Source organism: Flavobacterium sp. CHNK8, assembly GCF_019774515.1.
Lineage (GTDB): Bacteria > Bacteroidota > Bacteroidia > Flavobacteriales > Flavobacteriaceae > Flavobacterium > Flavobacterium tiangeerense.
The window spans coordinates 1,730,142-1,787,812 of the sequence record NZ_CP081492.1 but is presented as its reverse complement, the minus strand read 5'-3'; the positions used below and the strand labels follow the sequence as shown (position 1 = coordinate 1,787,812).

Below are 57,671 nucleotides of genomic sequence, written 5' to 3'. Positions count from 1 at the left end.
TTGAAACGTTTTGTCTGGATTTACAAAAACACAAATCTGTGTTTCAGTAGGCTGAATTAATTCTGAAAACGTTAGATTATCCGTTTTTGTTAATCTTAAATTAGTACTTTCGGCTGTTGTATAAACTGTAACTGTTTTGCCAATTGAACTAAAAGATTGATTTTTTGATTTACTTTTTTGCTGCGCAAAAACAAAAAATGAAGATAGCACCACTAACGTGGTAGTTATTTTTTTCATAATTTAAATAGTGAAAATTAATTTTATAGATACTTTATTACCAGATGTATGTTCCTACTGCTCCTGCTTCTAGTGAAGTAGTAATCCATTTTCCATTGTATTTAATATTGAATAATTCTGGAGCACTTCCGTCGTTAAGAACCAATAGTACTTTTTTTCCTTCAGGAGTTTTAAAAGCCACATTTTGTAAATTGCCTACAATAGCACTACCAATTCTCACAGACCCCGCAGGCACAAACTTAGAAGCATGAGCTGCTATGTAATAACCAACGTTACGAGTTAATGACTCCGTGCTGTTTATCGTTATTGCTCCCTTACAAGTTGTGCATCCTCCTTGTGTATGAGGACCAAAAGTACCGTCATTAGCAAGATTCCACTGTAATGCAATTTTACTCCAATTTCGCATGGAACCTATAATTACATTTTTTACTTGCCATTTCAAATCTCCGTCAAATGATCCTGCAGATGAAGTGTATTGCTCTGTGAAATAAACCTCCTTATCTGGAAATGCATCATGAACGGTGGTAAGTGCACTAATATCACCTCCATATAAATGAAATGCAGAACCAGTTACAAAAGGGTAAGCTACAGCGTCTTTTAAAATTGTTATTGGATATTGTGGATTATCACAATTATGGTCATAAGTAATAATCTTAGTTGTAATGTTGTTTGATTTAAATGCTGGACCTAAGTTATTTTTTATAAAATCAGCCTGCTGTAAGGCAGTCATTACCATACTCGGATTGTTACCCCCGTGTAAAGGTTCATTTTGAGGTGTAATCGCATCAATTACAATTCCTTCCCCTTTCATTTTTTGAATGAATTTCACAAAATACTGAGCATATACTTCATAATATTTAGGCTGTAGACTGCCACCCACAAAATTTGAATTGTCTTTCATCCAAAGTGGTGCGGTCCATGGTGATCCCATTATTTTTATATTCGGATTGATTGCCAAAATTTCTTTTAACAACGGAATCAAATCTATCTTATCAGGAGCCAGACTAAAATTAGTCAAACTAACATCTGTTTGACCTGATGGCATATCGTCATAAGTAAAAGGAGCTGCATTCAAATCAGATGCACCAATACTAATTCTTAAGTAACTCAGTCCAATTGAAGCATCACTAGAACCAAATAGTTCCTGTAATAAGTCTTTCTTTTTTTGAGTAGCTAACTGATTGATCACTTGCGCACTACCTCCAGTCAATGTAAACCCAAAACCATCCACGGTTTGATATTTTTGAGTATCGTTAATTTCAATATTCTGATAAATATTTGCTTTACTACCAAAAGCTAAAATATTGGTTTGCTTTTGCAAAAGAACTGATTGATTACCTTTAGTCAGCCAAAAATCAACTTCATTCTTTACTACCGGAGTTGGCGTAGGAGTTGGTGAATCCGCTCCTTCATTTGATGAGGAACAACTAATGTTCATGGCTGAAAAAGCTATTATAAAAAATAGCTTTACTATTTGATGTATTTTTTTCATTGTTTATTTGTAATTAATTTCGATAAAAACAGGGAAATGATCTGATGGGTATTTTAAGTCTTTAGCATCCGATAAAACAGCATATTTTTGAACAGTAATAGCGTTGCTTTTTGATAAAAAAATGTAATCAATCAAATGTGTTGATGCTTCGTTGTATTTAAAATTATTAAAAGTTCCGTACGGCCCGAAAGGTTTTTCTTTCGAAATGGTTTTGGCGTCATTCATTATTTTTTTTAACCTAATAATACGTTCTGTTTCTGGTTCTGAATTAAAATCACCCATCAAAACAACGGGATATTTATTAGTATTTAATTTCTCTATTTTCGAAAGTATTAGTTCTAATCCTTTGGTTCTAGCTTCTTCACCTATATGATCTAAATGGGTATTAAAGACCCAAATCATATTATTTGTTTGTTTGTTTTTTAAAAGTGCATACGAACAAACTCGGTTGCAAGCTGCGTCCCATCCCATTGAAATGGATTCTGGTGTTGCCGATAACCAAAATGTATTGGATTCGATTACTTTAAATATTCCTTTGGCATAAAAAATATTAGACGATTCTCCTTTTCCTACTCCGTCTCTTCCAATCCCTACATAACTGTATTGTGGAAGCGCAGTTGCTATATCCAATACCTGATTGGGTTTTGCTTCTTGAATTCCAAAAATATCAGGTGCATAAAATTGAATTTGCCCATTAAAAAAATCTTTTCTGTGCGTCCAGTCATTCTCTTTGTCAGACTCAATATCTAGACGAATATTATACGTCATAATTTTTAGAGTCTGAGCATTCGAAAACAGACTTGCCAAACAAAAACAAACTATAACTGCTACATTCTTTTTAGACATTTTTTCTATTACTTAGGAATTAATCATTTATTTATTAATACGTAAATCAGTTATTTAAAGTCAAAAATATAAAACTGCTTCTCTAATTATAAACCCTTATATAATCCACTTCCAAAGTAGAAGAGGTAAAACCAGGATCTACAGGACCTCCCCAAATGCCTCCCATTGCTAAGTTTACAATTAGATAAAAGTTCTTATTGAATGGGAATTTATCTGAATTTGCAAAAGTGTAAAACAACTTATCATCTACATAAAACTTTATATAACTTGCTGTCCAATCTGCCGTATAAACATGAAATTCAGTATTATCATTAGGTACTTTTATGGTTCCTGTATTTGGAGTTGCTCCGGAACGTCCAGGAGAGTGTACAGATGAATGATTGACATTCAACTCTTTTCCAACAGATTCTAAAATATCTATTTCCCCACATGCAGGCCATCCAACACTACCTATATTACTACCCAGCATCCAAACAGCAGGCCAAGTCCCAACGCCAGTAGGCACTTTTGCCCGGATTACTACTTTGCCATACGTAAAATCAAATTTTCCATTGGATTCTAATCTTCCAGAAGTGAAGTCGGCCTTTCCATATTTTTCTCTGATGGCTTTTATTTTCAAAACACCGCCTTGAACAATTGTATTTTCGGACCGATTGGTATAGGACTGTAGTTCGTTGTTAACTCTCCCTGGATCCCAAATTTGGAAAGTCCATTTACTTGCATCAGGTGCACCATCAGTGTTAAACTCATCAGACCATATCAACTTAGGCTCTACTAAAACTGTAATAGATAATGATTTGCTAACAAATTTACCAGCATTATAAGCAGACACATATAAAGTATAAGTAGTAGTACCCGATGCAGTATAGGTGTAAGAAAAGCTTCCGTTTGTTATTTCCTTTGTTTCTCCATTTCCTAAAACTATTTTATAAGATGTAGCGTTTGTTGCAGTTAAATTAAAATTTACCATGCCACTTCCATCTCCGTTTGGATTTTGATCATTGGCACCAACAATTGTGGCTGTTACTTTTAGATTTGCTGGTTTTTGATCAACAACAGGTTCCTCCAAATTTGAACCGCTACAGGAAATAAACAGAAAGCAGTACAGTACAATAATCAAATTAATTTTAGAAAAATATTTTTTCATTTTTTCACTATTCGTTAAAACATTACATTAAAGAAATGGCCCATAATCATAGAGAATGGACCATTCTACAAACTCAACCTAACTAAAACTTAACTAAAAATTAATTTCTTTTAATTTAAAACTACTACATAGACAGTCTCATTTCAATATCTTGAATTTTAATACCGGCCTTCATATCTTCACCACCGCCTCTTATTACAAGGTATGCTGTACCTGTTTTAGTAGCAGTGAATATTCCTAAATTGTTTTCAGCCTTACAGCCTACAGCTGAAATTTTTCCTGAAAAAGCAGCCGTTGCACAACCGTCCCAAGTACTTAAAGCTCTTAATTTTCCTCCTTCGGAATAATCAGTTCCAGTAACTGGTGCAGCATAACCGCAATACACTTCGAACCAAGTATTACTGCCACCTGTTGTTGAAGAAGTAAGCATGTCAATTACGTATTTTTTACCTGCGACAACATTAATTGCCTGATATATTCCGTTACCAGCCCATCCAGTGGCTGTCAAAGTAGCCGATCCGCTGCCAAAAGTTATACTAGCACTAGAGGCTGGATTTGTAACTGTCCATTTAGACCAATCCTCACTATTGGTTAATCTTCCTCCTTTAAGGATATTCCCTTTCACTGGATCTGAGGTTGCTACAATTATATTTTGCGTTGCTAAAGCTGTTGCACCGCCAGCACCTATAGCTTTATGAGAGATAGTATAAGTTCCAGCGTCTGGTAATGAAATTTCAAAATTCATTTTCCCATCTGCAAATCCTGAACCTGTATCCCAAATCGATCTTAACACTCCTTTTGGTTGTGCTACAATATTATATACATTAGTTTTACCTTCAACTGGTGTAACTTTAAATGATGCATCAACACTTGTTGGAGTTAAGCCATTGTCAGTAAACGAGTCCTCGGGCTGACAACTTGTGAAATTTACTATGGCAGCAATAGCAAACATTAGTACAATTCCCTTCTTTTTAATTATATGTAAGTTCATAAAATTTCATTTTAATAATTAGTATTTAGGATTTTGAACGATTTTTGTGTTCGGTAAGTTACTATAAGGTATTGGCCAAATTTCATTTTTACCGGCTATAAACCCTTTATCAGCAAGAGCTGTAGCTGCTTTTCCTGTACGCACTAAATCAAACCAGCGATGTCCTTCACCTGCTAGTTCTTTTCTTCTTTCTAACATAATCGCATCAATAGAAACTGGCACAGATGCTAATCCTACTCTCGCTCTAACCGCATCTAATAATGCTTGTGCTCTAGCTCCTGTTCCGCCAAGCGCCTCTGCCTCCATTAAATAAGTATCGGCTAAACGGATAGCATAAACATCCTGTTTGTAATTCAAGGCTGTTGCTCCTCCTCCTGTTGAAGTATCAGAGTTTAACGGTGCAAATTTTTTCAAAAAATACCCTGTGTCTTGATAATGGGGTTTCCATTTAGCATCACCTGCAGCCTCCAATGCTTTCATATCTATTATTGTTGCATCAAAACGAGGATCTCCTTTTAAAACATTATATAAAGCGGGTGTCACTGTATTGAAACTCCATCCAGAAACGTAGTCTGGAGCAAGAGCAGTCTTTTTTTCGTAGCCACGAGGACCTACCATAATATTTATACTATTTCCTTCATCGGCACCACTACCCCAGAATCCCCAATCAGCATCACTTTTGTCTGTATGCATAATTTCAATAATGGCTTCTGAATTAAATTTATTGCTAATTTTCCAAAGGTCTGCAAACTTGTCTAATAATTTATATCCATAAGCACTTGTGCCTCCTGGCGTACCATTTACTTCTGCAAGTTCAGTTGCAGCTAGATTATTTTTATTTTCATACAAGTACACTTTACCTAATAAAGCTTGAACAGAACCCTTAGTTAGACGACCTGCTTCAGTTTTAATATCTACCAACTTATTAGGTAAAACGGCTTTCGCTTCTATTAAATCTTTCTCGATTTGAGCATAAACCACACCTGATGAAACTTGTACTATATTATAAGTTTCTGATGGTGAAACAGGTTTTAAAATCAAAGGAATATTTTTGAAAGTACGCACTAACTCAAAATAATAATACGCTCGAAGTGCTTTAGCCTCTGCTACAAAGCGTGCTTTTTTATCAGCATCCATATTGGTTCCTGGTAATTTCTCTATTAAAATATTAGCACGTGAAATTCCTTGGTAGAAATCACTCCAAAAGCTTTCTGGCATATTGATTTGATCTAAAGTATAATTATCAAATGCATGAATTCCTACTCCATCTCCAACGTTACCACCACCAGCAAAAAAATCATCAGAACCTGCATTCATCATACAGATCATATTATCAAACCCTTTAGATTGTTTGCCTATAATGTCATAAACAGCGATTAATCCAGAGTATGCTTGATTTTCGTTTTTATAATAATTTTCAACTAATTCAAGACCCTTAGGATCAACATATAAGAATTCTTCACTACAGGCTCCCGCTGTAAAAAGTAAACTAACTGCAATACCTATATATTTTATATTTTTAAATTTCATAACTTTTAATTTTTAAAATTGTAAATTAATTCCGAGCATAAATGATTTTGCCTGTGGATAATATCCTTTATCAACACCAATTACACCACCTCCAATTTCAGGATCATAACCTGTGTATTTAGTAAATGTGAACAAGTTTTCACCTGTTACATAGATTCTAGTTTTTGATAATCCTATTTTACCAATTTTCTCACTCGGTAAGTTATAGCCAAATTGTATCGTTTTAAATCGTAAGTAATCACCATCTTCTAAATAAAAATCAGATGCATTTGTGAAGTTTTTATTGCCGTCTGCTGTTGTTAATCTTGGATAAGAATTACTAGTTCCTTCTCCATTCCAGCGTCCTAAAGCAGACGTTTGATAATTAGCATTTACAACATCTAACCTTCTCAATCCTTGGAAAATTTTATTTCCAACAGCCCCTTGCGTAAATACTACTAAATCGAAATTTTTGAAATCTACATTTAATGTAATACCATAAGTAAATTTTGGAAGTGAATTTCCGATGAATGTTTTATCATCATCTGTAATCTTACCATCAGCATTTGTGTCTTGCCATCTAAAATCTCCTGGCTTAGCATTCGGTTGCACTAAACCTCCAGAAGCATTTGTATAGGCATTAACCTCATTTTGATTCTGAAAAATTCCTTGTGTTTTATAACCGTAAAATGAATTTATGGGATGACCAACTTGTGTTCTGGTAATAGTACCCATACTTTGAAATGAAGCGTTTCCATCAATGAATTTAATATCATTACCTAAAAAAGTTACTTTATTTTCAACATAGGAAATGTTACCTCCTAATTTAAAATTAACTTGTCCAATTTTTTTTCTATACCCTAATTCAATATCGACACCCTTGTTTTCCATGTCAGCAATATTTGCAGAAGGATTTCCAGTAGTTCCTACATAACCAGGGAGCTTAATATCTTGAAGCATTCCAGTAGTCTTTTTATTGTAAAAATCTATTGCAAAGTTAAGACCATTGAAAAATATTGCATCAAATCCAATGTTCCCTTGGCTGGTTTCTTCCCATTTTAAATCAGGGTTGGCTGGAGCATTTGGACTATTCCCTATTACAACTGAACCTTGGTTACCTACAGTGTAGTTTCTTCCTCCACTGATAGTAGCCAGATATTTAAAATCACCTATAGCATCACTCCCTACAATTCCATAACCACCTCTAAGTTTTAGGCTTGTTAAGACTTTGTTCTTTGGCCAAAAATCTTCATTTGTAGGAACCCAACCTAAAGAGAATGATGGAAAAACACCATATTTGTTGTTAGCTCCAAAACGAGATGAACCATCACGACGAATATTCCCAGTAAATAAATATTTTTCTTTATAATCATAAGTCGCTCTAGCAAACAAAGATGTCACAATGTGTTCATAACCATTATAAGCGCCTGCAGTAATATCATCTTTTACAGCACCATAACCAAAGGAGGCATCATCAAAATTATTAGCAGGAATATTTTTATAAGTTACATAAGTCCCCGAGGAAATATTATCAACATAAGCGCCCTGACCAACCAAAACTGTAAAATTATGTTCGCCAATTTTTTTGTTGTACGTAATTGTATTTTCAACATTCCATCCAAAACCTTTATTAGTTCCTCTACTCAGACTGTTTACTGAATTTATAGTAGAAGAGTTAAAGTACGATACAGGATTAAAACTTTCTGAACCCCAATATGCTAATTTACCACCCACGGTACTTTTAACCTTTAATCCTTTGATCACTTCTAGCTCTAAATATGCATTTCCAACAAAATTATCAGACCATCCATAATTTCCTAATCTAGATTGAATATATGCCAGTGGATTACTCATTTCCTGACCTACAACCTGAGATATTCCATATGGATTTCCATTTGAATCTCTAAAAATTCCTGTTTGATTTACATACGGGTAAAGGTTAGCCTCTAAGGGATCAGTAACTACAAGTGGCGTAGTAGGATCAAGATTAATTGCCGAACTTAAAGGTCCACCAAATTCACTATTTGTATTCCCAAATCCGATATTTTTCTCATGAGAGTACCCTAATGTTTGACCAAAAGTCAATCCTTTTAAAATTTTGTGAGTAGAATTTAAACGAATATTCTTTCTATTGTAATTAGAAATTTGTGTCGCAACAATTCCTTCTTGATCTAATAATCCAAAAGACAAATAAAAAGTAGAAACATCATTTCCACCGCTTAAACTTAATTCATGTCCAGTACGCAATGCACTGTCATTAAAAATAGCATCTTGCCAGTTAGTTCCTTTTCCGTATGCCGTAGTAGATGTATAAGGAAGTATATAAGGATTGTTAGGTGATTGAACGTAACCATTAGCATAACGCTCGTTCATTAATGTAGTGTATTGAGTAGCATCAAGTAAATCTAGCTTTCTAGCCGCTTGAGAAAAACCAGTATATCCATTATAAGACACACTCATTTTACCTGATTTCCCTTTTTTTGTAGTAATAAGAATTACTCCCGCTGCAGCACGTGCGCCATAAATTGCTTGAGATGCAGCATCTTTTAAAACATCCATAGTTTCAATATCTGCTTGGTTTAAATAACCAATACCTCCATTGTCAACTACAACACCATCAACTACCCAAAGAGGATCATTGTTACCAATTGAAGTAATACCCCTTACACGAATTGTTGAAGAAGACCCTGGCTGTCCAGCATTTGCAGCTATAGTAACTCCAGAAACTCTACCTTGTAAAGCTTGTTCTACTCTACTAATAGGTAAATCTTTTAGCTGAGCAGCTTTAATTCCAGATATTGCTCCAGTTAACAAAACCTTCTTTTGGGTACCGTATCCTACTACCACAACTTCATTTAGATCTTGTGATGATTCATACATTTTTACCTGTACTGCTGTTTGACCATTAATAAAAGTCTCAACTGTTTTATAGCCTATAAAACTAATTGTTAAAACTCCATCTTTTGGAGCTTTTATTTGAAACCCCCCATCAAAATCTGATGTAACTGATGTAGATGTTCCTTTTAATACTATGGTTGCCCCTGGAATTGGCATCCCCTTATCATCAATCACTTTCCCCATTACAGGTGCTTCTTGTGCATGCACGTGTAGTGAGAATAAGATTGATGAAATACAAAAAATAAATGTTTTTAATAATTTCATTTTTCTGATTATTTTGGTTATACGTTGGTTATTTGATACAATATTATGTTTAAAATTTCGGAATTCAGAATTTAGAATCACTACAAAATCACATCATCAATACCGTACTAGTATTACAAAATATTATCAAAAAAATATTAAATACTTGATTTTAAATAAATTAAAACTTTAAAAACATTTCTTAAAAAAAATATTAATTAAAAAAATAATTACAATTACTATAAATTAAATACTTTAGCTCAAAATCTGCAAAAGAGCCTTAGATTCAGCTCAAAAGACATTTGAAAATGTAATTTATCCCATTCCAAATAATTAAATAAATCATATGCAAACCCAAAATAGTAAAAAAGATCATAACATTAAATTGGTTAAACTTATATTGATTTATATTTTACTTTGCCTACCAGTATCATTTTTTGGACAAGTAAAAAAAATTGGTCTGCCCCTTATAAAAAATTATACCAGAACAGAATATAAGGGAGGAACACAAAATTGGGATATTGACCAAGATAAAAATGGCAATCTTTATTTTGGAAATAATGATGGTCTTTTGCAGTTTGACGGATCGAAATGGAACAAATACAAAGCAAAAAATTCGGATGCAATTAAATGTTTAAAAGTAGATTCATCTGGAAAAATATACGTAGGCTGTTATAATGAGTTTGGTTATTTTAAAGCCAATTCTAAAGGGAAACTCGAATACTTTTCTATTTCCAGTTCATTAGATAAAAAAACATTAGGCATAATTGACTTTATCTGGAAAATACATCTCTATAAGGATGAAGTTGTTTTTCAATCATTCGACCGAATCTTTATCTACAAGAACAACAAAATTAAAATCATAAATGCACCAAAAAGATTTCAATTCTCATTTCTAACCAAATCCAAATTGTATATTCAAGATATTTCATCTGGAATTTTAGAATATAAAAATGGCAAACTGAATTATCTTAAAGGATTAAACACTTTAAATAATTCAGAAATTTGGGGCATGGTTGAATTAGAAAAAAATAAGATTCTAGCCACTACTTTGGATAAAGGTCTTTTTATAATAACAAACAATCAGACAGTGTCATGGAATACCGAAGCAAATACTTTTATAAAAAAAAATGGCTCTCTAGGATGTGTCCTTTATAAAAATAAATACATTGTAATTAATTCAGTCCTTGATGGCATCATAGTTTGCGATCTAAATGGAAATATCATGCAGCATATCGACCGCACCAAAGGGCTTCAAAACAATACAGTTCTTACTTCATTTATAGACAAAAGCAATAATCTATGGCTGGGATTGGATAATGGAATTGCATATGTAAACGAAAATTCATTTCTAACCTATTTTGGATTTAGCTATAATTTAGGTACTGTTTATTCATCTGTTGTGCATAAAGGTAATTTGTATGTTGCAACCAATCAAGGTGTTTTTTTTCATCCTTGGAACACAGATTTTAAAGAAGGCTCCTTTAGGCTAATTGAAGGAACTACTACTCAAGCCTGGAATGTAGAGGTAATCAATGGAGAATTGATTTGCGCCAGTAACAAAGGAGCTCTACTCATACAGAATGGAAAAATGATTAAGAACCTTGATCCTAAGGGATATTATGGATTTAAATCAATACCTAATAATCCTAACTTTTTCATAGGGGCAAATTACAATGGTTTTTCTGTTTTTGAGAAGACAAGTTCAGGAATGAAATTTAGAAATAAAATAGAAGGTATCGACAAATCATCCAATTCATTTGAAATTGATAAAGATTTTTTATGGCTAAAAAAAGACCAATATATACATCAGATTACCCTGAATAATGATTTAAGAACAACCAAGAGCATTAAAACCTTTACTCAATTTTCTAAAAAAAATATGGGCGTTGGAAGTCTTCAAATAATAAATAATAAAGTATTTTTTCAATCTAATAATATTTTTTACACTTATTCAACAACACAAGGTACCTTTTTAGAAGATGCAATAATGACCAATATCTTTAAGTCCATTCCAAAAATTAAAAAATTAACTGAAGATACTAATGGAAATCTTTGGTACTTTTATGATGAGTCAATGGGAACGCTGATAAAAGTGGGAAACAACAAATATAAACATGTCATAACTCCTTTTTCAAGTTTGACCGGAAAATTAGTAGCCAATTATATGTCTATAAATACTATTGATTCTAAAAACACTTTTATAGGATTAACTGATGGTCTGGCACACTATGATGCTACTCTCGAAATCAAATCTATATCAAAACCGATTGCTCATATAAGAAGTTTTACATTTCCTGGAGACACCATTTATTTAGGAAATAAGCAAGACGAAAGTATGAAGTATGAGTTGCCTTATGACTCAAATCAAGTAAAGTTTACATTTTCGTCCCCTTGTTACGAAAATCTTGAAAATATCGAATTCTCTTATCAACTGGAAGGCTTTGGTGAAAAGTGGAGTGCTTGGTCAAACAACACCATTAAAGAATATACCAATTTAAAAGAGGGCAATTATAAAATGAAAGTGAAAGCAAGAAACAGCTTTAAGATTCAATCGGGTGTAACTTCTTTTGAATTCAGAGTGACTCCTCCTTGGTATAGGCACTATTCAGCTTACTTATTTTATTTACTGATAGCTTCTGGTTTGGTATACTATATTCGATTTAGAATAAGAATGAAAATAAGGAAAAACAAATATGCTGAAACCTTAGAACAACGAAGATTATATTTAGAAAAAGAAACTAAGATCAGGTTAGAGCAATATAAATTAGAGAAAGAAATAGAAAAACTAGAAAATGACAAGTTGCAAATGAAACTATTGTCAAAGGACAAAGAACTAGTAAACAACACAATACAAGTAGTTAAAAAAAATAAAACATTAAACGGAATTATTCAAAGGCTAAAAGATATCAATACAAGCTCATTTGACGAAGCAGCCAAGACTCAATTTACTAAATTAAACAAAAGCATTATCAAGGAAGTTAGTACTGATAAAAGCTGGAAGGATCTTGAAAAACACCTTAAAAATGTCCACTTTGATTTTCTAAAAAAATTAAAGGAAAAGCACCCTACTATTACTCCAAGAGAAATGGACCTGTCAACTTATTTATTAATGAACATGTCAACAAAAGAAATTGCTGAATTCATGAACATATCAACGGGAGGAGTAGATTTGGCCAGATATCGATTAAGAAAAAAACTGGAATTAAATCAAAAAGAAAATTTAATCGGATACTTTATGAGTATAAAATAGAAACAAAGTGGCTATTTGGTTAAAGTTGTTTTTGACTGCTTGGACTATAAATACTGGAGCATTAACACCCTGCTTTTTGTAGTCAATAAAAAATAGCTGTATTTTAGTTTAACTATCTTGCATAGTCTTGAAATAAATTGATAATTATTGGGGCGTTATAGATTAGAAAAGTGCCTTATAAAACCATTTTAAATACTAAATATTTTGAAGTAGCTTTTGAAAATTTGAAATATTAAATGAGTTTGGTCGAAGAAAAATTGATTTCTTATTATTCAGACTATCCAATCTTTTTGCTTTATCCCCAACTTTTGCACCTGATACTGGATCCCTTGATCCTTAATCCATTATTATAAAAAAAATAGACATAAAAAAACTCCATTATTTCTAATGGAGTTAATCTTGTGGGCGATGAGGGGTTCGAACCCCCGACCCCCTCGGTGTAAACGAGGTGCTCTGAACCAGCTGAGCTAATCGCCCTATTTTACTAGGTTGCTATCATTACCTGATTGCGAGTGCAAATATAGTGTTAGAATTTGATTCTGCAAGGCCTTTTTGAAAAAAAAATCAAAAAAAATTTGAATTAAATTGTAATAATCTAGCAGACAGAATTCTACAAATATAACGAAACACATGATATGTTTTGTATTGATATCTGTTAGTCCTACATTTGCAGTATAAACAAATATCAATGGCTAGGTTCAAAGAAAACGATTTACCAAAATCGAAAATTACGGCATCATCTCTGCAAAAAGCAACTGTAATTTTTCGTTTTGCTGGAAAGCATCATTGGAAATTTTATGTAGGTTTACTTTTTTTAGTTTTTACGGGGGGTACGGCCCTGGCATTTCCTAAGCTGATGGGAATGCTAATTGATTGTGTTAAGAATAAAGACAATGACCAAGCAAACCTAATTGCAGGCGGATTGCTTGTTATCTTATTTCTTCAATCTATTTTCTCCTTTTTTAGATTGTCTTTATTTGTGAATTTTACTGAAAATACTCTAGCAAATCTTAGGTTAGCGCTTTATTCAAATTTGGTAAAATTACCGATGTCTTTCTTCTCACAAAAACGTGTAGGAGAACTTAATAGTCGTATTAGCTCAGATATCACGCAAATACAAGACACACTTACATCAACCATTGCTGAATTTTTACGTCAATTTATTTTAATTGTTGGAGGAGTTCTTCTATTGGCTAATGAAAGTATAAAACTTACACTTTTGATGTTGTCTGTTGTACCTCTAGTTGCAATTGCAGCTGTTGTATTTGGTAGATTTATAAGAAAATATTCTAAAAATGTTCAGGATAAAGTTGCTGAAAGTCAAGTTATTGTAGAAGAAACAATGCAAGGTATTAGTATTGTAAAGGCCTTTGCGAATGAATGGTATGAAATTGCTCGATACAATTTAAAAATTAAAGAAGTTGTTTCAATTGCTATAAAGGGCGGTAAATACCGTGGCTACTTTGCTTCCTTTATTATTTTCTGTCTTTTTGGCGCAATTGTGGCCGTAGTTTGGTACGGTGTTCAATTGAGTATTAGTGGCGAAATGAGTGTAGGTCAATTGATTTCATTTGTATTATACTCCACCTTTGTAGGCGCATCTTTTGGCGGTATAGCAGAGCTTTATGCACAAATTCAAAAAGCAATAGGAGCTACAGAACGTGTTTTTGAACTGCTTGACGAAACTCCAGAAAAAATAAACTCTAACAAAGAGAAAGTTGAAATACAAAAAATAAAGGGTACAGTAGAATTTAAAAATGTTGCTTTTAGTTATCCGTCAAGAAAAGAAATAAACGTTTTAAAAAATGTGAATTTTTCAGCTAGTTTTGGTCAAAAAATAGCAATTGTAGGGCCTAGTGGAACAGGTAAATCTACGATAGCCTCACTCCTGCTTCGTTTTTATAATATTGATAATGGTGAAATTTTAATTGATGGAAAAAGCATTTACGACTACGATCTTGAAAACCTTCGCGGTAATATGAGTATTGTTCCTCAAGATGTTATTCTTTTTGGAGGAACTATTAAAGAAAATATTGCTTACGGAAAACCAAATGCAACGGACCAAGAAATTTTAGTGGCAGCAAAACAAGCTAATGCTTATCAATTTATAGAAAGTTTCCCTGATAAATTTGAAACCGTAGTAGGTGAAAGAGGAATAAAACTTTCAGGCGGACAACGTCAACGTATTGCAATTGCTAGAGCTTTATTGAAAAATCCTAGTATTTTAATCTTAGATGAAGCAACTTCAGCTCTTGATAGTGAAAGTGAAAAATTGGTTCAAGAAGCTCTTGAAATTTTAATGGAAGGTAGAACTAGTATCATTATTGCACATAGGCTTTCTACCATTCGTTCTGCAGATCAAATATTAGTTTTAGATAATGGTATAATTGCTGAACAAGGAACACATCAAGATTTAATTGTCCTTGAAAATGGAATTTATAAAAATTTAAGCAATCTGCAGTTTAGCAATTCTTAATTTTTTTTTAGAGCCAAAAAAAAACTCCAATTTGATAACAAATTGGAGTTTTTTGGTTTTATTATTTTCCTTTTCTTCTATTTCTTTCCGCTTTAATCATCATTAACTCTCGGCTTGTTTGACCAGCTACTGATGTATTTTCTTCCGCACGACGAATTAAATAAGGCATTACGTCTCTTACAGGACCAAAAGGTAAATATTTAGAAACATTATAATTTGAATTGGCTAGATTATAACTGATATTATCACTCATGCCGTATAATTGCCCAAACCATATTCTATTATCATTAGATTTAATTCCTTTTTCATGCATTAAATTCATGAGTGTATACGTGCTAGACTCATTGTGAGTACCAGCAAATATAGACATCATATCTAAGTTTTCAGTCATGTAACTAATGGCCGCATCATAATTAACATCTGTAGCTTCTTTTGAGGCACAAATAGGTGTAGGATATCCTTTTTCTTGAGCACGTACATTTTCTTTCTCCATATACGCACCACGAACTATTTTCATGCCTATATGAAATCCTTCATTTTTAGCTTGCTCATGTAATTTTTTCAGGTAATCCAATCGGTCCCAACGGTACATTTGCAAAGTGTTAAAAACAATCGCTTTCTCTTTATTGTATTTGCGCATCATTTGAGTCACAAGATCATCGGCAGCATCTTGCATCCAACTTTCTTCACCATCTATTAATAGTGATACATTTTTTTCATGAGCTTCTTTGCAAACCAAATCAAATCGAGCTACCACTCTATTCCATTCAATTTGTTCTTCTTCATTTAATTTCTCATTGTTACCTAGCTTTTCATACAATTCAAATCGTCCAAAACCTGTTGGTTTAAAAACGGCAAAAGGAATTGCATCTCTTTTCTTAGCAAAGTCGATTGTTTTTAATGTCATTTTCAAAGCAGCATCAAACTGATCTTCTTCTTCTTTTCCTTCTACTGAATAATCCAATACAGAAGTCACGCCTTTAGTAAACATTTTATCAACAACGTTAAGACAGTCCATTTCGTTAACACCTCCACAAAAATGATCAAAAACCGTTGCTCTTATTAATCCTTCTACTGGTAAATGTGCTTTGATTGCAAAATTGGTAACTGCTGTTCCTATTCTAACAAGAGGTTGATTAGATATCATTTTAAATAAAAAATATGCACGATCAAGTTCTGTATCGCTTTTTAATGCAAAGGCAACTTGTGTATTATCAAATATCTTTTCCATTATCTGTTTTAATTTTATACAAATATAGGCAGACTTTGAATATTTTTATAAAATTTGATGTCAAAAAAAAGAAAAATGCAATACGAACTTTTTTATGGTATTAAATAATTTAAGAATTGATAAATTTATACATTTGGCAATTCAAAATTTTATATTCAAAAATGCGAAATGACCAAATGCCTTTTAAAAAAAATAAAAGAGTAAATTAAAGTGTTTTGAATTGAAATAAAAATAGTATAAAACTAGCGTATCTCTTTAGATATTAAAACCAATTCTTACCAAAATTAAAATGAATACAGAAATTAAAAACGATACAGTACAAAACTCATTTTATGAAAATTTCATGGCATTATTTTTTCTTTTTTGTTATTTTTTGATTGATTTTTTGCCTCATTTTAAAAGTATTGAAATATTTAACACGCAGTTTTTTTACATGGCTGTGATTAATATTGTTGCATTACTCTACCTTTTTAGCAATAAAAAAGTAGCTTATAAAAAGACTAAAATCTTCTCTAGTGAAGGTTTAGTTTTAAAAATCTATTTTTTGTTTATTATTCTTTGTGGTTGCTCCCTATTTTTTAGTAAAAATCTTTCACTGTCAATCAATAGTTTTATTCAATTACTTATTGTTGTTGTAATGATTCTTAATTTGATTCTTTTATTTAGAGATAAATTACATTTGTTGTATCAAATTGCTGTGCTTGTGGGAATAAGTGTTTTTTTACAAACCGTATTGCAATTAAGCACTGTATTGAAAGACTTTGCAAGTGTAACTAATGCTTTAAACAACTTAAAAGGGAATACAGGAAACGTTAATATTTTTGCAGCGAGTCTTAATGTTAAAATTCCTTTTTTAGTACTAGGAATTTTACATTATAACAACTGGAAGAAATGGTTTTTAGCTTTATGTTTGTTGCTAGCAAGTTTTACAGTAATCTTAATCAGTTCTAGAGCTGCTTATTTGGGGTTATTTTTTCAAGTTGTAGTTTTTCTAATAGTCTATTTTAAAATACATTCATTCGCAAAAAAAACAGTTGAACAAACCATCTATATTTTAATTCCAATATCATTGGCTGTTTTTTTAAGTAGTATCGTTTTTAAAAATAGTGATAGTATTGGAAGGTTTGAATCCGTAAGTACTAGAATTGTGCAAATTGCAGATATAAATGAAGCTTCTGCATCTGCGAGGTTGAATTATTGGAACAATGCGTCAAAAATGATTTCAAAAGATCCCATAACTGGTATTGGTTTAGGAAATTGGAGAGTTGAAAGTATTCCTTATGAAAGAACCACCATTGATGAAGCATTAATTTCTTCACATACTCACAACGATTTACTTGAAATTGCAGCCGAAACGGGAATTATTAACGGCTTGGTATATTTGAGTCTTTTTATTTTAATATTTTTTATCAACATTAAAAATATTTTTACAAAAAACGATACCGATAAAACTATTTCTTTACTTGTTTTAATGCTTATTACAGGGTATTTTATAGATGCCTTTTTTAACTTTCCGCTGTATAGACCTACAATGCAACTGGCTTTTGCATTGATGATTGTATTTACAGTCTTAAATTCAACCAAGCATTCAGGTTTAAATGGTAACTCACAAAAGGTAGGTTTGTTTTTAATTATAGTTAGCGTGGTTACAACTTGTATCTCTTTTATGGACTGGAGAGCAGCCCAGTTAGAATACAGAATAAAATTTGATAAAACGCCGGTATCTTCTAATGTAATCCTTAATGAATTCCCAACTATAACAAGAGTAGGTATTTATGGAGAAACATTTTACCAACACACAGCTATTGCATTTTTTAATGAGAATAACTTAGAGGAAGCTGAAAAATATTTTAAACTATCAAATACGATAAATCCTTTTATGGGTATTTCAAACTGGTATTTGCATAAAATAGAAAAATTAAAAGGCAACCAAAAGAAAGCATATGAGTATTTGAAATCAGCATTTTATGCCAGACCAAGGACACTTAATTTTTATTTAGATGGCCTTAGAATGGCAGTTGTACATAAAGATACCGCCGAAATATTTAAGCTACACAAACTTTTTAGTCAATATAGAAGCATGCCTTCAAACTGGAAAAATACCGCTGTTGCACTCAAACAGGTGGGTTACAATCCCCAAAAAATAGAGGCATTTATCAAAGAAGGGGTGAGAATTTATCCTAATGATTCTACATTAAATAAAAAAATAAAACAAGAAACACCAACTTCTACTATTCAAAACAATCCATCTGAAGATATAGAAAATGCCCCAAAAGCAATCAATTATATGATTGAAGCAAAAAAATTGGGAGACGTTAAACAATTTGAAAAAGCTATTGTACTTTATGAAAAAGAACTAGCGTTACATCCCGAAAAAAAGGTAATTTACCAAGATATAGCCGTTTGTTATTTTAGTTTAAATAGAAGTGAAACTGCTATTAGTTATTTGCTAAAAATAGTAAACGAACCAACACTAAATGATGGTAAAACCGAATATTTGCTTTCAGGTTGTTATTATAAAATGCAAGACAAAACAAATGCTTGTAAGTACCTAGGGATTGCAGTTAATAAAAATTATCCAGGAACAACAGACCTTTTTAATAAACTTTGTAAATAAAAATAAAAATGCAAACCATACACGCCAATAACTATCCCATATACTTCAATGAAAATGCTTATACAGCGCTTAATGAATATATTAGTAATAATAAATTTTCTAATATTTTTATTATTGTAGATAATCATACAAATGAACACTGTTTACCAATTTTTCTATCAAATTTAGAAACTGATTTAACAATTGAAATTATAGAATTTGAATCTGGAGAGGAAAATAAAAATATTGAAACATGTGTTCAAATTTGGAATGTTTTAACGGAATTAAAAGCCGATAGAAAATCACTAGTTCTCAATGTAGGTGGTGGTGTAGTTACAGATTTAGGAGGCTTTGTTGCGTCTACTTTTAAGAGAGGTATTGAATTTATTCATGTACCCACTACTCTATTGGCTATGGTTGACGCTTCTGTGGGTGGAAAAAATGGTGTTGATCTAGGTAATCTCAAAAATCAAATTGGGGTTATTAATGTTCCTAAAATGGTATTGATAGATACACAATACTTAGAAACCGTACCACAAAACGAAATGCGTTCTGGTCTTGCAGAAATGCTAAAACATGGCTTAATTTATGATGCAAGTTATTGGAAAACATTTACCGATCTTGATGCATTTGATTTTGCTGACTTTGACAAACTCATATATCGATCTGTTGAAATCAAAAATGAAATTGTAATGCAAGATCCAACAGAAAATAATATTAGAAAATCTCTTAATTTTGGACACACATTAGGCCATGCAATTGAAAGTTATTTTCTAGAGAATGAATTAAAAACAACACTGTTGCATGGTGAGGCAATAGCAGCTGGTATGATTTTAGAAAGTTATCTTTCATGGCAAAAAGGACTATTGAAAGTAGACGAATATTCTCAGATAAAAGCATGTATTAAACACATTTACGAGGATATAGTATTTGATCAAAAAGATATAGATCCCATATTTGAATTACTAGTTCATGACAAGAAAAATGAATATGGGGAGATACAATTTGCCCTAATCGAAGGTATTGGTAAAATTAAAATAAATCAATTGGTTGAAAATGAAATGATTCTTCAAGCCTTTGAAGATTATAAAAACTAAATATTTTTTATAAAAAAGGATTGCATTACGTATATATTATTTTTTACATTTGCACCAATGAAAAAAAGTCGAAACAAATTCAAGTATTACTCTAATAAAAACAGTAACAAAATGTCTTTTTTAAGGATGTTAAAGCGTTTTTATTCTATAAAGGGAAATTTTAGTTTTGATGTTTTTCAATACATGAAATCAGATACTGAAAAACTTCAAATTGTGTATGCTAATATTAGGGTTTGAATGATAGATTAATCTATTTTATTTAAATATTTAATCTACAAAATCCATATCCATGAATACAAAATATTCTGACTTAATAAATCAAACATACTATTTTCCACAAGAAGAATTTACTCTAAATAAAGATCATTTACTTTTTCATAATATTGATTTAATGAAATTAGTTGAGCAATACGGTACGCCTTTAAAATTTACCTATTTGCCTCAAATTTCTAATAACATCAGCAAAGCAAAAAGCTGGTTTAGAAAATCAATGGAAAAAAACAAGTACGAAGCAAAATATTACTATTGCTACTGTACTAAAAGCTCTCATTTTGAATACATTATGAATGAAGCTTTCAAGAATAACATTCACATAGAAACCTCTTCGGCTTTTGACATTAATATTGTTGAAAACTTAATGGAGAAAGGTAAGATAAACAAAAGTACCTATGTAATTTGTAATGGTTTTAAAAGAGATCAATACATAGAAAACATTGCTCGTTTAATTAATAACGGACATAAAAATACAATACCAATCATTGACAATTTTGAGGAATTAGACTTGTTACAAGGTCAAATCAAAAATAAGTTTAAAATAGGTATTCGTATTGCAGCTGAAGAAGAACCTAAATTTGAGTTTTATACCTCTAGACTTGGTATTGGATACAAAAATATAGTTCCATTTTACAAAAAAGAGATTAAAGAGAATAAAAAATTGGAACTGAAAATGTTACACTTTTTTATCAATACTGGAATCAATGATAATGCATATTACTGGAACGAATTAGTAAAATGTATTAAAGTTTATGTAGCGCTCAAAAAAGAATGCCCTACACTTGATGGATTAAATATTGGTGGAGGTTTTCCAATCAAAAACTCATTAGCATTTGAATATGATTACCAATACATGATTGATGAAATCATTAATCAAATAAAAATTGCTTGTGATGAAGCTGAAGTTGATGTTCCAAATATTTTTACTGAATTTGGATCCTTTACGGTAGGTGAAAGTGGTGGAGCTATTTACCAAGTTTTGTATCAAAAGCAACAAAATGATAGAGAAAAGTGGAATATGATTGATTCTTCATTTATTACCACTTTACCAGATACTTGGGCCATTAACAAAAGGTTTATTATGCTTGCAGTGAACCGTTGGAATGATACTTATGAGCGGGTATTACTAGGTGGAATGACTTGTGATAGTGATGATTATTACAACTCTGAGCAAAATATGAATGCTATTTATTTGCCAAAATACAATAAAGAGAAACCGTTGTACATTGGGTTCTTCAATACTGGTGCCTATCAAGAAACTATTGGAGGTTATGGTGGTTTACATCACTGTTTAATTCCACAACCGAAGCATATTTTAATTGATAGAGATGAAAACGGAATTCTAGCAACCGAAGTGTTCTCAGAGCAACAGACCTCTGAAGATGTTTTAAAAATATTAGGTTACGATCGAAAATAATCTATACTAATAAAGGGACGAATTCAAAAAAATGTTAAATTTGAGATAATTTTAACATAATTCACAAAAATATTTTAAAAATTTATATAAAAATGAGTAAAGGACCAATCAGTCAGTTTATCGAAAAGCATTATTTGCATTTCAACTCTGCATCTTTAGTTGACGCCGCAAAGGCATATGAAGACCAATTAGCAAATGGTGCAAAAATGATGGTGAGTATGGCTGGCGCTATGAGTACTGCTGAAATTGGAAAGATATTCTCTGAAATTATCCGCCAAGATAAAGTTCATATTATATCTTGTACAGGAGCAAATTTAGAGGAAGATATCATGAATCTTGTAGCTCACTCTCATTATGAAAGAGTTCCAAACTACAGAGATTTAACTCCTCAGGATGAATGGGATTTATTAGAGCGCGGTTTAAATCGTGTTACAGATACGTGTATACCTGAGCATGAGGCTTTTAGACGTTTGCAAAAGCATATTTATAAAATTTGGAAAGATGCTGATGATAAAGGAGAGCGCTATTTTCCTCATGAATTTATGTATAAAATGTTGCTTTCTGGAGTTTTAGAAGAGTATTATGAAATTGACCTTAAAGACAGCTGGATGTATGCTGCAGCGGAGAAAAATTTACCAATTGTTGTTCCAGGTTGGGAAGACAGCACTATGGGTAATATTTTTGCTTCTTATGTACTAAAAGGAGATTTGAAAGCATCTACCATGAAATCAGGAATTGAGTATATGACTTTCCTTGCTGATTGGTACCCTAAAAACAGTTCAAATGGAATAGGATTTTTTCAAATTGGTGGTGGTATTGCAGGAGATTTTCCTATATGTGTGGTACCAATGTTGTATCAAGATATGGAAATGCATGATGTTCCTTTTTGGAGCTATTTCTGTCAAATTTCTGATTCAACTACAAGTTATGGTTCCTACTCAGGAGCAGTCCCAAATGAAAAAATTACTTGGGGTAAATTAGATATCAAAACACCTAAATTTATTATTGAGTCTGATGCAACCATAGTTGCTCCATTAATATTCGCTTATTTATTAGATCTATAATATACATTTATGAAAAGAGTAATTGTTGATTACGCAAAACTTACCAATGAAATTTTAAACCTTCTTGTTGATAAATTTCCAGATGGTTATGATGATTCAAACATTATTAGTTTTAGAAACGCAAAAAATGAATTAGTTGAAGCAGTAGAAGTTAGAACTGAAGATACAATTTATTTAGTAAAAGTAAGTACTAAACTAGCTGATAGAATTGAGAACTATGACGAAGATGATGAAATTATCTTAGATGATGTAGTAGAACCAATCAAAGGCTTAGATCTAGATGATGATATCGATGATGATGAAGACGAAGCTATCGATAAACCTGATACAGATTCTGGTGATGATGAAGATGACGAAGATGATAATGACAGAGATTTTTCTGATGAAGATGAAGATGACGAAGACGAAGATTAATTAGTTTTTAAAATAATAAAAAAAGGAACTCCTAAAACGAGTTCCTTTTTTGTATAAATAGGTAAAACCAACCATGACTCAAGAAATTTTACACGCCAAATTGAAAGAAAATTTTGGATTTGAAAAATTTAGACCTAATCAAGAAGACATAATTAATAGCATTCTTTCAGGACAAGATACACTTGCCATTATGCCTACAGGTGGCGGAAAATCTATTTGTTTTCAATTACCGGCGCTACTTTTTCCGGGGATTACAATCGTTATATCACCTTTGATTGCTTTGATGAAAGATCAAGTGGACAGTTTAAGAGCTAATGGAATTGAAGCTTGCTTTATCAATAGCAGTCAAACAGAAAGTGAAAGGAATTTTTATACAGAACGTTTACAATCAAATACTATTAAACTAGTTTATGTTGCACCTGAAAGCTTGTCTTTTTTAGACAATCTCTTTAATACTTTAACTATTAGTTTGATTGCGATTGATGAAGCTCATTGTATTTCATCGTGGGGGCATGACTTTAGACCTGCTTATACTAATTTGGGTTATTTAAAAAACAGGTTTCCGTCCACTCCTATTTTGGCCTTGACCGCCACGGCTGATAAAGCAACTCGAAAAGACATTAGCAATCAGTTGAATTTAAAAAATCCTCAGTTATTTGTAGCTTCTTTTGACAGAAAAAATTTAAGTTTAGAGGTTCGTCCCGCACTTGATCGGGTGCAGCAAATAATAGAATTTATTCAAGATAAACCAAATGAAGCCGGAATAATTTACTGCTTGAGCAGGAAAACAACTGAGGAACTGGCGGAAAAACTTCAAAAAAACGGTATTCATGCTAAAGCTTATCATGCAGGTTTAGATAGCTCCGTTCGTTCTAAAACGCAAGATGAATTTATAAATGATGATTGCAATATCATTTGCGCTACTGTTGCATTTGGTATGGGTATTGACAAATCAAATGTTCGCTGGGTTATTCACTACAATTTACCTAAAAATATTGAAGGATATTATCAAGAAATTGGTCGTGCAGGAAGAGATGGTTTGCCATCTGAAACAGTTATGTTTGAAAGTTACGGAGACGTTATTCAGCTTCAAAAATTTGCATCACAAGGATTAAACGCTGAAGTACAATTGGCAAAACTGGAGCGTATGAAGCAATATGCTGATGCACTCAGTTGCCGAAGAAAAATCCTCTTATCCTATTTTGGAGAATTAGTATCCGAAAATTGTGGAAATTGTGATATTTGTAAAAATCCACCATTATTTTTTGACGGAACTGTTCTGGCTCAAAAAGCACTTTCTGCTATAGTTCGATTGCAAGAATTAGAGCCTTTACCCGTAATTATTGATTTTTTAAGAGGATCCAAAAATGCTTATATTTTTGAAAAAGAATACCAAAATTTGAAAACCTATGGTGTGGGTTCTGACCAATCTTGGTACGATTGGAACCAATACTTAATTCAGCTAATCAATTTGGGATATTGTGAAATTGCATTTCATAAGCAGAACAAGATTAGACTTACCACTTTAGCAAAAAAAGTATTATTCGATAATGAAAAGGTACAATTAACTGCTGTTCAAAAAATAAATGTAGAGAAGCAAGAAACTAAAGTAAGTAAAAGCAAAACTGTAGCAAATTCTCTTTTTGAAAATTTAAGGAAATTGCGCTACGAAATTTCTAAAGAAGAATCAGTTCCAGCCTATGTGATTTTTAGTGATGCAGCTTTACGCCAAATGGAAACCGAAAGGCCTACTAGTGAAAATGAATTACTAGCCATAGATGGCGTTGGTAAAGCTAAATTAGAAAAATACGGAGTTGCCTTTATTCAAGCTATACTTGATTTTCAAAAAGTCAAAGGGGTTAAAAAGAAAAAAGAGGCAACAACATACAGAGAAACTTTTGATCTATACCAACAAGGATTATCAGTTGAAGAAATTGCACAAAAAAGAAAACTGGGTTTAAGTACAATTATGTCCCATCTTGCAAAACTTTTTATTGACGGTAAGGAAATTGATTTAACTCCATTTATATCTGATGATGAAGTTATAGAAATTGCCGTGGCCAAAACGAAACTAGAAGCACCAAGTACATTGAAACCTTATTTTGATTACTTTGAAGAAAAACTAGATTACGGAAAAATCAGATTAGGATTGGCAATTTTAGAAAAAGAAAATTCAGTACTTTAAAATTTAATATGATTCATTCATTCCCACCTTTTGTAAATGCACAAACTAAAATTTTAATTTTAGGAACTATGCCTGGAATTGCGTCATTAGAAAAGCAAGAATATTATGCGCATCAAAGAAATCATTTTTGGAAAATAATGTTTACGCTATTAGATAGTTTTCCTGCAACTGAAGAATTTGAACTAAAAATACAAGTGCTTCAAGCAAATAACATTGGGCTTTGGGATGTTTTAAAAAGTTGTGATAGAAACGGAAGTTTGGATGTTCATATAAAGAATCACGAAATAAATGATTTTGAAACCTTATTTGCACAATTTCCATCCATAAAAACAATTGTATTCAACGGAAAAGAGAGTCATAAGTACTTTTTGAAGAAATTTGGACAAATAAAAGACATCACCTATTATGTGATGCCTTCTACAAGTCCTGCAAATACTATGTCGTTTGATAATAAGCTTAAAATTTGGTCAACAGGTTTTTGAAATTCTATAAATATCTTTCTTCGAAAACTTTTTGATGGTGTTTTTGATGACCAATCATAATGAATCCAATTGCTCTAACTGATATTGCTGAATTGGATGCTGTTCCAATTCTTTGAAATTGATCTGAACTTAAGCTTTTAAAAAACAATAAATTAGAATGGCGAACAGCAGATAATTCAGTAAGTAATACTTGAATGCTTCTTTTGGTGGCCTCAGTATTGATAACATAGGTGTTTTCATCAAAACCAGGTAAAGGAGTTTGATCGTTTCTAGAGATTCGTAACGCTCTGTAAGCAAAGATTCGTTCCGTATCAATTACATGCTGAATAATTTCCTTTATATCCCATTTCCCATCAGCATATCTGTAGTTAAATTTATCCATAGGAATTTTTTGAACAAATTTTATAAAGTCATGTAATGAAATTTCTAATTCTTCAATAAGATCTACCTCTCCTAAGGCTTGTATGTATGGAGCATAAAAGGCTGCATATTCATTAATTGGTAATTGTGTTGATTTCATATCTGTATTGTTTAAGCTGAGTTTCTACTGGCGTTTGTATTTCCAAATAAAGAACGGGTTACTATTTTCTCGTATACTTTAATTAAAGCGTCGTCTGGTTGTGATTCTTTATTTAATTCATTTATTCTTAATAATGCATATTGTTGTATTGTCAACAATGGTAGCACAATACGTTCTCTTATTTGAATTGATGCTTTACCATCAGGGTAATTTTCCATTAACTCTTTATGACCCGCAATTTTTAATAATAATCGTTTTGTTTCTAAAAATTCATCGTAAATGATTTGCCAAAAAGGACCAAATTTAGGATCTTTTTTCATGTAAGCGGTCAAAGGGAAAAACGATTTTGCCAGTGACATCATACTGTTTTCAAGCAATGTTTTAAAGAACAACGAATTGTCATATAAATCTTGAACTTTATCCCACTGATTTGAATCTTCAAAGTGTTTTAAGGCTGTACCTACTCCAAAAAAACCAGGTACATTCTGCTTTAATTGACTCCAAGAACCTACAAACGGAATTGCACGTAAATCTGCAAAATCTAATTGAGCTGACTTACTTCTCTTTGCTGGTCGACTCCCTATATTAGTCTTAGCATAATATTTTAACGTACTCATTTCCTCCAAATAAGGAATAAAATGAGGATGATTTTTAAAACTTAAATATTTATCGTAACCCAAATTTGCCAGCCGATCTAGAATATTCTTGTCATTAATAGATAACTGATTTTGATTTTTATCAAAAACTTGATTACTCACTCCGGCACTCAATAAGTTTTCTAAATTATATCGGCAGGAATCTAAAGTTCCAAAATTAGAGCTAATTGTTTGACCTTGAACGGTAACTTGAATTTCATTGTTCTCAATATTTGGTCCTAATGAAGCGTAAAACTTATGCGTTTTTCCTCCACCACGAGCTGGAGGTCCGCCTCTACCGTCAAAGAAAATTACTTTAATGTTGTATTTTCTTGAAATCTCAGTAAGCATTTCCTTCGCTTTATAAATACTCCAATTTGCCATTAAATAGCCACCGTCTTTAGTCCCGTCAGAAAAACCTAGCATAATAGTTTGCTTATTGCTCCTGTTTTTCAAATGCTCAGCATAAATGGTATTGGTATATAATTTTTCCATTATTACATCAGCATTTTGCAAATCATCAACTGATTCAAAAAGAGGTACAATATCAACTGTAGGATTTTCCCAGTCACTCAATCGAAACATAGCCAAAGTTTCTAAAACATTCAGCGCACTTTCATTATTACTAATGATATAACGATTTGCTCCAAATTCACCATTATTTGATTGTATAATACGAATAGCGTTAATTGATTCTAACGTAGATTGGGTAATTTCATTTTGAAACACTTTTGGGTCTAAATTTCCTTTGATAGTTTCCAAAGCTGAAATCTTTTCAGTCTCAGAAAGATTCTTGTAGTTTTTTGGAAAAATAGTCGATTCTATTCGGTGAAAGTGATCAACGATATCACTAAAAACAGCATCATGAATTTTACTGTTTTGCCTAATGTCTAACGTAGCAAAATGAAAACCAAATAAGTTCAACTTAATTAGCAAAGCATCTAATTCGTCCAAATATAAAGATTGGTGCTGCTCAATAATAATTTGTTTTATTTTTAATAATTGAGTGTTGAAATCTTCAAGAGTTATAAAAATATCCCCTTTTGAATAAAAAACAGAACGATATAGTTTTTGTTCAAGTTCCGTAATCAAAGTATCTACACCAGAGAACGTTAACTTTCTTTTCAAATTTCTTATTTCGATGTAATAACATTTTAAAATAGAGGTTCTTAGACGTTCAGCGACCTTCAAAGTAATCTCAGTAGTTACAAACGGATTGCCATCGCGGTCACCTCCTGGCCAAAACCCTAATTTTATTAAAGGATTTTTTATGGATAAGGAATTGAAAATATTTTTTTGTAAGTACTGAACAATCTCTCCAGAGGTTTGATAAAAAACGTTTTCAAGAAACCAAATCAAACTCACAGCTTCATCAAATGGACTAGGTTTATCTTTTTGAATAAAAGGAGTTTTACCTAATTGCGCTAATAACTGCTTGATATCAAGAAGATCATTTTTACGAATGGCTTCGGTTAAATCATTAATTATTCCAAGAACCGCTCCAGGATAAAATTGAGTAGGATGAGCCGTTAAAACTGTTCTAACATTGAAATTTTCCAAGAATTCAATTAAATCATCCTCATTGTCTTTCGCGTCGGACTTTTCTTTGATATCCCTTAATGAACCAATTCCCTCCATGTTGTTCACAACCGGAAATGCAGCGTCTTCAATGGCATCAAAAAGCACTATTTGTCGTTCGATGTATTGAATAAAACGAAACATAATGTCAATTTTCTCTTGCTCTGTTGCGTTGTGCAAATACCTTTCTGAAAAGAAATCAACAATTTCTTTAGGAGTTTCTTGTTTTTTAAACCCAGTATCACAGATATCTGTAAAAAGCGGTAATAAAGCACCTGTATTATCTATAGAGTGAAAAGGTAGTGTTATAAAAACACTATTATAAATATGGTATTTAGATAAAACATCTTGATTAAAACGTTCTATTTTGGGTAAAGTATACATAGTTTGTGTAGTTGGTTTAGTTAATTTTTCATAAAAAAACCCCAAGAATAAACTTGAGGTTGTATTTAATTACAGTGCATTCAAGAATTACATGTTTTTGAATATGGTATGCATTAAGCGCTTTTTATCATTGATGCTTTCTTCAAGGGAAATCATCGTTTCTGTTCGGTAAACGCCATCAATATCATCAATCATAAAAATAACATCCTTAGCATGTTTAGTGTCTTTGGCTCTAATTTTACAAAAAATATTAAACTTACCAGTAGTTACAGATGCTACGGTTACAAATGGAATTTCATTAATGCGCTCTAAAACAAATTTTGTTTGAGAAGTATTATTCAAGAAAACACCTACGTAAGCAATAAATGAATACCCTAATTTATCATAATCCAGAACAAGTGATGAACCCATTATTATCCCAGCATCCTCCATCTTTTTTACCCTAACATGAACAGTCCCTGCTGATATCAATAATTTCTTTGCGATATCTGTAAAAGGTACTCTTGTGTTGTCTATCAACATATCTAAAATTTGGTGATCTACTTCATCTAAACGAAATTTACTCATAACTCTCTAATTAACATTATTAATTGCTTTAACAAAGCATAAAATTATACATAAAAACAATAAAAAGACAAAAATATTAAATATTTATCATTCCATTAACAAATTTTATGTTATTATCTAAATAAAAATCGGCTTTTTGATTCAAAACAGGCAAAAAACCTGTGTTGTCAGAATATTTTGCACCATTTGCATCATACTCATAATGACCATGATAATTTTCCAATTCGTCTATTTTAGAAAAATAAGCATTAAAAAACAGCTGATTACCAACAATTTCTTCTTTATATTGCGCTGCAAAATTCGTTATTTTTTCAATACCATCATAATTTATCTTGACATTTTTATAAATAAAATCATAAAAAACGACCTTATTTTGAGGAATATTCAAATATTTATCGATTCCATTGCTAACTATATCGTTTTCGCTTAGCGCTTTAAAACCTAAAATAAAAGACATGAAAACAAATTTTCGTGATAATTCTCTTTCATAGTCGTTAGGAAAATGACCGGCTTCAAATAAAAGTGTAGGAACTCCTAAAAACTGAAAAGTATCGCCAATGCAGTTGATATTAAAGGAATCGTCAAATCTACCTATTCGACCCGGCAAAAACTGCTGCATACCTTCATTAATAGTAGCAATTAAGTCAATTGCTTTCAGCCTGCATTCATTGATTTCACGAAATTCATTAAAAGATGGGGCTAAAAAAGACAATGTAGCTGGCTGACCACTATCAGCAACTCCAAAAATAGTTCTTTGATCATGTAGATTAAAACAATAATCAGGCTTAAAATCGTCAAACACTTGTCTTAAAATATTACTTTCTGGCTGAGATAAAAGTTGAGAATCTCTATTTAAATCAATACCGTTTGCATTTTCTCTAGTGTACGCTTGCGCTCCATCAGGATTTAACATCGGTAAACATAAAAAAGTGATGCTATCTAGCATTTGCGTCGCTAAAATGTCATCACTCTTTAAAAAACACAAAAAATCAAGCAATGCTTTTGTAGTAGTACTTTCATTCCCGTGCATTTGTGACCAAAGGAAAATTTTAATTTTACCCTTACCAATTGTATAGGAATAAATAGGTTTATCTATAACGGACTTACCGATAATTGCCAATTCATCTGACGTATTCAAATCAGCTAATATCTGCTCAATATGATCAAGCGTTATGTATTTCCCTTTAAGTGATTGTACTAGGTTGTGACTATGTAAAGCTTCTAAATTCATAATTACTATTTAATTTACAAAAGTAAACATCTTTAAAATTACAATTGTAAACAAATACAAAACAATTATTTTTAATATTGTAAACACTTTTGTTTCTCAAAAAAGACTCTTGTAAGAGATGTTTGTAAACAAAAGAATTAACTTTAGTTAAAGATTGTTAAAACACATATTATTAAGTACTTATATTGATTTTAAAGTACTATTACTTTAATACAAATGGTGCTTTTTAATTCTTTTCAGACCTAATTTACCGTTTATTCATTTATATTTGTTACATTTGTAAATAGATGTAATTTAAATATAATTTACAATGGTAAACATCGAAGATTTTATTAAAAGGTTAGAAATTATATTGGATTATTACGGACTTAATGCCTCTTCATTTGCAGATAAAATAGGTGTACAACGTTCTAGCTTGTCTCACCTCCTCTCTGGAAGAAACAAACCTAGTTTGGATTTTATATTAAAAATTTTAGATGTTTTTCCCGAAGTTGATTTGTATTGGATTCTAAACGGGAAAGGAAGTTTTCCTAAATTACAGGAATTTGATGCAAACAATTTAAATGTCATCGAAAATAAAAAAAGTTCAAATTATGATACTGAAGTAAAAAGCAATAGTTCCACTGCCGATTTGTTTACTGACTTTATTCCTCCTATTCCTAATATAATTTCAGAAATTCCATTTCCTACGAAAAACACAACTCATTCAGATCAGGAAGAGATTGAAATAATCATGATTTTTTATAAAAACGGGACCTTTAAACAATATACTCCAAAATAAAAATGCTTTTCCAGAAACTCTAGAAAAGCATTTACTTTTGTGATCATTCAATCTTGTATCAATTTCTAAATTTTAATTTTAGAATTGAATTCCATTTTCGGGAATTTTACCCAAGACTCCTTTGTAGTGTTCTTTCAGTATTGTTAAGTCTTGTTCTATATTGCCAGACGGATTTAACGGTTGCCCTAAATGAACCTGTTTTCTACCAAAATCAAACGAAACAGGAACAATAGGTACATTAGCTTTTAAAGCGATATAATAAAATCCTGTTTTTAATTCACTTACTTTTTTACGAGTCCCTTCTGGTGCCACAGCCAATCTAAAAGTATCTTTTTTATCAAATATGGCAGCTATAGAATCTACTTTATTCAATCCTCCACTCCTATCCAGTGGTTCCCCGCCCATATATCTAAAATAAATTCCGAGTGGAAAACGAAACAACTCTTTTTTACCTACCCAATTCATTTCAAGTCCTGTAATTCCTCTTGTAAAAATGCCCAAGTAAAAATCATGCGCGCTGGTGTGTGGCATAACCATCATGACGCACTTTTTTAAATTAGGATCTATTCCGCCTACTATTTTCCAACCCATTAGTTTAAAAAACAGGAATTGGTATATTATTTTTTTCATTACTTAGATTTTGTGACAAAATAAATGATAAAAAACTTATTTTTGGTTAAAACCATTCGTAATGATCAAAAAAATATTGAGTTATTTAATTCCTGTTAAAATTTTTGAAACAAAATCAAGCATTAGCCAGTCAATTGAAGTTACTTGGGCAAATGGAGAATTGGTTTTAGATTCCAAAAATGCGAACTACTCTTATGGTAGTTTACAGCGTATTTTAAGACTCGGGTTAAAAAGTATTGGTTTTGAAAAGATAGTAAAAATGGAAAGCATCTTACTACTAGGTGTTGCCGGAGGAAGCGTTATTAAAACATTAGTTGACGATGTGAAATTTAAAGGCAAACTAACTGGAGTTGAGATAGATCCCGAAATTATTCATATTGCAAATACCTATTTCAAATTGAATGAAGTTGAAAATCTGGAAATTATAATCGACGACGCTTTTGAATTTGTGTTAAAAACTAAAGAAAAATACGATTTAATCATCATTGATATATTTCAAGACACCACTATGCCTAATTTTTTATTCGAAATCTTTTTTACCAATAGGCTTTGCCACCTCATTAAATCAAAAGGTTTTATTCTATTCAACACCATGATTTTGAACGATGATCAGAACAGTAGAAATAAAAAATATATTACTGATTTTGTCCATCCGCAATTTCAAATTAGGACGATTCCCCGAATTGAAATTCACAATGAACTTATTGTAATTGAAAAATTAGCGTAGCAACTCCTTATTTTAAAGCATTTTTCTGGCTTTTTCTAAATCTTCAAGAGTATCAATCCCGATGCCTACGTGTGTGGTCTCGACCATCTTGATTCGTTTTCCAAACTCCAAATAGCGCAGTTGTTCTAGTTTTTCGGATGCTTCCAAAGATCGCATTGGTAAACTGTAAAAATCCAACAATGCTTGTTTTCTAAAAGCATAAATACCAATGTGTTGCATGTATCGAGCACCTACATTTTGCTCTCTCGGAAACGGAATCACAGATCGGGAGAAGTACAAAGCAAATCCGCTTTGATCTACTACAACCTTCACATTATTCGGATTATTGATATCTTCTTGATTAGTGATTTCGCGCATTAACGAAGCTAAATCGACTTTTTTATCTAAATCGTTTCTAAAAACTTCAATGACTTTTGCAAGCGGTTCGGCATCAATAAATGGTTCGTCACCTTGCACATTAATTACAATATCAACATCGAGATTTTCAACTGCTTCGGCAATTCGATCGCTACCGGATTCGTGTTCTTTGATGCTTTGAATAGCTTTTCCACCATTAGAAATAATTTCGTCATAAATCAAATCGGAATCCGTCACTACAAAAACATCATCAAACAATTGCGTGTTGATAGCTGCTTGATAGGTTCTTAATATTACGGTTTTCCCTCCAAGATCTTGCATAAGCTTAGCTGGGAATCGTGTAGAAGCGTATCGTGCGGGAATGACTGCTATTATTTTCATAATCAAAAAAGTTTGCCACCAAAAATACATCATTGAAACGAAGGATGAAATTTTATTCGTGCTATTTTAATATTCCTTTTGTGTGGTATAGTTTGCCAAGGTTACATTATTTTCACCGAAGTCATACTCAACGATCCTCCCAGTAACTTATCATTGAACAAACTGAGTTCTTCTTGTTTTGCTTTTAAACCCAAAGTATAAATCAAAGGTAAATAATGTTCCGGTGTTGGGATTGCTAATTGAAGCGCCTTACTTTGTTTTTCAAAATTTAAAAGTGGTTGAAAATTTCCGTCTAATAAATGTGAGTTGATAGTTTCACGAGCTTCAATTGCCCAATCATAGCCGTAATTATCTTTATCTAAATTCGGGAAATCGACTAATCTCAAATTGTGAACAATATTTCCGCTGCCAACAATCAAAATTCCTTTCGTACGTAAAGCACTTAATTTTTGTGCCAAATCAAAATGGTATTGTGCAGGTTTTGTATAATCAATACTTAGCTGAACTACAGGAACATTGGCATCGGGATATAAATGTTTAATAACACTCCAAGCACCGTGATCCAATCCCCAATGTTCATCGAGTTCAACCTCTATTGGGGTCAATAATTGTTTAGTATCTAATGCTAATTCAGGACTACCCTTAGCGGGATATTGCACATTAAATAGTGCTTGCGGAAAACCTCCAAAATCGTGAATCGTTCGCGGCATTTCCATTGCTGTGACTTTTGTACCGTTTGTAAACCAATGCGCCGAAATACACAAAATAGCGTTGGGTTGTGGTAACGTTTTGGCTAAATTCCGAAATCCTGTTACAAACTGATTTTCTTCGATGGCATTCATGGGACTTCCATGACCTAGAAACAAAACTGGCATTTTTTCAGTATTTGAAAAAGAGCCCGAAATTTTATGTAAATCGTTTAATGAATTCATAACTAAACTATTTTAAACTTATTGAACGATATAAATCTTATAAATTCATTTAAGTTTTTCTTTGATTTTGGCTAACATGACTTATATGTTAATCTGATTTACTCAACAAAACTATCATCTTTAAAACCAATTAAATACAATTTATTTTTGGCACGTGTCATCGCGGTGTATAACCATCTTATATAATCACGGTTGATACCATCTGGCAAATAAGGTTGCTCTATAAAAACAGTATTCCACTGCCCTCCTTGTGATTTATGACAAGTAATGGCGTAGGAGAATTTCACCTGCAAGCCATTAAAATATTCATTGGCTTTTACTTTTTGGAATTGTTTGAATTTAGTTTCGCCCTCGTAATCTTTCAAAACTTCTTGATAAAGTCGGTTTGATTCTTCATACGTAAGTGAAGGAGATTCGCTTTTGATGGTATCTAAAAGCAAAACAGTTTCAATAGGTTTTTGATCTGGATAATCCACCATTCTAACTTTTACTTTGGCAAATTTGAAGCTGTACAACTCCTTGATGCTAAAAATTTCGAGCACCTCGATAATATCACCATTGGCGATAAAACCTGCTTGGTCAGAATCCTTTAGCCAAAAATAATTGTTCTTCACCACCATTAAAAAATCTCCTGTGGAAAGCTCACTTTCTTTGTCCAGAATTTTGGTGCGAATTTGTTCGTTGTATTGATTGGCTCTTTTATTAGAGCGAACAATAAATGCGGTATCTTCGATGCTATAATTACTGTAGGCAGAATTGATAGCGTCTTGAATATCATATCCGTCTGTCAAACGTACAATATCTTTGAATTTTTTAAGATCGAATTTAAAATCAGTGATAAAAGATTCTTTGAGTACTTCGCGTAATTCTGTTGCGTTGAATAAAATACCTGAGTTTTCCTCTTGACGCATTACTTCGTCTAGCTCAATATGTTCAACTTCTTTATCGTAATTCATACCAAGCGTTCGAATATCAAGCGCTGGGCTGATATCCAAATTCACAGGAGGCAACTGAGCCGTATCTCCTAATAAAATCATTTTGCAATTCGCACCTGAATAAACATAGGAAATCAAGTCATCTAATAAGGAGCCGTTTTCATACAACTTAGAATCCGAATTCTTATCCGAAATCATGGAAGCTTCATCGACGATGAAAATGGTGTTTTTGTGTTTGTTGGGTTGTAAAGTAAATGATACGCCACCACCAGAAGATTTTTTAGGAAAATAAATTTTTTTATGAATCGTAAAAGCAGGCTTGTCTGAATAATTAGCAATCACTTTAGCTGCACGACCAGTTGGGGCCAGTAGAACATATTTTTTATTAATGTCTATTAAGCTGTTAACAATGGTAGAGATTACAGTTGTTTTTCCTGTTCCTGCATATCCTTTGAGTACAAAAATGGTCTTATTCTCTGTTTCAGTCAAAAAAATGGCTATTTTTTGAAAAAAAACATCTTGTTTGTAAGTGGGCTGAAATGGAAATTTTTTTTGTAAAAGACTGTAAAACAAGGAGGAATTCATAAGAATTTTGTTGGCATAAATGAGTATCAAAGATACGTATTAACTATCATTTACGCTACAACTACTTTTTACAAATTGATTGAAACGCGAAACAAAATTGATATTACCATACTTTGGGTTTTAAAAATTTTGTTTCGCAAAGCTTCTTTTTTTAAAATAGTTTATGAATACGGTTAATAGGAATCATCACTCCTTGTTTCAAGATGATATTTTTGTCCGTTACAGCCCAAACCGTGGTATCAACTACTTTCTTTGATTCAACATCTTCAAAAAATATTTTGATCTTGGAATGTTCCAGGTTTCCTAATGATAAAGCTCTGTTGACTTCGCTAATTCTCATTTTTATTTGGTCGTTATCCTCTAAAACATCGGTATTAGGGAATTTAAGTGCAGCAATAGCTTCTTTGTCGATAGTTATAAAATCTTCGGTCATGATAGTACTGTTTTAATTAATAATTAGTTAGGGTGATATTTAATGTTTTTGAAAATAAAATTATTTGTTCTTACAATTTACTAAACAAAGTGTACTATTAACGTACTTGTAGTCCTAATTTTTTATTAAAGTTTAGGCTAAAAATCTTTATTTTTACAATACAATTAACTAAAAAAGGTGTCTACATATTGTATTTAAACAATTTTAATTCAAATATGTCATATAGTAGTTTAATGAGCGTTAAGGATGGAAGCGGCATCCTTTGCTTTTTTTCTTTAAAAAAGCAAAGATACAGCGCACAGCCTGACCTGACGAAGTTTACGAAGGAAAGGTAACGCCCTATTTGTAGTTTTAAATTTTTAAATAGTTTTTTTAGGGAACAAATATTTTAAAGTAAAAATTATAATAAAATTAGCACGCTTGACACTTTAAATAATGTAATTTGGCACAAAAATTTAGAGTAATACACACCAATTGCATACCATATGGATAAAATAAAAATACTTTGGGTTGATGATGAAATTGACCTTTTGAAACCACATATATTATTTCTAGAAAAGAAAAACTACGAAGTTACTACCTGTAACAATGGCTTAGATGCGATTGCTATATTTGAAGAAAACAATTTTGACATCGTTTTTTTGGATGAAAATATGCCTGGAATGAGCGGATTGGAAACACTTTCAGAAATGAAAGAAAAGAAATCAGCAATTCCTATGATCATGATTACAAAAAGTGAGGAAGAGTATATCATGGAGGAGGCGATTGGGTCTAAAATTGCAGATTATTTGATCAAACCCGTAAATCCAAACCAAATTTTACTGAGTTTGAAGAAAAACTTAGATCATTCGCGATTGATTTCTCAAAAGACAACACTCGATTATCAAAAAGAGTTTCGCAAAATAGCGATGGAAATGGGTATGGTGAATTCCTTTGAAGATTGGATAGAGTTGTATAAAAAATTGATTTTTTGGGAGCTCGAGTTAGAAAACATCGACGATCAAGGGATGATTCAAATTTTAGAATCTCAAAAAGTAGAAGCCAACTCGCAGTTTGGTAAGTTTATAGAACGAAATTATGAAGATTGGTTTGCACCGATGCCTAAAAAAGTCACCAGTGTTACCGATGCCGACCGACCAATACAATCGCATACCTTATTTAAAGAGCTCGTTTTGCCGGAACTTAAGAAAAAAGACAAGCCTATTTTATTTGTTGTGATTGACAACTTGCGCTACGACCAATGGAAAACCTTTGAAACGGTGGTAGGCAATTATTATAAATTAGAAAAAGAGGTTCCCTACTACTCTATTTTACCAACTGCCACGCAGTATGCAAGGAACGCAATCTTCTCGGGTTTAACGCCGTTAGATATGGAAAAACAGTTTCCACAATATTGGAAAAATGATCCTGAAGAAGGCGGTAAAAACTTGTTTGAAGCCGAATTTTTGACCGCGCAAATCAAGCGATTAGGACTTAATATTAAAGAAGATTATTTTAAAATTACGAGTCTTGCAGGAGGTAAAAAATTATCTGAAAGTTTCAAGGCTTTAAAAGACAATGATTTAGTTACCATTGTTTATAATTTTGTGGATATGTTATCGCATGCCAAAACAGAAATGGACGTAGTGAAAGAATTAGCATCTGATGATAAAGCCTATCGCTCTTTGACATTAAGTTGGTTTAAAAATTCGCCTTTGCTAGAAATTATTCAGCAGGCACAAAAAATGGGCTTCAAATTGATTATCACTACAGACCACGGCACTATAAATGTGAAAAACCCATCAAAAGTTGTGGGAGATAAAAATACGAGTTTAAATCTGAGATATAAAACAGGTAGAAGTCTTACTTACGAACACAAAGATGTTTATGCAGTAAAAGATCCAAAAAATATTGGCTTACCTGCAATTAATATGAGTAGTTCGTTTATTTTTGCAAAAAGTGATTTGTTTTTGGCTTATGTTAACAATTACAATCACTATGTGAGTTATTATAAAAACACATATCAACACGGAGGAATTTCTCTGGAAGAAATGATTATTCCGTTTTTAGTTTTTAATCCGAAGTAAAAAAGCAATCAGTCTCAGTTTTCAGTCTAAGACCAAAAACTTAAATTGTCAACTTTAAATAATTTTATCAGAATGGATATCCTTTTTTCTATTGATCAGCTAGAAGAAGTAGCACAACAAATTATTGCCCAAAACCCGAATAAAGTCATACTTTTTCACGGTGAAATGGGTGTTGGAAAAACTACTTTGATCAAGCAACTTTGTATATCATTAGGCGTACAAGGCGCTACAAGTAGTCCAACTTTTTCTTTAGTTAATGAATACGAAGCATCTCAAAATCAACTGGTTTATCACTTTGATTTTTATAGAGTAAATAAAGAAGAGGAAGCTCTAGATATGGGTGTTGATGAATACTTGTACTCTGGGCATTGGTGTTTTATAGAATGGGCTGAAAAGATTGAAAACTTAATTCCTGAAACACACTCTGTGATCCAGATCGTTGCATTAACAGATGGAACTAGAAAATTAACTTTGACATAAAAAAGTATGCTACAAGACAACTTGGTTACTATAATTCCTTTTTCTGATAATTTGGCTGCGCCAATAAAGGATTTAAATTTAGAGTGGTTGCAGAAATATTTTAAGGTAGAGCCTAAAGATGAAATTGTACTTTCGGACCCTAAAAAAGAAATTATTGACAAAGGGGGAATGATTTTTTATGCCAAGTACAACAATGCAATAATTGGAACCGTTTCTTTAATCAAAATAGACAACAGCTGTTTTGAGTTGAGTAAAATGGCAGTAACTGATAGATTGCAAGGATTGGGTGTAGGAAAAAAATTGATTTTACACTGTTTTGCTATAGCAAAAGAAAAAGGAATAGAAAAAATCATTTTATACTCCAACAGAAAATTGAAATCAGCAATTCATTTATATGAGAAATTTGGCTTTACTGAAATTCCACTCGAATCAGGAATTTATGAAAGAGCCGATATCAAAATGGAAAAAATAATAGCTTAAATTTGAGTTTTAATTTACTAAAATGTAGTGCTTTAATTAGTGAAATTTACGTAAATTGGACGCTTAATTCATAATAAAAAAATGTCAATTACTACTACGCCATTCACCAAACAGCAGCTTTTACCACAAGAAGAAAAGCTAGAGATTGCTAGACATAAAAGTGAACTTTTTATTGGTATCCCAAAAGAAACTAGTTTTCAAGAACGACGTATTTGCCTTACACCCGATGCCGTAAACTCCTTAACTTTTCAAGGACATCGCGTGATGATTGAAGCTGGTGCTGGGTTAAGCTCTAGTTATACTGACAAAGAATACAGCAATGCTGGTGCCGAAATAACTAGTGATACCAAAAAAGTTTTTGGATGTCCCATGATTTTAAAAGTTGAACCTGCCACACTTAGTGAAATTGAAATGATGAATCCTCAAACGATTATAATTTCGGCCATTCAACTAAAAACGAGAACAAAAGCCTATTTTGAAGCTTTATCGAAAAAGAAAATCATTGCATTAGCTTTTGAATATATTAAAGATGAGGATGGCACCTATCCTGCAGTAAAATCATTAAGTGAAATAGCCGGTACGGCCTCTATTCTTATTGCTGCCGAATTAATGATCACTAATGACCTTGGAAAAGGCTTGTTATTTGGTAATATTACAGGAGTTCCTCCTACTGATGTTGTAATTCTAGGAGCTGGAACTGTGGGCGAATTTGCTGCAAAAACAGCTATAGGTCTTGGAGCTAGTGTCAAAGTTTTTGACAATTCTATCACTAAATTGCGAAGATTACAAAACAATTTAAACCAACGCATTTTTACTTCAACCATTCAACCAAAAGCACTTTTAAAAGCCTTAAGGCGTTGTGATGTAGCCATTGGTGCAATGAAAGGAAAAGACAGATGTCCTGTAGTAGTATCAGAAACAATGGTAGAACACATGAAAAATGGTGCCGTAATTGTTGATGTTAGTATTGATACTGGAGGTTGTTTTGAAACTTCAGAAGTAACCTCACATGAAAAACCTACCTTTATAAAGAGTAATGTGTTGCATTACTGCGTACCTAACATTCCGTCTCGTTACTCAAAAACGGCTTCCTTATCCATTAGCAACATTATTTCACCCTACTTAATGAAAATTGCCGAAGATGGCGGTATTGAACGCGCCATCCGTTGTGATAAAGGCCTAAAAAATGGAGTTTATATGTACCACGGTATTCACACCAATAGTGCCATTGCAGACTGGTTTGACCTGCCTCATAGTGATATAAATTTAATCGTTTTTTAAGAAATTTTTCAAGTACATTTGCACAAAAATATTTTATGAAATTTTTTCAGCGTTTTGCTTATTATTTAGTTGGTTTAGTGATCGGACTTTTTTTTGTAGCCCTTGTTTTCAGTGGGAAAGACACCCGTTGTAACTATTTTCCAAATGCTAGAGTCTTAAATGACTTGAGAAACAAACCTTTCTATTACTCTGATAAAGCATCGTCAATACTAGCGCAAAAATGGATTGATACCGCTGATATAAAAAACTCTTTACAATACGGTGATGTTGATTTTGATAACAGTAACCTAATTGTAAAAAAAGGAAAAATGTACACCATTGAAGGCAAAACAATCAAAAATCAAGAAGTTGTTTTAAAAATCATCAATTACAGCGATAAGGCTGTTCTAGAAGATATTATCAAAAAATAATTTTTATAGGATATTCTTTTTTTGGGCGTGCCCCTACGCAAAAGCTTCGGGTCCTGCTGTACGTTCCCGCTTTTCTAGTCGGGCAAAAAAGCCCGCCTAAAAAGAGCTCCACTACCATCAGTCACGCAAAACAACCAAATAACATTAAACATCTTGTCTCAGACTAATTATCGGTATTCCAAACAATAGCTTTTTTATTATTCGCTACTAGATAATCATTCACTTGACTAAAATGTTTATTGCCAAACCATTTCCCTTGATTTGCACTCAATGGTGATGGATGACCCGATGTTAAAACTAAGTGTTTGTTTCGGTCTATTTTTACTCCTTTTTTTTGAGCAAAACTGCCCCAAAGTACAAATACAATACCTTCTTTTTTAGAATTAATGAACTCAATTACTGCATCAGTAAACTGACTCCATTTTAAATGCTTATGACTATTAGGACTATCCTGTCTGACTGTTAAAGTAGCATTGATCAACAAAACACCTTGCTGAGCCCACGACTGTAAGTTACCTGATGTAGGCAAAAAGACCGTTCCCAAATCGTCACTCATTTCTCTGAAAATATTTCTTAATGATGGCGGTATGCGCACCCCATCAGCCACTGAAAAACAAAGACCATTCGCCTCGCCCACTCCATGATAGGGATCTTGGCCAATAATTACCACTTTTACAGCATCAAACGAACATTGGTTGAAAGCCTCAAAAATCAATTCTTTCGGAGGAAAACAAGTATGTTGTTCGTATTCTGAAGCCACATGGCGCATCAATTCTTCAAAGTATGGCCTAGTTATTTCTTCTTTTAAAATTTCTTCCCAGGATGGGTCTAAATCGTATTTCATTTGATTTCGTTAAAAACACAAAGATACTTTGAATTCCACGAAATCTAGCTCTATAAAACGCTATAAACATTATTTAATTCTTTGTGAAAGTCTGTTAAATAGTCTTAACTATTAGCTATTTTTGTAGTTCAAAAGACTGAACCATAAATGATCTCCATTACCGAAAAAACATTACAAGATTTACAATTTCCAACTGTACTAGAAACAATATCTTCTATTTGCAATACTGATATTGGAAAAGAAAAAGCACTTGAAATAACTCCTTTTAAAGACAAAGAAACTTTGATGCAAGCTTTATTGCAAACCTCAGAGTATGTTTCGTCTTTTCAAAATAACAATGCCATCCCAAATCATGGTTTTGAAGCCATCTCACACGAGATCAAATTTCTTGCTATTGAAGATAGTTTTCTTGAAGTAGGTAGTTTTAGAAAAATTGCAAACCTTTCGAGTACCGTGAATTTTTTATTGCAGTTTTTAAAAAAATTCGAAGACTATTATCCAAACTTAAATCTTAGAGCTAATCAAGTAGAATTGACCAAAGACATAATCACTATGATTGACGATGTGGTTGATAAATACGGTGAAATAAAAGACAATGCCTCTCCAGATTTATTGAATATCCGTAGGAGTATGAATGCGGTGCGCGGAAAAGTAAATCAGAGTTTTGGGACAGCACTAACCCATTATAATTCGTTGGGTTATCTGGATGACATTCGGGAGAGTTTTGTACAAAACAGAAGAGTGTTGGCTGTTCTGGCCATGTACCGCCGTAAGGTAAAAGGTTCTATCATGGGAAGTTCAAAAACGGGTAGTATTGCGTATATTGAACCCGAAGCAACTTTGCAATATTCCAGAGAATTGAGCAATCTAGAGTATGAAGAAAAAGAGGAAATAACCCGAATTTTAAAGCTTTTATCCAATCAAATCAGACCTTTTTTGCCTTTATTGGTTGAATATCAAGATTTCTTAAGTGACATCGATGTAATTGCTGCAAAAGCCAAATATGCCAATAAAATAAACGGAATTCTTCCAACTATTACTGAAGATCGCAGATTGTATTTTAGAGATGCTTTTCATCCTATTTTGTATTTAAATAACAAGCAAAAAAACGAAATAACACATCCACAAACCATTGAGTTAGGACAAGAAAATAGAATTATTGTAATTTCAGGACCTAATGCTGGTGGAAAAACCATCTCCTTAAAAACAGTTGGTTTATTGCAATTGATGTTGCAATCTGGAATGTTAATTCCCGTACACGAGCGCAGTGAAACCTTTTTATTTGACAGAATCCTTACTGATATTGGAGACAATCAATCTATTGAAAATCATTTAAGTACGTATAGTTATCGATTAAAAAACATGAATTACTTTCTGAAAAAGTGCAACAGAAAAACTATGTTTTTAATTGATGAATTTGGAACTGGATCTGATCCTGAATTAGGAGGTGCTTTGGCTGAAATTTTCTTAGAGGAGTTTTACCACAGAGAAGCTTTTGGTATCATCACAACTCATTATTCGAACTTGAAGATTCTTGCTAATGAATTACCTTTTGCAACGAATGCCAACATGCTTTTTGACGAGAAAACACTTGAACCATTGTATAAATTAGTGCTCGGTCAGGCAGGAAGTTCCTTCACATTTGAGGTTGCACTCAAAAACGGAATTCCTTTTAGCTTGATTAATCGCGCCAAAAAGAAAATTGAAGTTGGTAAAGTACGATTTGACAAAACCATTGCCACCTTACAAAAAGAACGCTCTAAGCTTGAAAAAACGTCGCAAACGTTAAAAGAAGAAGAAAGCAAAGCACGTGAAGAGGGCAAAAAAATGGAAAATATCAATGTAAAAATCAAACAAAAACTAGAAAGTTACCAAGAGTTGTACGATAGCAATCAAAAGACCATTTATATTGGACAAAAAATTGAAGACATTTCTGAAAAATATTTCAATAACAAAAATAAGAAAGAACTACTGGGTGAGTTTTTGAAAATTATTGAAATTGAAAATTCCAAGCGTAAAAAAGCTACTGCAAAAGAGACAAAAGCGCAGATTGAAAAAAAGAAAGAAGTCATCGAAGAAGTAACTGTTCAGGTGGAAGAAATCCGAAAGGAAAAGAAAGAGAAAAAACAAAAAGTAGTGGTTGAAAAGCCGAAACCAGTTCTAAAAGTAGGTGATCGTGTACGTATGTTTGATGGAAAAGCAATTGGAACAATTGAAAGTATCGAAAAAAATAAAGCCACGGTCAATTATGGTGTTTTTACATCAAAAGCAAGCTTAGATGTTTTAGAATTTGTTGAGGCAGGAAAAAAGTAAATGCAAGCTGAACAATACAATAATTGTACTCTAAATTTTTATTAATCTAATTTAAACTGATTGTTCAACATGCAAGATCTTCCAAAAAACAAAAAAATAATACTCTTTGATGGTGTTTGCAATTTGTGTGACTCTTCGGTACAACTTATTATTAAGCATGATACAAAAGATATTTTTAGGTTTGTAGCTTTACAATCTGCTTTAGGGCAAGAGATCACTATTTATTTAGGAATTGATTCTCAAAAAATGGATAGTATAATCTTATATCATCCAGGAGTTGCTTATTATTACAAAGCAGAAGCAGCATTAGAAATTGCCAAGGAATTAGGAGGAGTATTTTCTTTTGTACGCATTTTGGGATTATTCCCTGTTTCATTTAGTAATATTGCTTATGATTATGTTGCAAAAAACAGATACAAATGGTACGGTAAAAAAGAAAGTTGTATGATGCCTACAGAGGCTCTCAAATCAAAATTTTTAAGTTAAAATACGCCGCTTAATTGTTTTATTTTAAACAAGTTAATCAACTTCATCTAATTAATTACATAAAGATCTATTACAATAAAAAAGGCTGTCTAAATAGACAGCCTTTTTCAATAAAATAGAAGAAAATTAGTTGCGAATTAATTTTCTATATTTTAAACGTTTTGGAGTTAAATCACCACCTAAACGTTTCTTTTTATTTTCTTCGTATTCAGTAAAACCTCCTTCGAAATAATACACTTCAGAGTCGCCTTCAAAAGCTAAAATGTGGGTACAAATTCTATCTAAGAACCATCTATCGTGCGAAATTACCACAGCACAACCAGCAAAATTCTCTAAACCTTCTTCTAATGCTCTTAACGTATTTACGTCCAAATCATTGGTTGGCTCATCCAGTAAAAGTACATTTCCTTCTTCCTTTAAAGTCATAGCCAAGTGTAAACGGTTGCGCTCTCCACCTGAAAGCATAGAAACTTTTTTGTTTTGCTCGCCTCCTCCAAAGTTGAAACGAGACAAATATGCTCTAGAATTGACTTGTTTTCCGCCCATCATGATTAGTTCCTGACCGTCAGCGAAATTTTCCCAGATAGATTTATTAGGATCAATATTAGAATGCGATTGATCTACATAAGCAATTTTTACAGTTTCACCAACAGAAAAAGAACCACTATCTGTAGCTTGCTCACCCATTATCATTTTAAAAATAGTAGACTTACCAGCTCCGTTTGGTCCGATAATACCAACAATTCCAGCTTGTGGTAACGTAAAGTTTAGATTGTCATATAATAATTTGTCTCCAAAAGCTTTAGCAACATTTTTTGCTTCAATAACATTAGTTCCCAAACGCGGCCCATTTGGAATGTAAATTTCCAAGTTTTCGTCTAATTGTTTTTGATCTTCGTTTAACAATTTATCGTAGTTCTGTAAACGTGCTTTTTGTTTGGTTTGACGGCCTTTGGCACCTTGACGAACCCAATCCAACTCACGCTCTAAGTTTTTTCTGCGTTTTGAAGCTACTTTTTCTTCAAGTGCCATTCTGCTTGATTTTTGATCTAACCAAGAAGAATAATTTCCTTTCCACGGAATACCTTCTCCTCTATCCAACTCTAGAATCCAACCAGCTACATTATCAAGGAAATATCTATCGTGCGTTACAGCGATTACTGTTCCTGAATATTGTGCTAAATGCTGCTCTAACCAAAGAACGCTCTCAGCATCCAAGTGGTTGGTAGGCTCATCTAAAAGCAAAACGTCTGGTTGTTGCAACAACAAACGACACAAAGCCACACGACGACGCTCTCCTCCAGAAAGGTTTTTAATTGGAGTATCACCATCAGGAGTACGCAAGGCATCCATAGCGATTTCTAATTTAGTGTCAATTTCCCAAGCTCCCAGCGCATCAATTTTGTCTTGCAAAGCCGCTTGACGATCCATCAATTTGTCCATTTTATCTGGGTCAGAATAGTTTTCTTCAAGTCCAAACAAATCGTTGATTTGATTGTATTCTGCTAAAACAGCCATGGTTTCTGCTGCACCTTCTTGAACTATTTCTAAAACGGTTTTAGAATCATCTAATATTGGTTCTTGCTCTAAGTATCCTACCGTATAACCTGGTTGAAAAACAACATCGCCTTGATAATTTTTATCTACACCTGCAATAATTTTTAAAAGTGATGATTTTCCAGAACCATTAAGTCCTAATATACCTATTTTGGCGCCATAAAAGAAACTCAAGTAAATATTTTTAAGTACTGGTTTATCTGCACCTTGGTAGGTTTTACTCAATTTTTGCATTGAGAATATTACTTTTTTATCGTCTGACATAATTTATGTTTTACAGTTATCTTTTTATTTATTTTTCTCTTTGTGTTTGTATTTTTACAACCTGCCTTTTAGCGAACTAAACACCCAAGCATTTGCTAAAAATCCAATTCCTACTGCTGCAAATCCCCATCCAGCAACATCATCATATCGAAACGCGCCCAGAGCAATAAGCAATAATCCCATTAAAATCATAATGAGTGTTGCCCAACCTAAGATTGTATTTTTATTCATGTTCCTTACTTTATTTATAAATGTTTTGTTACGATTTGAGTTGCAAATATCGGAAATTTTATAATTTTAATTGAATATTTTAAAAAGCATCTCTCGTAATAAATCCGATTGTGAAATTGCATTTGCACCTACTCCTTTACTTTTCACGTCAATATCTCGAAGTGCTCCAACAATTTGACTCACTTTTTTCATTGGATAATTTTTCAAAGCAACATCATATTCTTTCATAAAAAATGGGTTCACACCTATTACGGCTGCCACATTTTTTGGGTTTTTATCCTTTAAACCATGATATTTTAAAAGCTGTATAAAAAAACCAAATATTAAACTCGTGGTCACCACCATGGGGTTTTCCTTTGGATTTTGGGCAAAGTTTTCAGCTATTTTATATGCTTTCAACTGATTGCGCTCCCCAAGTGCTTTTCTAAGTTCAAAAACATTATAATCTTTACTAAAACCAATATTATCCTCAATATGCTGGGGCGTTATCGTACTCCCAACGGGTAAAATAATTTGCAACTTTTCTAATTCATTGTTTATTTTACTCAAATCAGTACCTAAAAACTCTACAAGCATTGCTGCAGCTTTAGGCTCTATCATGTATTTTTTGCCAGAGAGTACACGCTTAATCCAATCGCCTACTTGGTTTTCATATAATTTTTTACTCTCGAAAACCAATCCGTTTTTCGCAATAAGTTTGGTTACTTTTTTTCGTTTGTCAACCGTTTTGTATTTATAACACAATACTAAAACGGTTGAAAGCATTGGATTATCGGCATAAGCTTCAAATTTATCAAACGTTCGATTTAAATCCTGAGCTTCTTTTACAATTACAACTTGACGGTCCGCCATCATAGGATATCGTTTTGCAGTAGCAATTACATCCTCAACTGTTACATCTCGTCCGTATAAAACAGTTTGATTGAATCCTTTTTCTTCATCAGACAATACTTTTTCTTCAATAAAATCTGAGAGTTTGTCAATATAATAAGACTCCTCACCCATTAAAAGGTAAATGGGTTTTATAGAACCACTTTTAATATCATTTACAATTTTTATGACTTCGTCCATTTCAATTTAATTCAAGTTTTAATAAGCAAAGTATCTTTTTATCAGAATGGATCTTTAAACTTTACTTTTTAAACTTATTTAATACTTTTGCACCATGCAAATTCTCAATTTTCCACACTATACTTTTCGGTTCAAAAATAGCGAAAATAAAACAGCTATTTTTGATGTCATTCGTAAAAAATTTATAATTCTTACACCTGAGGAATGGGTAAGGCAGCATGTAGTTCGGTTTTTATTGGAACAAAAAGAATACCCCCTTTCTTTAATAAATGTTGAAAAAGTCTTAAAAGTCAACGGCTTACGCAAAAGGTACGATGTTGTTGTTTACAATACTGACGGTACAATTAATATCCTTGTAGAATGCAAAGCGCCTCAGATTCAAATAGCACAAGTTACATTTGACCAAATAGCCCAATACAATATGACATTACAAGCCAACTTTTTGATGGTAACCAATGGATTGAATCATTACTTTTGCCAAATGGATTTTGAAAATGAAAAATATCAATTTCTGAAAGATTTGCCCAATTACGGGCCACTTTAGCACATTATTACACCATGAAAATAGCCGTTGTTATCCTTAATTGGAATGGAACCAAATTATTAGAACAATTTTTACCCTCAGTAGTACAATTTTCAAAAGAAGCTACTATATATGTGGCAGATAATGCTTCTACAGATGAATCCGTTGCTTTTGTAAAACAAAATTTTCCTGAGGTTGAGATTATTCAAAATTCTGGTAATTTTGGTTTTGCGAAAGGCTATAACAAAGCACTTCAACATGTGAATGCCGATGTGTATGCACTCATTAATTCTGATATTGAAGTTACCGAAAATTGGTTGCAACCTATTTCAAAAATCTTTGAAAAAGAACCAAATACCGCTATTATTCAACCCAAAATACTAGATTTCAAAAATAAAGAATATTTTGAATATGCTGGAGCAGCTGGAGGCTTTATAGATAAGTACGGATATCCATTTTGCAGGGGAAGAATCTTTGAAACTCTAGAAAAAGATTTAGGACAATACGATGATCAAACAAATTTATTTTGGGCTTCTGGAGCTTGTTTTTTTATAAGAAGTGCTGTTTACCATGAACTCGAAGGGTTTGATGGAGATTTTTTTGCCCATCAAGAAGAAATAGATTTATGTTGGCGGGCAATAAATAAAGGATATATTATTAAATATAATTCTGAATCTGTTGTGTATCATGTAGGTGGTGCTACTTTACAACAAGGAAATCCTCTAAAAACGTATTTGAATTTTAGAAATTCTTTGTTGATGCTAACCAAAAACTTACCTAAAAAGCAACTCTTTATTATTTTATTCCCCAGAATGATTTTAGATGGTGTTGCAGGAATACAATTCTTAATTCAAGGAAAAGGGAAACATTTTTGGGCTATCCTCAGAGCACATGGGGCATTTTATAAACTATTTAGGAAAAATTACGCTAAACGAGACAAAACGCAATCACCTAAATACTATAAGACCAAAAGTATCGTTTATAATTACTTCATTAAAGGACACACTGTTTTTAACGATTTATTTAGAATATAGTGTTCCAAAAAAACTAAATTTGTTTCAGTAACAAAAAAAATATTACCTATGAAAAAAATAGCATTAACCCTTACCGTTTTAGCCCTTATGACATCATGCGTTTCAAAAAAGAAATACACCGATTTAGAGGCGAAAAATAAAGAAACACAAGACTTATTAAATACTGCCACTGTAAAGCTTAATTCTTGCTTAGAGGAAAAAGCAGGACTTGCTGCAACTGCAGCAACTTTAAAAGAACAAAATCAAGGTTTGATTAGTGTTTCAAAAGATATGACTGTTTTATCTACAAAAGGTGCTGAAAATATTGAAAAAGCATTAGAATCAATCAAAGAGAAAGATTTAAAAATAAGCAGAATGCAGGATGCTTTGACCAAAAAAGATAGTGTGACACTAGCGCTTGTTACTAGCTTGAAAAGTTCTGTAGGAATATCTGATCCGGATATTGAAATAAATGTTGAAAAAGGGGTAGTATTTATTTCTATTGCAGATAAATTATTATTCAAAAGTGGAAGCTATGATGTAACAGATCAAGCTAAAGGTGTACTTGCAAAAGTTGCCAAGGTTGTAAATGACAAACCAGATTTTGAGTGTATGGTTGAAGGACATACGGATAATGTACCATACAACGGTACAGGAGTTTTACTTGACAACTGGGATTTGAGTGTTAAACGTTCCACTTCAATTATACGCGTACTTACGAATCAACTTGGTGTAAAACCAGAACAATTGATAGCTGCTGGTAGAAGTTCATACATACCACTTGTTGCTAATGATACAGCTGAAAATAAAGCAAGAAACCGTAGAACAAGAATTGTTGTTTTACCAAAAATTGATCAATTTTATGAAATGATCGAAAAAGAAATGAAAAAACAAAAACAATAGTTTTTTATTCAAATCATAAATCAAACGCCTCAATTAGAGGCGTTTTTTTTTGTTATAAAGATGATACCCTTATTTAGTTTAAAGTATTAAAATATATAATTAACAATCGAAATCATTTCCATTGTAATGAGATACTTATTACTGATTAAATTTGTAAGTTTGCGAGGTCAAAAAAATATGTATTTTTATGGATGTAATCGAAAAAAATTATAAAAAATTATCTATTCAAGTTTCCTTGACTGGACTTTCTTTTTGTTGTTTTGACACCTTAAATGATACGGTTTCTTCGTTTAATGAGGTATATTTTGATGCTTTTCCAAAGACAACAAAAATTGAAGATTTATTTGCAAATGCTTTTAAAAACCATTCGGAATTATCTCAAAAATATGACGAAATTCTTGTTGTACACAATAATAATTTAGCAACATTTGTCCCTACTCTATTTTTTGATGAAGAAGCACTAGGTAGTTACTTGCAATACAATACTAAGGTTTTTGAAACTGATTTTTTTGCTTTTGACACATTAGAGAACCACCAAATGAATACAGTTTATATCCCTTATGTGAATATTAATAATTTTTTTATAGATCATTTTGGTTCCTTTACATACAAGCATGCACACAGTATTTTAGTTTCAAAATTATTAGAATTAACAAAAGACAAGCTCCGTAAAAAAATGTTTGTTCATCTTAATACGGGTCATTTTGAAATAGTAGTTATAGAAAATCAAAAACTTATATTTTTCAATTCTTTTGATTACAAAACCCCCGAGGATTTAATTTATTATATTCTTTTTACTGCAGAACAGTTAGGAATGAATCCTGAATATTTTGCATTAGAATTTATTGGAAAAATAGATGTAGAAAGTGATTTTTACACAATTGTTTACAAATACATTCGAAATGTATCTCTCATTGACGTGGAAGACTTACGTTGGAATAATTATTTTTCTGTTGCCGAAAACAGAGCCCATTACATACTTTTTAACTCATGAGAATCATATCCGGAAAATATAAAGGAAGAAGAATTTCACCTCCAAAAGGCCTACCTGTTCGACCTACAACAGACATGTCTAAAGAGGCTCTATTCAATGTTTTAAACAATCATTTCAGTTTTGAAGACCTCAAAATATTAGATTTATTCGCAGGGACAGGAAACATTAGCTATGAATTTGCTTCTCGCGGTTGCACGCCAATAACTTCTGTTGATGGTGATTTTGGTTGCGTAAAATTCATCAAACAAGTAGCCTCTGAATACGATTTTAATATAGCCGCTACAAAAAGTGATGTGTTTGCTTATTTGGAAAAATGCAAGACATCTTATGATATCATTTTTGCAGACCCTCCATATGGTTTAGACCAAAAAACGTTTGAAAGAATTGTAATGTTGGTTTTTGAAAAAGAGTTACTCAATCAAGATGGAATGATGGTCATTGAACACTCTAAATACACAAAACTCGATCATATGATACATTTTTCGTTTCAAAAAAGTTACGGAGGATCTATTTTCAGTTTTTTCGAAATTGAAAGCGAAGATGATGATGATACTAAAGTAATTTCTTTGAATCAAGAAGAAGAGTAAATTGTAGTGTTTTAAGTTAATTTCATTAAAATTTGCTCGTATTTAGGCGTAAGAACTCCGCATTTTAATCCTTCAACCACCACATATTCTGTTAGCGATTTTACTTCTGTAGTATTTCCAGCTAAAACATCTCTGTGCATGGATGATGTATTGTCTTGAGGCGATTTTTCTAGTTTGATTAATGTTTGAGCAACAATATCGTTCGGTAAGTTGATCCCTTTTGCCAAAGCAACAGCCGAAATTTCCTTTAACAATGAAATATAGAGTTCTTTATTGGTAGGATTATTTAAAATTCCACCAATATTTTGATTCAAATACGATGTTGCAGAAGCTAAAGCCGAAATAAAAATAAACTTTTCCCATATCGTTTCCTCGATATTTTCTACAAGATAGCTTTCGATTTTTGCATTTTTAAAAATAGATTGTAATCCTTCTAATTTAGAAATTGGCACTGTTTTGGAACCAAAAAATAATTTTTCATACGAACCAATTTTCTTAATATTTCCAGGAGAAGTAATCATGGAAACAATATAAACACAAGCTTTCAAAATTGTATTTTCAGGAAATAATGTTTGAATCCGCTCCGTTCCATCAACACCATTATATAATGGCAGAATAATAGTGTCAGAGGTAATACAATCTTTTATCGACATCAAACTGTTTTCAATATCATAGGTTTTTGTAGCACAAATAAGGACATCTAGAGTTCCAATCTCTGCTGGATCATTGGAAACCAAATTAGGGAACACATTACTTTCAGTGGTATCGGTACTTATTTTTAATCCATTTTGCGCTATGGTATTTTGAGTATTACCACGGGCAATAAATATAATTTCGATAGCATCTGATTCTGCGTAAGCCTTTCCTAGCAATCCTCCAAAATAGCCGCCTACTCCACCAATTCCTAAAATTCCAATTCTTGTTTTCATAAAAATAAACTTTTACCTAAAGTATGTTCTTTGTCACTCCCAAAAATACTATAATCTTTAACACAAACTTCTAAACTGTTGCATCAAAAGAACAAATCAAAATGGTAACTTTGCTTTTTTGCCAAAAATTATGCTAGACAAAGACAATACCATTGAAGTTCAAGGCGCTCGCGTGCACAACTTAAAAAATATAGATGTTTCCATTCCAAGGGAAAAACTGGTTGTCATTACCGGTCTTTCGGGATCTGGTAAATCCTCCTTAGCTTTTGATACCATTTATGCCGAAGGGCAACGCCGTTATGTAGAAACGTTTTCTGCTTATGCGCGTCAGTTTTTAGGTGGTTTAGAACGTCCTGATGTTGATAAAATTGACGGGCTTTCTCCTGTGATTGCTATTGAACAAAAAACGACCAGTAAAAGTCCGCGTTCCACCGTAGGAACTATAACTGAAATTTATGATTTCTTACGTTTGCTCTATGCTCGTGGTGCCGATGCCTACAGTTACAACAGTGGCGAAAAAATGGTTTCTTACTCTGACGAGCAAATTAAGGATTTGATTATTCAGGATTTTTCAGGAAAACGAATCAATATTCTTGCTCCTGTAATTAGAGCTCGAAAAGGACATTACGCAGAGCTTTTTCAACAAATTGCCAAACAAGGTTTCTTGAAAGTTCGTGTTAATGGCGACGTACTTGATATTACTCTAGGGATGAAACTCGACCGATATAAAACGCATGACATCGAGATTGTAGTCGATCGAATGGTAATTGAAGACACGCCAGATAACGCCAAACGTTTGATGGAAAGTATCAATACCGCCATGAATCAAGGTGAAAATGTATTGATGGTTTTAGATCAAGATTCGAATGAGGTGCGCTATTTTAGTCGGAACTTGATGTGTCCAAGCACTGGAATTTCCTATCAAAATCCAGAGCCCAATTTATTTTCTTTCAATTCTCCAAAAGGAGCTTGCGATCATTGCAACGGACTTGGAACTGTAAATGAAGTCAACAGCAAAAAAATTGTTCCAAACCCAAAATTATCTATAAAGGCGGGTGGTTTTGCTCCTTTGGGCGAATACAAAAGCTCTTGGATTTTTAAGCAATTGGAAACCATTGGTGAAAAATTCGGTTTTAAACTGACTGATGCTATTGAAACCATTCCTGCAGAAGCGATGGAAATGATTTTGAATGGTGGTAAAGAAAAATTTAGCATCGAATCGAAAACAGCTGGAGTTACTAAAGAATATAAAATTGATTTTGAAGGAATCTCGCATTTTATAAAAAACCAACATGATGAAAGTGGATCGGCGACAATCAAGCGCTGGGCAAAAGAATTCATGGACGAGATAAAATGTCCTGTTTGTGAAGGTTCCCGATTAAAAAAAGAAGCCCAATTCTTTAAAATCAACACCAAAAATATAACCGAATTGTGCGATATGGACATTTCGGATTTGACTGCTTGGTTCAAAGATTTAGACAACCATCTCTCTGATAAACAAAAGCGTATTGCTACTGAAGTAATCAAAGAGATTAAAGATCGATTGAATTTCTTGATGAATGTAGGTTTGGATTATTTGGCTTTAAGCCGAAGCTCTAAATCACTTTCGGGTGGTGAAGCACAACGCATTCGGTTGGCTACGCAAATTGGTTCGCAGTTAGTTGGTGTTTTGTATATTCTGGATGAACCAAGTATTGGTTTGCACCAAAGAGACAATGAGAAACTGATTCATTCGTTGGAACAATTGCGCGATATTGGAAATTCTGTAATTGTGGTGGAACACGATAAAGACATGATTGAACGCGCTGATTATGTGATTGATATTGGACCCAAAGCAGGGAAATATGGTGGTGAAATCATTAGTAAAGGAACTCCAGCAGAGATTTTGAAACACCATACTATTACAGCGATGTATATGAATGGCGAAATGAAAATTGAAGTTCCTAAAAAACGAAGAGAAGGAAACGGAAAATTCCTAAAATTAACCGGAGCAACTGGAAATAATCTAAAAAACGTTTCAATTGAGTTGCCTTTGGGTAAAATGATTTGTGTAACTGGAGTTTCAGGAAGTGGAAAATCGACTTTGATCAACGAGACGCTCTACCCTATTTTGAATGCCTATTATTTTAATGGTGTCAAGAAACCGCAGCCGTACAAAAAAATTGAAGGTTTAGAACATATCGATAAAGTGATTGATATTGACCAAAGCCCGATTGGTAGAACACCTCGAAGTAACCCAGCAACCTATACCGAAGTTTTTACAGAAATCAGAAATCTTTTTACGATGACTTCTGAAAGTATGATTCGGGGATACAAAGCGGGACGTTTTAGTTTTAATGTAAAAGGCGGACGCTGTGAAACCTGTGAAGGATCAGGTGTTCGAACCATAGAAATGAACTTTTTACCTGATGTATATGTAGAATGCGAGACGTGCCAAGGAAAGCGTTTTAATAGAGAAACACTAGAAATAAGATACAAAGGAAAATCCATTTCGGATGTATTGAACATGACCATTGATGAGGCTGTTCCATTTTTTGAAAATATTCCGAAGATATACAGAAAAGTTAAAACCTTACAAGATGTAGGTTTGGGTTATATCACTCTAGGACAACAGAGTACCACACTTTCTGGTGGTGAAGCACAACGCATCAAGTTAGCGGGAGAATTGTCTAAAAAAGATACTGGAAATACGTTTTACATATTGGACGAACCTACGACAGGACTCCATTTTGAGGATATTAGAGTGCTGATGGAAGTGATTAACAAACTAGTTGATAAAGGAAATACGATCTTAATTATTGAACACAATATGGATGTGATTAAACTGGCTGATTACATTATTGATATTGGTCCTGAAGGCGGAAAAGGCGGCGGTCAGTTGATTGCCAAGGGAACGCCTGAAGAAGTAGCGAAAAGTAAAAAAAGCTATACCGCACAGTTTTTAAAGAAAGAGTTGGTTTAATTTACCTCTTTTGCAGGGGAATATGAGACTAAAAAAATTAGAAAAAAACTACAAAAGCAGTACGCTTCAGTTTTAAAAAAAGAATTACTTTAGCAGGCTCGATTTTTAGCCCTGATGGAAGTGGCATCCTTTTTATTTTTTTCTTTAAAAAATAAAAAGATAAAACGGACAGCAGGATAAAGCTCCTGAAAAAAAATAGAAAAGATAATTAAAATACAGAATATGAGATTAGAAGATTTTGATAATGACGAGGATAAAGTAATCCAAGACCGATTGAAGCAGAAAGATTGGAATGAAATACGTACTAACGACAGCTGGGCAATTTTTAAAATCATGTCGGAGTTTGTAAATGGGTACGAAAGCATGGGGCGTATAGGTCCTTGTGTGTCTATTTTTGGGTCTGCTAGAACCAAACCTGAGGATCCGAATTATTTATTAGCAGAAAAAATTGCTTACAAGATTAGTAAAGCGGGTTACGGGGTAATTACTGGCGGTGGTCCTGGAATTATGGAAGCTGGAAATAAAGGTGCGCATTTAGGCGGTGGAACCTCAGTAGGATTGAATATTGAGCTGCCATTTGAGCAGCATTTTAACCCGTATATTGACACGGATAAAAACTTAAACTTTGATTATTTCTTTGTTCGTAAGGTGATGTTTGTGAAATATTCACAAGGATTTGTGGTTATGCCAGGAGGTTTTGGTACACTAGACGAACTTTTTGAAGCGATCACTCTGATTCAAACTAAGAAAATTGGAAAATTCCCTATTATTTTGGTAGGAAGCAGTTTTTGGTCTGGATTATTAGACTGGGTAAAAACGGTACTTGTAGAAAAAGAAAAAACAGTGAGTCCGCAAGACTTAAACTTAATTAAGATTGTAGATACCGAAGATGAAGTTGTGGCAGTAATTGATGCCTTTTATAAGAAATACGATTTATCTCCAAATTTTTAAATTGAAAAGAAGCTGCTCACAACAGCTTCTTTTTTTTTGTCAAAATTTAAAAAAAATAAGAATTTCGTGTTGAATAATACTTATATTTAGCCCTTTGAGTGCAGCTGGTTTATTTTCAAAAGAAATGATTTTGATACAGAATCTTAAATATTTAAACCCTTTTTTACAATAGGCACTTGATTTTTTATTGGCATTAATCTTAAACAAAGGAGTACAAATTTGAAAACCTATATAAGAGTTACGTTAACATTTTTTTTGTTAATTGGAATACAAAAAAATTACAGTCAGCATTTTACTAAAATGCAAGCGGTTGTCAATCCTGAAAGTAAAACTATAACCGTGGAACAGGAATTTGTGTATCAAAATGAGTCGAATGATACGCTTACATCTTTAGTTTTTAACGATTGGAACAATGCATATGCTACTAAATTTACCCCACTAGCCAAACGGTTTTCGGACGAATTTTACAGAGGTTTTCACCTAGCCAAAGAGGATGATCGTGGAAGTACTCAAAATTTAAAAATACTAGATACAACCACCGAATTACAATGGAACCGGCCTGAAAAAAACCCGGATTGTGTTGTTGTGACATTAACCAATGCCATTTTGCCTTTTCAAAAAATAAAACTCACACTTACTTACACGCTAAAAATTCCGAATGCGAAATTTACAAATTATGGCATTGATAATGAAGGGAATTTTAGTTTAAAAAACTGTTTTTTAGTCCCAGCACGATATGAAAACAACAACTTTTTACAATATAGCAACAACAATCTTGATGATAGTGCAAATGGCATTA

At 32.5% G+C, this 57,671-nt stretch carries 48 protein-coding genes and 1 tRNA gene (2 of these 49 cut by a window edge); 26 read left to right on the top strand and 23 right to left on the bottom strand.

Annotation, left to right across the window (positions count from 1 at the left end; genetic code table 11):
- From K5V07_RS07550 to K5V07_RS07520, 7 genes are all read right to left on the bottom strand, one after another.
- Nucleotides 1-237, bottom strand: partial view of a glycoside hydrolase family 30 beta sandwich domain-containing protein gene (locus tag K5V07_RS07550; RefSeq protein WP_221916986.1) — the 5' end (the start) only. 1,221 nt of this gene lie to the left of the window's left edge; 237 of the gene's 1,458 nt are visible here — the first part of the coding sequence; its start codon is at nucleotides 235-237; its stop codon lies beyond the left edge, outside the window.
- Between the two features lie 37 nt (nucleotides 238-274).
- On the bottom strand, nucleotides 275-1,729 hold the full coding sequence (locus K5V07_RS07545) for a glycoside hydrolase family 30 beta sandwich domain-containing protein (protein ID WP_221916985.1): 1,455 nt from the start codon (nucleotides 1,727-1,729) through the stop codon (nucleotides 275-277).
- Between the two features lie 3 nt (nucleotides 1,730-1,732).
- Nucleotides 1,733-2,575 carry an endonuclease/exonuclease/phosphatase family protein gene (locus tag K5V07_RS07540; RefSeq protein ID WP_221916984.1) on the bottom strand — a complete coding sequence of 281 codons (843 nt, stop codon included), beginning with the start codon at nucleotides 2,573-2,575 and terminating at the stop codon, nucleotides 1,733-1,735.
- An 82-nt stretch (nucleotides 2,576-2,657) separates the two neighbouring features.
- Complete coding sequence (locus tag K5V07_RS07535) at nucleotides 2,658-3,722, bottom strand: family 16 glycosylhydrolase (RefSeq protein WP_221916983.1); 1,065 nt, start codon at nucleotides 3,720-3,722, stop codon at nucleotides 2,658-2,660.
- A gap of 124 nt (nucleotides 3,723-3,846) precedes the next feature.
- On the bottom strand, nucleotides 3,847-4,713 hold the full coding sequence (locus tag K5V07_RS07530; RefSeq protein WP_144890749.1) for a hypothetical protein: 867 nt from the start codon (nucleotides 4,711-4,713) through the stop codon (nucleotides 3,847-3,849).
- 18 nt (nucleotides 4,714-4,731) lie between these two features.
- Nucleotides 4,732-6,243 carry a RagB/SusD family nutrient uptake outer membrane protein gene (locus tag K5V07_RS07525; RefSeq protein ID WP_144890747.1) on the bottom strand — a complete coding sequence of 504 codons (1,512 nt, stop codon included), beginning with the start codon at nucleotides 6,241-6,243 and terminating at the stop codon, nucleotides 4,732-4,734.
- Nucleotides 6,244-6,255: 12 nt separating this feature from the next.
- Nucleotides 6,256-9,384: a TonB-dependent receptor gene (locus K5V07_RS07520; protein ID WP_221916982.1), complete on the bottom strand. Its 3,129-nt coding sequence runs from the start codon at nucleotides 9,382-9,384 to the stop codon at nucleotides 6,256-6,258.
- A 325-nt stretch (nucleotides 9,385-9,709) separates the two neighbouring features.
- Between K5V07_RS07520 and K5V07_RS07515 the strand changes: the two genes are divergently transcribed.
- Nucleotides 9,710-12,616, top strand: coding sequence for a triple tyrosine motif-containing protein (locus K5V07_RS07515; protein ID WP_221916981.1), 2,907 nt, complete (start codon nucleotides 9,710-9,712; stop codon nucleotides 12,614-12,616).
- A gap of 402 nt (nucleotides 12,617-13,018) precedes the next feature.
- Here K5V07_RS07515 and K5V07_RS07510 read toward each other — a convergent pair.
- A tRNA-Val gene (locus K5V07_RS07510) sits at nucleotides 13,019-13,093 on the bottom strand.
- A 211-nt stretch (nucleotides 13,094-13,304) separates the two neighbouring features.
- Between K5V07_RS07510 and K5V07_RS07505 the strand changes: the two genes are divergently transcribed.
- Entirely contained in the window at nucleotides 13,305-15,092 is a 1,788-nt protein-coding gene (locus K5V07_RS07505) for an ABC transporter ATP-binding protein (RefSeq protein WP_221916980.1), read from the top strand.
- Nucleotides 15,093-15,153: 61 nt separating this feature from the next.
- Here the strand turns inward: K5V07_RS07505 and K5V07_RS07500 are convergent, their stop codons facing one another.
- Nucleotides 15,154-16,323, bottom strand: coding sequence for a proline dehydrogenase family protein (locus K5V07_RS07500; RefSeq protein ID WP_221916979.1), 1,170 nt, complete (start codon nucleotides 16,321-16,323; stop codon nucleotides 15,154-15,156).
- A gap of 289 nt (nucleotides 16,324-16,612) precedes the next feature.
- On the opposite strand from K5V07_RS07500, the gene K5V07_RS07495 reads away from it, so the two are divergent.
- The 7 genes from K5V07_RS07495 to K5V07_RS07465 all read left to right on the top strand — a co-directional run bounded on the left by K5V07_RS07495 (nucleotide 16,613) and on the right by K5V07_RS07465 (nucleotide 25,851).
- On the top strand, nucleotides 16,613-18,940 hold the full coding sequence (locus K5V07_RS07495; protein ID WP_221916978.1) for an O-antigen ligase family protein: 2,328 nt from the start codon (nucleotides 16,613-16,615) through the stop codon (nucleotides 18,938-18,940).
- Nucleotides 18,941-18,948: 8 nt separating this feature from the next.
- Nucleotides 18,949-20,016 carry a 3-dehydroquinate synthase gene (aroB, locus tag K5V07_RS07490; protein ID WP_221916977.1) on the top strand — a complete coding sequence of 356 codons (1,068 nt, stop codon included), beginning with the start codon at nucleotides 18,949-18,951 and terminating at the stop codon, nucleotides 20,014-20,016.
- A 289-nt stretch (nucleotides 20,017-20,305) separates the two neighbouring features.
- The gene (locus K5V07_RS07485) at nucleotides 20,306-21,706 is read left to right on the top strand and encodes an arginine decarboxylase (RefSeq protein ID WP_144890735.1); all 1,401 of its coding nucleotides are present in this window, start codon (nucleotides 20,306-20,308) and stop codon (nucleotides 21,704-21,706) included.
- A 92-nt stretch (nucleotides 21,707-21,798) separates the two neighbouring features.
- On the top strand, nucleotides 21,799-22,770 hold the full coding sequence (locus K5V07_RS07480; protein WP_086454768.1) for a deoxyhypusine synthase family protein: 972 nt from the start codon (nucleotides 21,799-21,801) through the stop codon (nucleotides 22,768-22,770).
- 9 nt (nucleotides 22,771-22,779) lie between these two features.
- The gene (locus K5V07_RS07475; protein ID WP_144890733.1) at nucleotides 22,780-23,184 is read left to right on the top strand and encodes a DNA primase; all 405 of its coding nucleotides are present in this window, start codon (nucleotides 22,780-22,782) and stop codon (nucleotides 23,182-23,184) included.
- 73 nt (nucleotides 23,185-23,257) lie between these two features.
- Nucleotides 23,258-25,369, top strand: coding sequence for a DNA helicase RecQ (gene recQ, locus K5V07_RS07470; protein ID WP_144890731.1), 2,112 nt, complete (start codon nucleotides 23,258-23,260; stop codon nucleotides 25,367-25,369).
- A gap of 8 nt (nucleotides 25,370-25,377) precedes the next feature.
- The gene (locus K5V07_RS07465; RefSeq protein WP_144890729.1) at nucleotides 25,378-25,851 is read left to right on the top strand and encodes a DNA-deoxyinosine glycosylase; all 474 of its coding nucleotides are present in this window, start codon (nucleotides 25,378-25,380) and stop codon (nucleotides 25,849-25,851) included.
- Between the two features lie 4 nt (nucleotides 25,852-25,855).
- Here the strand turns inward: K5V07_RS07465 and K5V07_RS07460 are convergent, their stop codons facing one another.
- The 4 genes from K5V07_RS07460 to K5V07_RS07445 all read right to left on the bottom strand — a co-directional run bounded on the left by K5V07_RS07460 (nucleotide 25,856) and on the right by K5V07_RS07445 (nucleotide 30,766).
- The gene (locus K5V07_RS07460) at nucleotides 25,856-26,371 is read right to left on the bottom strand and encodes a DinB family protein (protein ID WP_221916976.1); all 516 of its coding nucleotides are present in this window, start codon (nucleotides 26,369-26,371) and stop codon (nucleotides 25,856-25,858) included.
- Nucleotides 26,372-26,382: 11 nt separating this feature from the next.
- Entirely contained in the window at nucleotides 26,383-28,968 is a 2,586-nt protein-coding gene (locus tag K5V07_RS07455; RefSeq protein WP_221916975.1) for a phosphoenolpyruvate carboxylase, read from the bottom strand.
- 87 nt (nucleotides 28,969-29,055) lie between these two features.
- Entirely contained in the window at nucleotides 29,056-29,535 is a 480-nt protein-coding gene (locus K5V07_RS07450; RefSeq protein ID WP_072943262.1) for an Lrp/AsnC family transcriptional regulator, read from the bottom strand.
- Between the two features lie 76 nt (nucleotides 29,536-29,611).
- Nucleotides 29,612-30,766 (bottom strand): M14 metallopeptidase family protein, encoded by a 1,155-nt coding sequence (locus K5V07_RS07445; protein ID WP_221916974.1) that lies wholly within the window; start codon nucleotides 30,764-30,766, stop codon nucleotides 29,612-29,614.
- Nucleotides 30,767-31,076: 310 nt separating this feature from the next.
- Here K5V07_RS07445 and K5V07_RS07440 point away from each other — a divergent pair, with 310 nt between their 5' ends.
- Nucleotides 31,077-31,547 carry a helix-turn-helix transcriptional regulator gene (locus K5V07_RS07440; RefSeq protein WP_221916973.1) on the top strand — a complete coding sequence of 157 codons (471 nt, stop codon included), beginning with the start codon at nucleotides 31,077-31,079 and terminating at the stop codon, nucleotides 31,545-31,547.
- Between the two features lie 78 nt (nucleotides 31,548-31,625).
- Here the strand turns inward: K5V07_RS07440 and K5V07_RS07435 are convergent, their stop codons facing one another.
- Entirely contained in the window at nucleotides 31,626-32,177 is a 552-nt protein-coding gene (locus tag K5V07_RS07435; protein ID WP_221916972.1) for a 1-acyl-sn-glycerol-3-phosphate acyltransferase, read from the bottom strand.
- 61 nt (nucleotides 32,178-32,238) lie between these two features.
- On the opposite strand from K5V07_RS07435, the gene K5V07_RS07430 reads away from it, so the two are divergent.
- Nucleotides 32,239-32,904, top strand: a complete 666-nt coding sequence (locus K5V07_RS07430) for a spermidine synthase (protein ID WP_182651770.1) — start codon at nucleotides 32,239-32,241, stop codon at nucleotides 32,902-32,904.
- 12 nt (nucleotides 32,905-32,916) lie between these two features.
- Here the strand turns inward: K5V07_RS07430 and kdsB are convergent, their stop codons facing one another.
- From kdsB to K5V07_RS07410, 4 genes are all read right to left on the bottom strand, one after another.
- Nucleotides 32,917-33,642: a 3-deoxy-manno-octulosonate cytidylyltransferase gene (gene kdsB, locus K5V07_RS07425; protein ID WP_221916971.1), complete on the bottom strand. Its 726-nt coding sequence runs from the start codon at nucleotides 33,640-33,642 to the stop codon at nucleotides 32,917-32,919.
- 101 nt (nucleotides 33,643-33,743) lie between these two features.
- Entirely contained in the window at nucleotides 33,744-34,574 is an 831-nt protein-coding gene (gene ygiD, locus K5V07_RS07420) for a 4,5-DOPA dioxygenase extradiol (RefSeq protein WP_221916970.1), read from the bottom strand.
- Between the two features lie 98 nt (nucleotides 34,575-34,672).
- The gene (locus tag K5V07_RS07415) at nucleotides 34,673-36,094 is read right to left on the bottom strand and encodes an ATP-dependent RecD-like DNA helicase (protein ID WP_221916969.1); all 1,422 of its coding nucleotides are present in this window, start codon (nucleotides 36,092-36,094) and stop codon (nucleotides 34,673-34,675) included.
- Nucleotides 36,095-36,245: 151 nt separating this feature from the next.
- Nucleotides 36,246-36,527 carry a hypothetical protein gene (locus K5V07_RS07410; protein ID WP_144890709.1) on the bottom strand — a complete coding sequence of 94 codons (282 nt, stop codon included), beginning with the start codon at nucleotides 36,525-36,527 and terminating at the stop codon, nucleotides 36,246-36,248.
- Nucleotides 36,528-37,012: 485 nt separating this feature from the next.
- Between K5V07_RS07410 and K5V07_RS07405 the strand changes: the two genes are divergently transcribed.
- The 5 genes from K5V07_RS07405 to K5V07_RS07385 all read left to right on the top strand — a co-directional run bounded on the left by K5V07_RS07405 (nucleotide 37,013) and on the right by K5V07_RS07385 (nucleotide 41,244).
- The gene (locus tag K5V07_RS07405; RefSeq protein WP_221916968.1) at nucleotides 37,013-38,593 is read left to right on the top strand and encodes a bifunctional response regulator/alkaline phosphatase family protein; all 1,581 of its coding nucleotides are present in this window, start codon (nucleotides 37,013-37,015) and stop codon (nucleotides 38,591-38,593) included.
- Between the two features lie 72 nt (nucleotides 38,594-38,665).
- Nucleotides 38,666-39,073 (top strand): tRNA (adenosine(37)-N6)-threonylcarbamoyltransferase complex ATPase subunit type 1 TsaE, encoded by a 408-nt coding sequence (gene tsaE / locus K5V07_RS07400; RefSeq protein WP_144890705.1) that lies wholly within the window; start codon nucleotides 38,666-38,668, stop codon nucleotides 39,071-39,073.
- 6 nt (nucleotides 39,074-39,079) lie between these two features.
- On the top strand, nucleotides 39,080-39,553 hold the full coding sequence (locus K5V07_RS07395) for a GNAT family N-acetyltransferase (protein ID WP_144890703.1): 474 nt from the start codon (nucleotides 39,080-39,082) through the stop codon (nucleotides 39,551-39,553).
- Nucleotides 39,554-39,634: 81 nt separating this feature from the next.
- Nucleotides 39,635-40,834 (top strand): alanine dehydrogenase, encoded by a 1,200-nt coding sequence (locus tag K5V07_RS07390; protein ID WP_167496929.1) that lies wholly within the window; start codon nucleotides 39,635-39,637, stop codon nucleotides 40,832-40,834.
- A 35-nt stretch (nucleotides 40,835-40,869) separates the two neighbouring features.
- Nucleotides 40,870-41,244 carry a DUF4258 domain-containing protein gene (locus K5V07_RS07385; RefSeq protein ID WP_221916967.1) on the top strand — a complete coding sequence of 125 codons (375 nt, stop codon included), beginning with the start codon at nucleotides 40,870-40,872 and terminating at the stop codon, nucleotides 41,242-41,244.
- A 163-nt stretch (nucleotides 41,245-41,407) separates the two neighbouring features.
- Here K5V07_RS07385 and ung read toward each other — a convergent pair whose 3' ends face one another.
- Nucleotides 41,408-42,088 (bottom strand): uracil-DNA glycosylase, encoded by a 681-nt coding sequence (ung, locus tag K5V07_RS07380; RefSeq protein WP_221916966.1) that lies wholly within the window; start codon nucleotides 42,086-42,088, stop codon nucleotides 41,408-41,410.
- A gap of 147 nt (nucleotides 42,089-42,235) precedes the next feature.
- On the opposite strand from ung, the gene K5V07_RS07375 reads away from it, so the two are divergent.
- Both K5V07_RS07375 and K5V07_RS07370 read left to right on the top strand, forming a co-directional pair.
- Nucleotides 42,236-44,401 carry a DNA mismatch repair protein MutS gene (locus K5V07_RS07375; RefSeq protein WP_221916965.1) on the top strand — a complete coding sequence of 722 codons (2,166 nt, stop codon included), beginning with the start codon at nucleotides 42,236-42,238 and terminating at the stop codon, nucleotides 44,399-44,401.
- A 69-nt stretch (nucleotides 44,402-44,470) separates the two neighbouring features.
- The gene (locus tag K5V07_RS07370; RefSeq protein ID WP_221916964.1) at nucleotides 44,471-44,887 is read left to right on the top strand and encodes a thiol-disulfide oxidoreductase DCC family protein; all 417 of its coding nucleotides are present in this window, start codon (nucleotides 44,471-44,473) and stop codon (nucleotides 44,885-44,887) included.
- Between the two features lie 126 nt (nucleotides 44,888-45,013).
- Here the strand turns inward: K5V07_RS07370 and ettA are convergent, their stop codons facing one another.
- The 3 genes from ettA to holA form a co-directional block, all read right to left on the bottom strand.
- Nucleotides 45,014-46,708 (bottom strand): energy-dependent translational throttle protein EttA, encoded by a 1,695-nt coding sequence (gene ettA / locus K5V07_RS07365; RefSeq protein WP_158729784.1) that lies wholly within the window; start codon nucleotides 46,706-46,708, stop codon nucleotides 45,014-45,016.
- 54 nt (nucleotides 46,709-46,762) lie between these two features.
- Nucleotides 46,763-46,939 (bottom strand): CAL67264 family membrane protein, encoded by a 177-nt coding sequence (locus K5V07_RS07360; protein WP_086453741.1) that lies wholly within the window; start codon nucleotides 46,937-46,939, stop codon nucleotides 46,763-46,765.
- Between the two features lie 66 nt (nucleotides 46,940-47,005).
- Nucleotides 47,006-48,010 carry a DNA polymerase III subunit delta gene (gene holA, locus K5V07_RS07355; protein ID WP_221916963.1) on the bottom strand — a complete coding sequence of 335 codons (1,005 nt, stop codon included), beginning with the start codon at nucleotides 48,008-48,010 and terminating at the stop codon, nucleotides 47,006-47,008.
- Nucleotides 48,011-48,104: 94 nt separating this feature from the next.
- Here holA and K5V07_RS07350 point away from each other — a divergent pair, with 94 nt between their 5' ends.
- The 5 genes from K5V07_RS07350 to K5V07_RS07330 all read left to right on the top strand — a co-directional run bounded on the left by K5V07_RS07350 (nucleotide 48,105) and on the right by K5V07_RS07330 (nucleotide 52,030).
- The gene (locus K5V07_RS07350; protein WP_144890687.1) at nucleotides 48,105-48,554 is read left to right on the top strand and encodes a type I restriction enzyme HsdR N-terminal domain-containing protein; all 450 of its coding nucleotides are present in this window, start codon (nucleotides 48,105-48,107) and stop codon (nucleotides 48,552-48,554) included.
- Between the two features lie 14 nt (nucleotides 48,555-48,568).
- Nucleotides 48,569-49,567 carry a glycosyltransferase family 2 protein gene (locus K5V07_RS07345; protein WP_221916962.1) on the top strand — a complete coding sequence of 333 codons (999 nt, stop codon included), beginning with the start codon at nucleotides 48,569-48,571 and terminating at the stop codon, nucleotides 49,565-49,567.
- 48 nt (nucleotides 49,568-49,615) lie between these two features.
- Nucleotides 49,616-50,449: an OmpA family protein gene (locus tag K5V07_RS07340; RefSeq protein ID WP_221916961.1), complete on the top strand. Its 834-nt coding sequence runs from the start codon at nucleotides 49,616-49,618 to the stop codon at nucleotides 50,447-50,449.
- 187 nt (nucleotides 50,450-50,636) lie between these two features.
- Complete coding sequence (locus tag K5V07_RS07335) at nucleotides 50,637-51,443, top strand: DUF3822 family protein (protein ID WP_144890681.1); 807 nt, start codon at nucleotides 50,637-50,639, stop codon at nucleotides 51,441-51,443.
- Entirely contained in the window at nucleotides 51,440-52,030 is a 591-nt protein-coding gene (locus tag K5V07_RS07330; protein WP_221916960.1) for an RsmD family RNA methyltransferase, read from the top strand. The genes K5V07_RS07335 and K5V07_RS07330 overlap by 4 nt, the downstream gene beginning before the upstream one ends.
- Nucleotides 52,031-52,041: 11 nt before the next feature.
- Here K5V07_RS07330 and K5V07_RS07325 read toward each other — a convergent pair whose 3' ends face one another.
- The gene (locus K5V07_RS07325) at nucleotides 52,042-52,959 is read right to left on the bottom strand and encodes a ketopantoate reductase family protein (RefSeq protein WP_221916959.1); all 918 of its coding nucleotides are present in this window, start codon (nucleotides 52,957-52,959) and stop codon (nucleotides 52,042-52,044) included.
- A 130-nt stretch (nucleotides 52,960-53,089) separates the two neighbouring features.
- On the opposite strand from K5V07_RS07325, the gene uvrA reads away from it, so the two are divergent.
- The 3 genes from uvrA to K5V07_RS07310 form a co-directional block, all read left to right on the top strand.
- Complete coding sequence (gene uvrA, locus K5V07_RS07320; protein WP_221916958.1) at nucleotides 53,090-55,921, top strand: excinuclease ABC subunit UvrA; 2,832 nt, start codon at nucleotides 53,090-53,092, stop codon at nucleotides 55,919-55,921.
- A 222-nt stretch (nucleotides 55,922-56,143) separates the two neighbouring features.
- A complete protein-coding gene (locus tag K5V07_RS07315; RefSeq protein ID WP_144890655.1) occupies nucleotides 56,144-56,872 on the top strand; it encodes a TIGR00730 family Rossman fold protein in 729 nt (242 codons plus the stop codon).
- Between the two features lie 219 nt (nucleotides 56,873-57,091).
- On the top strand, nucleotides 57,092-57,671 hold the 5' end (the start) of the coding sequence (locus K5V07_RS07310; RefSeq protein WP_370632457.1) for an aminopeptidase. It continues 2,246 nt past the right edge of the window; only the first 580 of its 2,826 coding nucleotides appear in the window; the start codon lies at nucleotides 57,092-57,094; its stop codon lies beyond the right edge, outside the window.

Coding starts and splice junctions, on each gene's coding strand:
- K5V07_RS07545 (WP_221916985.1), bottom strand. CDS start 1,729: ATGAAAAAAATACATCAAATAGTAAAGCTATTTTTTATAATAGCTTTT.
- K5V07_RS07540 (WP_221916984.1), bottom strand. CDS start 2,575: ATGTCTAAAAAGAATGTAGCAGTTATAGTTTGTTTTTGTTTGGCAAGT.
- K5V07_RS07535 (WP_221916983.1), bottom strand. CDS start 3,722: ATGAAAAAATATTTTTCTAAAATTAATTTGATTATTGTACTGTACTGC.
- K5V07_RS07530 (WP_144890749.1), bottom strand. CDS start 4,713: ATGAACTTACATATAATTAAAAAGAAGGGAATTGTACTAATGTTTGCT.
- K5V07_RS07525 (WP_144890747.1), bottom strand. CDS start 6,243: ATGAAATTTAAAAATATAAAATATATAGGTATTGCAGTTAGTTTACTT.
- K5V07_RS07520 (WP_221916982.1), bottom strand. CDS start 9,384: ATGAAATTATTAAAAACATTTATTTTTTGTATTTCATCAATCTTATTC.
- K5V07_RS07515 (WP_221916981.1), top strand. CDS start 9,710: ATGCAAACCCAAAATAGTAAAAAAGATCATAACATTAAATTGGTTAAA.
- K5V07_RS07505 (WP_221916980.1), top strand. CDS start 13,305: ATGGCTAGGTTCAAAGAAAACGATTTACCAAAATCGAAAATTACGGCA.
- K5V07_RS07500 (WP_221916979.1), bottom strand. CDS start 16,323: ATGGAAAAGATATTTGATAATACACAAGTTGCCTTTGCATTAAAAAGC.
- K5V07_RS07495 (WP_221916978.1), top strand. CDS start 16,613: ATGAATACAGAAATTAAAAACGATACAGTACAAAACTCATTTTATGAA.
- aroB (WP_221916977.1), top strand. CDS start 18,949: ATGCAAACCATACACGCCAATAACTATCCCATATACTTCAATGAAAAT.
- K5V07_RS07485 (WP_144890735.1), top strand. CDS start 20,306: ATGAATACAAAATATTCTGACTTAATAAATCAAACATACTATTTTCCA.
- K5V07_RS07480 (WP_086454768.1), top strand. CDS start 21,799: ATGAGTAAAGGACCAATCAGTCAGTTTATCGAAAAGCATTATTTGCAT.
- K5V07_RS07475 (WP_144890733.1), top strand. CDS start 22,780: ATGAAAAGAGTAATTGTTGATTACGCAAAACTTACCAATGAAATTTTA.
- recQ (WP_144890731.1), top strand. CDS start 23,258: ATGACTCAAGAAATTTTACACGCCAAATTGAAAGAAAATTTTGGATTT.
- K5V07_RS07465 (WP_144890729.1), top strand. CDS start 25,378: ATGATTCATTCATTCCCACCTTTTGTAAATGCACAAACTAAAATTTTA.
- K5V07_RS07460 (WP_221916976.1), bottom strand. CDS start 26,371: ATGAAATCAACACAATTACCAATTAATGAATATGCAGCCTTTTATGCT.
- K5V07_RS07455 (WP_221916975.1), bottom strand. CDS start 28,968: ATGTATACTTTACCCAAAATAGAACGTTTTAATCAAGATGTTTTATCT.
- K5V07_RS07450 (WP_072943262.1), bottom strand. CDS start 29,535: ATGAGTAAATTTCGTTTAGATGAAGTAGATCACCAAATTTTAGATATG.
- K5V07_RS07445 (WP_221916974.1), bottom strand. CDS start 30,766: ATGAATTTAGAAGCTTTACATAGTCACAACCTAGTACAATCACTTAAA.
- K5V07_RS07440 (WP_221916973.1), top strand. CDS start 31,077: ATGGTAAACATCGAAGATTTTATTAAAAGGTTAGAAATTATATTGGAT.
- K5V07_RS07435 (WP_221916972.1), bottom strand. CDS start 32,177: ATGAAAAAAATAATATACCAATTCCTGTTTTTTAAACTAATGGGTTGG.
- K5V07_RS07430 (WP_182651770.1), top strand. CDS start 32,239: ATGATCAAAAAAATATTGAGTTATTTAATTCCTGTTAAAATTTTTGAA.
- kdsB (WP_221916971.1), bottom strand. CDS start 33,642: ATGAAAATAATAGCAGTCATTCCCGCACGATACGCTTCTACACGATTC.
- ygiD (WP_221916970.1), bottom strand. CDS start 34,574: ATGAATTCATTAAACGATTTACATAAAATTTCGGGCTCTTTTTCAAAT.
- K5V07_RS07415 (WP_221916969.1), bottom strand. CDS start 36,094: ATGAATTCCTCCTTGTTTTACAGTCTTTTACAAAAAAAATTTCCATTT.
- K5V07_RS07410 (WP_144890709.1), bottom strand. CDS start 36,527: ATGACCGAAGATTTTATAACTATCGACAAAGAAGCTATTGCTGCACTT.
- K5V07_RS07405 (WP_221916968.1), top strand. CDS start 37,013: ATGGATAAAATAAAAATACTTTGGGTTGATGATGAAATTGACCTTTTG.
- tsaE (WP_144890705.1), top strand. CDS start 38,666: ATGGATATCCTTTTTTCTATTGATCAGCTAGAAGAAGTAGCACAACAA.
- K5V07_RS07395 (WP_144890703.1), top strand. CDS start 39,080: ATGCTACAAGACAACTTGGTTACTATAATTCCTTTTTCTGATAATTTG.
- K5V07_RS07390 (WP_167496929.1), top strand. CDS start 39,635: ATGTCAATTACTACTACGCCATTCACCAAACAGCAGCTTTTACCACAA.
- K5V07_RS07385 (WP_221916967.1), top strand. CDS start 40,870: ATGAAATTTTTTCAGCGTTTTGCTTATTATTTAGTTGGTTTAGTGATC.
- ung (WP_221916966.1), bottom strand. CDS start 42,088: ATGAAATACGATTTAGACCCATCCTGGGAAGAAATTTTAAAAGAAGAA.
- K5V07_RS07375 (WP_221916965.1), top strand. CDS start 42,236: ATGATCTCCATTACCGAAAAAACATTACAAGATTTACAATTTCCAACT.
- K5V07_RS07370 (WP_221916964.1), top strand. CDS start 44,471: ATGCAAGATCTTCCAAAAAACAAAAAAATAATACTCTTTGATGGTGTT.
- ettA (WP_158729784.1), bottom strand. CDS start 46,708: ATGTCAGACGATAAAAAAGTAATATTCTCAATGCAAAAATTGAGTAAA.
- K5V07_RS07360 (WP_086453741.1), bottom strand. CDS start 46,939: ATGAATAAAAATACAATCTTAGGTTGGGCAACACTCATTATGATTTTA.
- holA (WP_221916963.1), bottom strand. CDS start 48,010: ATGGACGAAGTCATAAAAATTGTAAATGATATTAAAAGTGGTTCTATA.
- K5V07_RS07350 (WP_144890687.1), top strand. CDS start 48,105: ATGCAAATTCTCAATTTTCCACACTATACTTTTCGGTTCAAAAATAGC.
- K5V07_RS07345 (WP_221916962.1), top strand. CDS start 48,569: ATGAAAATAGCCGTTGTTATCCTTAATTGGAATGGAACCAAATTATTA.
- K5V07_RS07340 (WP_221916961.1), top strand. CDS start 49,616: ATGAAAAAAATAGCATTAACCCTTACCGTTTTAGCCCTTATGACATCA.
- K5V07_RS07335 (WP_144890681.1), top strand. CDS start 50,637: ATGGATGTAATCGAAAAAAATTATAAAAAATTATCTATTCAAGTTTCC.
- K5V07_RS07330 (WP_221916960.1), top strand. CDS start 51,440: ATGAGAATCATATCCGGAAAATATAAAGGAAGAAGAATTTCACCTCCA.
- K5V07_RS07325 (WP_221916959.1), bottom strand. CDS start 52,959: ATGAAAACAAGAATTGGAATTTTAGGAATTGGTGGAGTAGGCGGCTAT.
- uvrA (WP_221916958.1), top strand. CDS start 53,090: ATGCTAGACAAAGACAATACCATTGAAGTTCAAGGCGCTCGCGTGCAC.
- K5V07_RS07315 (WP_144890655.1), top strand. CDS start 56,144: ATGAGATTAGAAGATTTTGATAATGACGAGGATAAAGTAATCCAAGAC.